Source organism: Pseudomonas protegens (assembly GCF_003363755.1).
Taxonomy (GTDB): Bacteria; Pseudomonadota; Gammaproteobacteria; order Pseudomonadales; family Pseudomonadaceae; genus Aquipseudomonas; species Aquipseudomonas danubii.
This window is the reverse complement of record NZ_CP031396.1, coordinates 4833873-4891543: the sequence shown is the minus strand read 5'-3', so window position 1 is coordinate 4891543 and position 57671 is coordinate 4833873. Positions and strand designations below refer to the sequence as shown.

Below are 57671 nucleotides of genomic sequence, written 5' to 3'. Positions count from 1 at the left end.
ACGCATGGCCAGGGCAAAGCTCGCCTCCAGGCTCGACATGCCCTTCTGGATACCGGTATTCAGCGAAGCCTGATAATCAATGCCGGCGTCTTCATAAGCCTTGACCGCCTCACTGGAGCCGATTTTTTCGATCCAGTTCTGCAATTGGCCAGCAGCCTGGTCAGCACTGCCCGCAGTGTTCATCTGCACTTGCAGCATGGACCCCAACTGACTCACCGCCTCCATACCGGTGAGTCCTTCCGCGCTCGCGCTCTTGAGCAGCGCCGGGAGCAAGCGCGCCATGTCGGCCGCCTCGAAATTGCCGGCCTGCCCCTGCAGGGCGATGGCCTCAAGAGCCTGCTCCATGACCTTGGGGTCGCTGATTCCAGCTTTGAGCTCCAGGGCCCGCATCAGCTTCGCGGTGTCGTCGACGCTCGCGCCCTGCCCCACCGCAAACTTGGCGGCCAACCCTGTGTAGCCTTGCGCCTTGTCCAGCGACATGCCGCTGGCCATCATCTGGCTCACCAGAGCCGCCACATCGTTACGGGCCATGCCCGTGTCACGGGAGGTCTGAATCACCGTGCGGCTCAGTTGCGCTTCCTGAGGCTGGTTGACCACATTGGCCTTGATCGCCATGTCGCGGATCAGCGCTTGATAATCAGCACTGATCTTGACCGGGGCGCGGAGCTTATCGACGCCAAACTTTGCCCAGTCATAAGCCGCCTTGAAGTCGGCCTTGCCCTGGGCTACCTGCTGCAGCCCACGAGCCTGAAGCTCAGAGCCCCGGGCCACCTTGCCCAGCGCTTGATATTCCTGGCGCAGCTTGTGCACCTCAATACCCTGCTGGCGCAGCCCGTTGCGGCTCTCTTCCAAGCGGCGCAACAGCCCGGCCGCGGAAGCGGCGCCGGTGTCATGGGCCTTTTTCCATTCATCCTGCAGGCGCAGGGTCTGGCCGATGGTCTTTTCCAGCACCCTGGCCTTGCTGCCCTGCTGCTCCAGCTGCTTGATCCGGTCTTCCACCGTCTTGAAGGCGGCGTCCCAGGTCGAACTGAGGGCAGTACCCACTACCACCAGCCCCGATACCAGTTTGTTCGCCATGTGCTTCTCCTGATCCTTGGGTGACGGGCTCAATCCGTGAGCCACCAGACCATGTCGGAAAACCTCATGGTCATGATTTCCTCAGCGGCGAAATGCAGCTCGCGAGCGAGCCGTTTCGCCGCCACCTTCATCACCGCAGGATCAAAGCTCGTCGTCTTGCACCAGGCGAAAATAGCCGGCCTGCAGGCGTTGATAGTCCTTGAGTGCCATGCTCTCCAGGTCCTTGGTGCTGATTTGCGCGAGGCTGGCAAACAGCATCAGCTCGCGCTGTTCATCGTCCCCCACACCGGCGGCACTGGCGGCGCGCACATCACGTACCGTCGGCGCCCGCAGGGTGAGCCGGTCGCAGACCACACCGTTCATCTCCACCGGCTTGCTCAGCGCCACCATCACGCTGTCGCTGCTCAGGGTCATCCAGCTCGGGGTCTTGTCGCTTGCTTGAGACATGAGGTGTCTTCCTTACAGGCCCAGGGCCGAACGTTGCGCGGCGAGCTGGTCGACGCCATTGATCACGCGCTTCATGCCCAGGGCATCGATCTCGTAGATCAGGCGGCCGTCGACTTCCAGCTTGTAGTAGGTCAGGGCCACGTTGTGCTTGATCTCGGCCTTGTCGCCGGATTTCCAGTCGCCCATGTCGACCTCTTTAAGCAGGCCGCGCAGGGTGACGATCACCGGGGTGACCTTGCCCTTGAGGCCCTTGAAGGCGCCACGGAACACACCGTTGAAACCGCTGCCATCGGCCAGGCCGAACATCTTCAGCGACTCGCGGCGCACGCCGGTGGTGGTGAAGCCGGCCTCTTGCTTCTCCATGCCCATGTCCAGTTCCACCGGCACATCCATGCCGCCGACACGGTGCTCCTCGGTCTTGAGGGTCAACTTGGGCAGGGTCAGGCTCGGCACGTCGCCTTGAAAGCTGATGCCATCGACGAACAGGTTCATGTTCGCCAGGGTTTCGGGAATCATTGCCATTGCTGCGGCTCCTTAAGCGGCTTGGTCGAGGACTTCGGTCAGCCACTGGTTGGTGACTTCAACGCGGAAGTTGGGGTTTTCGGCGGGCGGTACGTCGGTGAAGCGGATGTTCCAGTACACCTTGCCCTGCTCCAACTGGCTGGCGGTGTTGAGCTCGGTGTCGGCGTAGACCTCGAAATTGATGATCGCGCCCTGGTTCTTCAGATCACGCATGAAGGCCTGCAGGCCCTCGGTGACGTCCTTGACGTAGGTCGCGGTGATCGAGCGGTCCACGGCCCATTTGTGGCCGAAGAGGATGGCGTCCATGACGATGTCCATGGTCCGCACCCGGGTGACGAAGGCCCATTTCGGATCGCTGGACAGCGTGCGGTTGCCCCACAGGCGGAAGCCCGCATCGCGAATGATGGTGGTGATGTTGGCGTTGTTCAGCAGGTTGGCGCGGCAGGTTTCATCGCCGTCGAGGAACTCGATCGGCCGCTTGGTGCCGGTGATGCCGACGAACTCCTTGTTCGACGGCGAGGCCCAGAAGCCGTACTCGTTGTCGGTCCAGGCGAACAGACCGGCAACCCAGGCCGAGGCCGGCGCATCGACGGTGGCATTGGCGCCGTTGTCCCAGTGCTGAACACCCGGGTCGACCATGTACGCGCGCTTGGCACCGAAGTTCTTGGCGTAGGCCATGGCCGCTTCGTCAGTGGTATTGGGACCATCGAGAATGGCCAGGCCACGCAGCTTGTCCGCCAGGGCCACCAGGGCGGTGCCGATGGCCAGGGTCGAACTGTGCTTGGGGGTGACCAGCAGACGTGGCTGGGCGTTGAAACGGCTCTTGCCGTCCAGCAGCGCCTGCAGACCGGTACGCTTACCGTCGGCCAGCACCCCGCCGATGATCGCAGAAGTCTGCTCGGCCGCGTCGGTCATCTTGGCCACGCCACAAGCGACGATCACCGCCTTGGCCCGCTGGTAGATGGCCTGGCAAGCCTTGGTGATGGCCGCATCAGGGCCCCAGGCCGCAATGGCCTCACGCTCGTTGGTGATCAGCAGCAGGTCATTGACCTTGGCAGCGGCGGTCGGGCCTTCGGTGAAGGTGTCCACCAGGCCGATGATCGAAGACGACGGCAGCGAAATAGTGCGCGTGCCGGTGTCGACGTTAGTCACGGTAACGCCGTGGAAAAAACCACTCATGGATAAACTCCAGACATGAAAAAGCCCCGGGTGAAGGGGGCTCGTAGGGATGATTGATTGGTGGGAAGCGGGAAAGAAAACGCCCCGACGGTGCGGGGCGTTTACTGGGTTTGTTCGGCGATCCAGGGCGGCGCCACCGGACGATGTTCAATCTGTGGAAAGTCCGGGGATTGCGGCCAGTCGCGTAGGGATTGCATGTACACAAGCAACTCCTTGAACTGCTCACCGGTCAGCGTCGTGGCTGTGCCGATTTCGAGCTGGTCACGGTGACGCTCACGTAACCACATCACAGAGCTCAGTTTCGTGTCGCGCCAATCGCGTTCCTGTGCTGCAAAATCTAGGACTACTTCCGACGTATCGACAAGATATGGCAACCCTCGATCATCATGAGCGCGAACTTTGCCAGTGGGTGGATTCCCAATCACTGCCAGATATAGTTCATCAGTGATTTCGACTGCATCGTCAGGCATTGACGCGTGCATGCCGCGCAAGTAAGTGGTTTGGGTTGTCTGGCTATAAAAACGCATGTGGCCTCACTTAGCTTCCAATTGCGATGTATTTAGCGCCGTTGGCAACGACACTCCCGTATGTCTTAAAGCTGACCCCATTTTTCGACAGTCCGAACGAGTAGATCGCATCCTGGTTAGATGCGACGTTCGTTTCTCCGAGATATCCGATGGCCAACGCGACATAAGCAACCGAAGGAAACGCCATTGGAAATGACACAACTGCAGGAGTGGAACTTACAGCGCCTGTAGTCCCCCACTGAATAACCCAGCCACCCAACCAGAAAGGTGCTGCGATGTATCCGTTCGCGGCCAGACTTACGGAAAGCCCCCACCGCAACTTCTTCGGTGTTGGCATAACAAAGTCGTTCGCGCTATCAAGCATTTGCGCGTTAGTGGCAACCTTTGCCGTGCCCTGATTGATCTCCGTCGCCTGGGCCGCCAGCGGGGCCAGTGCGGCAACATCAATGTTTCCCTGATTGATTGGCGCGTTCCAGGCTTTGATGCACCACATAACCGCGAGGTTGCGCGGGCGGGTTTCTATGCCACCAGCTGTATTGGTTTGGACCGACGGCGGTGTTATTGAGCCAGACCCTGCATCTCCATAGACCCACAATGTCGGGTCGCTGCCCACATACGAAGTGTTGTTTGTTGTGTGAAAGTGAGATTTAAACTCATCAGCCTGCCAGCTACCGAGTCCGCGGCCCGCATCTACCCCGCGCCCATGATCCCACCCCCGCAAAAACTCACCCCGCGACTCTGGCAGTCGGAAGTTACCGGCACCTTCATCACCCTTGTTGAAGCTAGTCCCCAGATACGCCGCCAGGTCTGGATAAGCCGCAATGCTCTGCACACTGCCATCGATCTCCAGAAACCCCGGCGGCACGCTGGCCCTGGGAAACGCCACCATCGAGCCCACTGGCAACGATGACGACTGCGCCACAATCGACTCGATCTCGGCCTTGGTGTAAGTGTCGGTGATGCCGTGCCCGGCCAAGGTGCTCGGGTTGGTCCCGGCGATCACGCGGCCGTACTTGTCGACCGTGACATTGGCATAGGAGCCCGCGCTGATGCCGGTTCGCCCGATGGCCATCTCGAAGGCCAGCGGCGTGGTGCCGAGGACAATCGGCCCGTCGGTAACCAACTGCCAGACGCTGTCGCCGTTGACCGTGCCCTTCTCGATGCTGACGAACAGCCCGGGGGTAACCTCCAGGCTGGTGTCAGCATCCTGGGCACGGGTCCAGACGCCCGTCGACGACACCACATACAAGCCGTTGTCCTTGGCCTGAGTCTGGTTCTTCACCAGCACCCGGGCATCGGCCGGCAGCAACACTCCGTCGATGGTCTGAATTCCGCTCAAGGCGATGTTGGCGGTGGTGGCCACCACTGCCGAGTGCTTTAAATCCAGCTTGGCGAGAGCCTCGATCACTGCATTGTCGACATACTCGCGGGTAGCCAGAACCACCGCAGGATCGATCTTCAACACGATCTGCGCGGTGTTGGCGACGATGAAGTTCATGCGGATGACTTGGGTCTTGCCGGTGCCCTGAGCCAGCAGGGGCTTGAAGCTCGGGGCGCAGTTGGCCACCGCCACCAGGTCGCCGTCGGCATCGAACAAGCCGATCTCACGAATCCAGCGACCGCCAACATCAGGCGGGATGACTTGTTCGGTGATGATGACGTTGGGGTTGGCCGGGTCGGTGCGTACCTGGTTGACCGGGGCGCGGCGCCACTCGTTGACCAGTTTGGTCTGAGCCCGGTTCGGGATGGGGTCGGTGCCGTTGGCATCGCCGACCGCCATTTCCTTGAAAGTCCAGGGCGTGCCCAGGGCCGTGGCATTCGCCTGTTTCGCCTCGCCCACCGCCGTGAGAATGGCAAAGAACTGACTGTTGGAATCAATCATGAGTACACATCCAGGGTGTCTGTTTCATCAATACACATGACCTGGCCATAACGGCCGGTCACTTCAATGTCGCGGGGTGTCGGGGGATAAACGTCGAGCACTTCGCCTTGATCCACGTAGGCGCCGTAACCGATGACGCCGGAGGTTTCCAGGCTGATGGCCAGGCCGGTCATGTGCCGGCTGACAGGCCGGGCGTCATCGATCAGCCGGGTCAGCTCCTGGTACATCTCCTCGGTGATGCCGGTATCCAGCACCCCGACTTTCAAGGCAAAGGTGGCCGGTTCGCCTTCAGGGACCGTCTGCCACCATTCGACCACTTCGATCAGGTAGCCCAGCGGTTCCACCACCCGGCGCAGTGCACCGATGGTGCCTTTGCGAGCGTGGATGAAGTACGAGGCACGAATGGCGTTGCGCTTGACCGTCTCGGACCAGCGCGGGTCCCAGCGATCCACCGACCAGGCCCAGGCCAACTGCGGTAGCAGATGCACCGGGCAGGTGGACGGGTTGTACAGGGTGCGCAGCATGATGGCGGTATCGCCTGCGCTGGCCGCCTCAAGGGCGCGCTCCAGCGGCGTGCTATTGATCGGCAATAGGCTGGTCATCTCAGCTCCCCAGCGTGACGCTGTAACCAGTGCAATACGCCGCTTGAGCCTTGGTCGGGGTGATGTCTTGCCAACCCGCCAGATCGACCCGAGCCACGCCGGCCACATGCAACTGCGCATCAATGGCCGAACGAGCCACCTCGATGCCCAGGCGCCGGCGTGGGTTGACCCAGGCAGCCAGCTTGCGCTCGGCTTCTGCCAGGGCAGCGTCACCTTCCGGGCCGGAGCCCTTCATGTGCAGCACCGCGTCGATGCGATACGGCAAGACCTGGGCACTCTGGACCGTGACCCGGTCGCCGAGCGGTCGCACGTCTTCATCGTTGAGGGCTGCGGCAACGGTCGCCAGCAAGTCAGGACTGGCCGCGCCATTTCCCTCCAGGCTCAGCACCGTGACCGTCACCCGGGCCGGTGCCGGGCTTTCGGCCTCGGCGTCGGCTACCAGCGCAGAAGCGTTACGGGCATGCAGGATGTAGCTGTTGCGCGGGCCGGCCGTGGTCAGTCCTTCATAGGCCAATTGCACACGCTCGCGCAGAGCGTCGTCGGCTTCCTTGACCTCCTCCACCGGCGGCACCGCCTGCGGGTCACCCTGCAGGATCACCAGGCGCTGCAGTTTGACGTTGGCCGCCAGGTGATCCAGGTCCGTGCCCTTGGCATGGGCCAGCAGCAGCGCCTTGGCCGCGTCGTTGACCCGGGCCCGCAATTGCATATCGCCGTAGGCCGATAGCTCCAGCAGTTTGCTCACCGGGTCGCTTTCCAGGTTGGCCGTCCAGTTATCGCCCATATGCCGGCGAAAGGTGGCCAGCTTGCCTTGGTACAAGGCCTCAAAATCCAGGGCCTCAAGCACCTGCGGCGCCGGCAGCGCCGACAAGTCCAACGTACTCATGCCGTCACCTCCAAAACCGCGCTATCGCCCAGGTACTGGCCGGTCAGTTGAAAGCTGATCTGACCACCCACCACCGCAACCACTCTTACCCGTTCCAGCTTCAGCCGGGGCTCCCAGCGCAACAGCGCTCGGGCCACTTCGGCCTGCACCGCGCTTTTCCACCCGCCGGTTACCGGCAAGTCGACGTAGCGGCGCAGGTTGCTGCCGTATTCCGGGCGCATCCGCCGACTGCCCAGCGGCGTGGTCAGGATGTCCTCGATGGACTGCCGCACATGCTCGATGCCGGACAGCGACAGGCCGGTACGGCGATCCATTCCGATCATCGTGTCACTCCTGCGCTTGCAGATCCGGGTGGGCGTTCAGGTAGTCCAGGGCGACAAGGTCGCCGGCCTTTACCGACACCTGTCCCTGGGCAACCCGCAACTGGCGGCCATCCGGCAGGATCAAATTGCGCGAGGTGTAAAGGGTGTCGCGAAACACCACAGTGCCGGCGCCCACAGGGCGACCGGGAGTTTTCTTAGGGGTGGCCATAGGTATCTCCGGGTACAAAAAAACCGCTCGGGGCGGGTTGATGGGGTGTTCGGTGATGGGTGAGACGTGAGCGCTGAGTCGTGAGGGCCACGACCCGCATGGGTCACTGCGGCGTTGCAGTTGAACCGGGACCCGGCATCACACCCAGATGGGTATGGGTCGAACCGACGTTGACCCCGTTGTGCTTCAAGCTGCCGCCGTTGATGTGCACATCGCCATTCAAGGTGATCGCTCCGCTCAGGGTGATGCTGTCGGCCTTGCCGGTCAGGGCGCTGTCGGTCACCACCGCCGAGCTGCCGCCGACCTGAATGGTCACCGTGCCGCTGGGCAGGCTGATGCTGTAGCTCTTGGCCTGCCAGTCATAGACCAGCGAGCCGCCATCCTCGAAACGCCAGACCTCGACATGGTCACGGTTGTCCGGCTGGGGACCGGCGTTGCCATACAGGCCGGGAACGAAGGTGCCCTGGGCCGGCTCGCCGCTGGGGCTGATCAGCACGCCCTGCTCCCCCAGGCTCGGCGCCCGCCAGTGCCGGGCCTTGCCCGCGGCCTGGCTGTGCCAGCGCAGCCAGGCGCTGGTCCAGCCGGCGCCATCGGAAACCCGCACCAGGCCAGCAGCCAAATCCACGCCGACCACGCTGCAAGGCAGGATCAGGCCGGCAATCATGCGGTCGTGGGTTGCAGACACGTAACTCACGCCATGTGCTCCGGCGACTGGTAGCCGCCCTCATGACCTGGGCCGGTATCGGGGCTGAACCCCAACACCAGGGTGCCCGGTGGTTGATTCGGCCAGGGCCATTGCTCCTGACCCAGGTAGATAAGCTGCTGCCACTGCACGATCCACTCGGCCCGGTAAACCGACTCTGCAGCCGTACCAACAGGCTTGGCCCACACGGCCATCGCGCCTTCGACAAAGTCCAGATCCCACTGCTGACAACGCAGCAGCTCGATTAACTGAGCCGCCAGAATGGCCGCCTGCAAAGGTGCCTGTGCAAGTTCGGGGTCAACCCGTACCCGGGCCTCCAAAGTGGCCCGCATGCAGCAGCGACCGTCACCCGGGTCGGCTGCCTGGTCCAGGCCGGTGACGGCAAAGTAGAGCGCCGGCTCAGTGGCGCCTTCAAACGCCTTGGGGAATGCCTCAACCGTCTGCAGATGGGGCATCGCCAGCTTGATCGTGGACGTGATGGCGTCTTTTAGCTGGGTCAGTTCGTTCATTGTCTAGTTCCAGAATAAGGTCGAGGCGGTCCAGCCTTCGGGCTCAAGTCCAGTGGACCTTTTTAAAGGCCGGAGCGGATCAGCGCTGATCCGAGTTCGAATCCCGTGAAGGCGGTTCGCAAACCCCGATGCGCTTGGCCGCCCAGCGCTCATAAAGGCCGATGGCAACGTCAGCGCCGGCCATGGCGGTCAGGCAGCCGAAGGCGCAGGCGGTCCAGATCGAGACGCCGGCGGCATACAGCAGCATGATCGCCGAGACCCCGCACACCACGCAGGCTCCGGAGCGCAGCGCCAGGCGCCGCAACAGCGACCAGCCACGAGCGCCCTCCTTGTCGGCGCGCCACATTTCGCCGGAAACGCCACCGACCAGCGCCAGGACGATGACCAGCCAGATCGGCATGTCCAGCAACGCTTGTTGCTCGTTTGTCATTCACGTCTCCCGTGCGGATTGAGGCCAGCGAGATGGCCAGTTGATAGAAGGCTGATAACGATGTTTCAAGGGGTCCCTGTCTGTTGGTGGCCCACGTTAGGCAGGCATTCCAAAAAGCCCGGTCGCCCGGGCTTTTCAGTAATGCAAACCTTGGTCTTTCGGCACGACTGGTGCGGTACGGACCCATTCAAATTGTTCCTCCGACCGCGACCCTGTCCGCCGGATAACTGCTTCTGGTGCTTTACGCTGCACACCCGGGTCAGTTGCCAACCCTCTGAACCGTCGAGGCCGGCTCATCGCTGCCTTTGCTTTGCCACTAAAGAGCGTCGTTGCAGCCGTTGTTGAACGGCTTGAGATGGATAATATGCATTCATGCATATGTAGTCAATGCATAAATGCATTTATTTATGCATTAGAATTGCGTGAGTGCATGAGAGCCGCATAGATGCAGGGCGGGGGGGATTTTTCGAGGGCGAAAAAAAGCCCGCTCAGTGGCGGGCTTTGTCTGACAGTGGTGGCTTAGCGGGCGTACATGCCCCACCAGAAGACGTGACCGAGGATGCTGATCTGCTCCTCCTGGATTTCCTGGAAGCTGTAGTCCTCATCCGGATGCTCATCGCGGTTGAAGCTGCGCAGGCGAATCCCGGTGGGCAAGCGATACAGCTGCTTCACTCGCAGTTGGCCATTATGGTTGATCGCATACAGGTCGCCATCGACGATATCGCCGATGGCACACTTGCCGGCATTGACCCCGACCGTTGCACCATCGCGCAGCACCGGCAACATACTGTTGCCCCGCACCGTGACGCATTTGGCCTGATCGAACTGCACGCCGTTGTGCCGCAGGCTGCGCTTGCCGAAGCGCAGGCTGGCGCGCTCGCTCTCCTCGATGACGAATCTTCCTGATCCAGCAGCCAATTCAACCTCACGCAGAAAAGGAACCGACACCTCGTCGTCATCGACAGGGGTATCGTCGTCCCACAGGCTTATGTCCTTGAGTTCCGAATGAATCTCGTCGCGGGGCGCAGCAACCCGGGCAGGCGCGATATCCACGCGCCCGCGCAATTGGTCGGTGCTCACCTGGAAGTATTCAGCGATCCGCGAGATGTGTTTATCCGAAGGATCGACGATCTTCCCGCTGAGAATCCGCGAGAGGGTGGATTGAGGCACACCAGTCCGACGGTGAAGCTCCGTGGGGGAGATTCCATCACGATCCAGCAGCTCTCTTAAGACGGTAGAAACATTGCGTATTTGCATAGAACGCATAGTGCTCGAACTTTTAGCCCATGACAAATGCTGTTTTGCATATTTGTGCTGCATTTGCCGGACAAACGCAGTAGTGCCTTGGTGTCTGCGAGGCCAGGGCGCCCATGGTAACCTTGCCGCCATCTGCAAAAAGCCGGGCCCAGCGCTCCTTTGCTTCACCCATTCAACGAATCCGCCTAAATACCAATGAGTAAAAATACCTCCGATCTGTCCTCCCACACGCCGATGATGCAGCAGTACTGGCGCCTCAAGAACCAGCACCCTGATCAACTGATGTTCTACCGCATGGGCGACTTCTACGAGATCTTCTATGAAGACGCGAAGAAGGCCGCCAAGCTGCTGGACATCACCCTGACGGCACGCGGACAGTCGGCGGGACAGGCGATTCCCATGTGTGGCATTCCCTACCACGCCGCCGAAGGTTACCTGGCCAAGCTGGTGAAGCTCGGCGAGTCGGTGGTCATCTGCGAGCAAGTGGGTGATCCGGCCACCAGCAAAGGCCCCGTGGAACGTCAGGTGGTGCGCATCATTACCCCGGGCACCGTCAGCGACGAAGCCCTGCTGGATGAGCGCCGCGACAACCTGATCGCGGCCGTACTGGGTGATGAGCGCTTGTTCGGCCTGGCGGTGCTGGACATCACCAGCGGCAATTTCAGTGTCCTGGAAATCAAGGGTTGGGAGAACTTGCTGGCGGAGCTGGAACGCATCAATCCAGTGGAGCTGCTGATCCCTGATGACTGGCCACAAGGCCTGCCGGCGGAAAAGCGCCGGGGTGTTCGACGTCGTGCCCCCTGGGACTTCGAGCGCGACTCGGCCCACAAGAGCCTCTGCCAGCAATTCTCCACCCAAGACCTCAAGGGCTTTGGTTGCGAGACCCTGACCCTGGCCATCGGCGCCGCCGGATGCCTGTTGAGCTACGCCAAGGAAACCCAGCGCACCGCCCTGCCCCACTTGCGCAGCCTGCGGCACGAACGCCTGGACGACACGGTGGTGCTGGACGGTGCCAGTCGCCGCAACCTGGAGCTGGACACCAACCTGGCCGGTGGACGCGACAACACCCTGCAATCGGTAGTCGATCGCTGCCAGACCGCCATGGGCAGCCGCCTGCTGACCCGCTGGCTGAACCGCCCGCTGCGGGATCTCAAGGTCTTGCAGGCGCGTCAGTCCTCGATCACCTGCCTGCTGGACGGCTACCGTTTCGAACGGCTGCAGCCGCAGTTGAAGGAAATCGGCGATATCGAGCGGATTCTCGCGCGAATCGGCTTGCGTAACGCCCGCCCGCGGGACCTGGCCCGCCTGCGTGATGCCCTGGCAGCCTTGCCAGAGCTGCAAGAGGCGATGACCGAACTGGAGGCAGAGCACCTCAAGCAATTGGCAGTCACCACCAGCACCTACCCGGAACTGGCCGCGTTGCTGGCCAAAGCGATCATAGACAACCCGCCGGCGGTGATCCGCGACGGCGGCGTGCTCAAGACCGGCTACGACGCCGAGCTCGACGAACTGCAATCGTTGAGCGAGAACGCCGGGCAATTCCTGATCGATCTGGAAGCCCGGGAAAAAGCCCGTACCGGCCTGGCCAACCTCAAAGTCGGCTATAACCGCATTCATGGCTACTTCATCGAGCTGCCGAGCAAACAGGCCGAGCAGGCACCGGCGGATTACATTCGTCGCCAGACCCTGAAGGGCGCCGAGCGCTTCATCACTCCGGAACTCAAGGAGTTTGAAGACAAGGCGCTGTCGGCCAAGAGCCGCGCCCTGGCCCGGGAAAAGATGCTCTACGATGCGCTGCTGGAAACCCTGATCAGCCATCTGCCGCCGCTGCAGGATACCGCCGGTGCCCTGGCGGAACTGGACGTGCTGAGCAATCTGGCCGAACGCGCGCTGAACCTGGACCTCAATTGCCCGCGTTTTGTCAGCGAGCCTTGCATGCGCATCACCCAGGGCCGTCACCCGGTGGTGGAGCAAGTATTGACCACACCTTTTGTGGCCAACGACCTGAATCTGGACGACAACACCCGGATGCTGGTGATCACCGGTCCTAACATGGGCGGTAAATCCACCTACATGCGCCAGACTGCGCTGATCGTACTGCTGGCCCATATCGGCAGTTTTGTCCCGGCGGCGAGCTGCGAGCTGTCCCTGGTGGATCGGATCTTTACTCGGATCGGCTCTAGCGACGACCTGGCCGGCGGTCGCTCGACCTTCATGGTGGAAATGAGTGAAACCGCGAACATCCTGCACAACGCCACTGAACGCAGCCTGGTGCTGATGGACGAAGTGGGCCGCGGCACCAGTACTTTCGACGGACTTTCCCTGGCCTGGGCTGCGGCAGAACGTCTCGCCCATCTGCGGGCCTACACCCTGTTCGCCACCCACTATTTTGAACTGACCGTACTGCCGGAAAGCGAGCCGCTGGTGGCCAACGTGCACCTCAATGCCACTGAGCACAACGAGCGCATCGTCTTCCTGCACCATGTATTGCCCGGCCCTGCCAGCCAGAGCTATGGCCTGGCGGTAGCCCAGCTGGCGGGGGTTCCCAGCGCCGTCATCGGGCGAGCCCGTGAACATTTGAGCCGCCTGGAGACCACCAGCCTGCCCCATGAAACGCCACGCCCCGCGCCAGGCAAAGCCTCGGTTCCGCAGCAAAGCGACCTGTTTGCCAGCCTGCCGCACCCAGTCCTCGAGGAACTGGCCAAACTGGATCTGGATGACCTGACGCCACGCCGGGCACTGGAAATGCTCTATACATTGAAGACACGCATCTAACGCGAACGCCTTCAAGCTGTTAGAATCTCGCGCGGTTTGGGATGCTGCGGACTATTAGCCTGGTTCGCAGACTATCGCTCCCAAACCTGGCGACCCCGTCATGTAGGGGCTCCGCTGCCGCCGCCTGAGGAGAGAATTAGAAATGACCTTCGTCGTCACCGACAACTGCATCAAGTGCAAGTACACCGACTGCGTAGAAGTCTGTCCGGTGGACTGCTTTTACGAAGGGCCGAACTTCCTGGTGATTCACCCGGATGAGTGCATTGACTGCGCGCTGTGCGAGCCTGAATGCCCGGCTGTAGCCATTTTCTCCGAGGATGAAGTCCCGGAGGAGATGCAGGAGTTCATTCAGCTGAACGTCGAGCTGGCAGAGATCTGGCCGAATATCACTGAAAAGAAAGAATCGTTGCCGGATGCCGCAGAGTGGGATGGCGTCAAAGGCAAGATCAAAGACCTCGAACGCTGATTGCCCCCGCGTTCCTGAAAAGGCCCCTTGCGGGCCTTTTTGCATTTCTGGGAATAGGGCTCTTGTCCTCCGGACTTTTCGACAGGCAAAAAAAAGGGGCGGTATGACCCGCCCACATTTTTCCCTAGTCCCTGTGTTCCTTTTCATCGTCCTGATGAATCGCTTCCTGCGATGTCCTGACCATCATCCTTGATGGCTGTGTCTATCCGTCGACACAGGGCTGATATTAGAGAATTCTCTGGTAAGAGCAATCGCACTATTCCCCGGAAAACTTGTCGAACACAAACAGAAAGACTTAAAAAATACTTATAAATCAACAACATAAAAAATCACTTAAAACATTTCAGGCAAGTCTGAAGCAATCGAGAACCGAACACTTACGAAAACGTAATCTATTGCTTACACGCCAGTGAAGAGTAATCCCAACCCTGACCAGAATCCCAAAGCTCAGAATCAAAATAATCAAGCAATAAAAAGCCCCGAATAGATCGGGGCTCTTGCGAGTCAGTTCCAGAAGCTACTGAAATAGAGACTCACTGGACAACCCATTCTTTTCAAGGATCTCTCGCAGGCGTTTGAGGCCTTCAACCTGGATTTGTCGAACCCGCTCACGGGTCAGGCCAATCTCCAGGCCAACATCTTCAAGAGTGCTGCTCTCATGACCTCGCAGGCCAAAGCGGCGAACCACCACTTCACGCTGCTTTTCAGTCAATTCGGACAGCCATTGATCGATGCTTTGCGACAGATCATCGTCCTGCAACAGTTCACAAGGATCCGTTGGACGATCGTCAGTCAAGGTATCCAGCAGGGTTTTATCCGAATCCGGTCCCAGCGAGACATCAACCGAAGAAACCCGCTCATTCAGACCGAGCATGCGTTTGACTTCAGCCACCGGCTTCTCCAGCAGGTTGGCGATTTCTTCGGGAGAGGGTTCATGATCGAGTTTTTGCGTCAACTCACGGGCGGCGCGCAAGTAGACGTTAAGCTCTTTGACCACATGAATCGGCAACCGAATGGTCCGGGTTTGATTCATGATCGCCCGTTCGATGGTCTGGCGAATCCACCAGGTGGCGTAGGTCGAAAAGCGGAAGCCGCGTTCCGGGTCGAACTTCTCCACTGCCCGGATCAGGCCGAGATTACCCTCTTCGATCAGGTCCAGCAGCGACAATCCACGATTGACATAGCGCCGGGCAATTTTCACCACCAGTCGCAAGTTACTTTCAATCATGCGCTTGCGCCCGGCGGGGTCGCCACTCTGCGACAAACGCGCAAAGTGCACTTCCTCTTCAGGAGAGAGCAATGGAGAAAAGCCGATTTCATTGAGGTACAACTGCGTTGCATCGAGGGCACGCGTGTAATCAATGTACTTGTGTTGCTTAACTGAAGCGGAGCTTTTGGATTTGGCGCGAACGGAAGGTGGAGTTGCCCCCTCATTATTCGACATCGAATCCATATCGATGCTGCTCTCCATAAGGAGAACTTCATCGTCGATGTCAAACTCCGGCACTTCTTTACTGAGAGCCATTGTTATAGTCCTTTGGTGAGTTCGACCTCAGGCTCAAGCGTCGCCTTAATCCTTGGCAACGCTGGAGCCTGTTCCCTCTACGTGAGCGGAACAGGCTGGTAACGGATCAACGACGTGGCAGGAATTGCAGCGGATCTACAGGTTTACCTTGTCGGCGAATCTCAAAGTGCAGTTTCACCCGGTCTGTACCAGTTGATCCCATCTCGGCAATTGTCTGTCCGACTTTGACCTGCTGTCCCTCCCGAACCAATAGCTTGCGGTTGTGGCCGTAAGCACTGACGTAGGTTTCGTTGTGTTTGATGATGACTAATTCGCCGTAGCCCCTTAAGCCACTCCCGGCGTAAACCACCGTCCCATCAGACGCAGCTAAAACAGGCTGTCCCAAATCCCCGGCGATATCAATGCCTTTATTCAAACTACCGTTTGAAGAGAATTTTCCAATCAGAACACCGTTGGAAGGCCAGCCCCAGCCCGTCGGAGCGGGGCCTGCAGGCGTAGCCGGAGCGGGCGCCGGCTTGCTTGCAGTAGCTGTAGAAGTGCCCGTTGCGGTGGCTGTCGTTGCCCCCGCCGGACGACGAATAACCGTGGTCTTGCTGGAGGACGATGCACCAGACTGGGTGCTGGTAACCACAGTTGTCGGCGCAACACCCGTGCGACCATCAAAACGAATGGTTTGCCCAGGATGGATGGTATAGGGCTCGGCAATATTGTTACGAGCAGCCAACGCCTTGTAATCCCAGCCGTAGCGAAACGCGATGGAGAACAGCGTATCCCCGCGACGTACTACATATTGTCCGGTGGTCACAGTTGGACGCTGAGGCGCTGCATTATTACTGCGTTCAACCACACCCACACTGCTGGACTTGGTGCTGGAGCAACCGACCAACAAGGAACTCAAGACAAGGCCAATCATCAGTCGCTGAAAGCTTGTTATACCCATACGCTGCGCAATGACTGTGAGACTCACCCGCCGCTCCCTTTATGGTGGTTGACGATATTAATTGCCTGGCTCAGGCATGAAATGACGCAAGTATAACTGGAGGCAGGCGCTTTACGGCTGGCAAAGCGCAACACACAGTCACAAGAGGTTGCCATTGATCGCAGTCCCACTCATTGCCGATCAATACGGCAATAAGACACAACCCGGCAAACAGAATTCACCCACGTGGCGATAAATGCTCAGGCCAGTGGCCCATTGAGCAACGGCACAAACCGCACCGCCCCCAGGACATGTCGGGCAAAGCCATGTTCTTCACGAATGATCAGCATCAACTGCTGTACTTCTCCGGCTCCCACTGGAATGACCAGGCGCCCACCAGGCGCCAGTTGATCAAGCAGTGCCTGAGGAATATCGGTAGCCACGGCGGTGACGATGATGCCGTTGTAAGGCGCCAACGCTGGCCAGCCCTCCCAACCATCGCCCCAGCGGAACACCACATTACGCAGGTTCAATTCCTGCAGACGCTCCTTGGCCCGATCCTGCAGGACCTTGATCCGCTCCACCGAAAACACCCGCTCAACCAACTGCGACAGTACTGCCGTCTGGTAGCCAGAACCGGTACCGATCTCCAGCACTTTGTCCAGCGGGCCAGCCGCCAACAGCAACTCGCTCATGCGAGCCACCATATAAGGCTGGGAGATCGTCTGGTTATGGCCGATGGGCAGCGCTGTGTCTTCATAGGCACGGTGCGCCAGAGCCTCATCAACGAACAGATGCCGTGGTGTACGACGAATGACTTCCAATACCTGGGGATTGGACAGGCCCTCATCGTAAAGCCGTTGGATCAGGCGCTCGCGGGTTCGCTGGGAAGTCATACCTATTCCCCGTCGTAGCAAATCGTCCTGCTCACGAGCCATCAGCGCAGCCCCTCCAACCAACCATCCAGACTCCTGAACGCCTCATTGAAGGTGCGATCGAGCTGTAACGGCGTGATCGACACATAACCTTGCATGACAGCATGGAAGTCAGTACCTGGACCGCCATCTTCAGCGTCCCCTGCGGCGGCAATCCAGTAACCCGACTTGCCACGGGGATCGACGACCTTCATGGGAGCCGCTGCGCGCGCGCGATGGCCCAGGCGGGTCAGCTGTATGCCACGGATATGATCAAGCGGCAGATTGGGAATATTCACGTTCAACACCGTCCGTGGTGGCAAATCCAGCAAGCCCTGAGCCTGTACCAGCTTGCGCGCGAAATGGGCAGCCGTGGCGAGGTTTTCTACCTGCCTCGACACCAGCGAAAAGGCAATCGCCGGGCGCTGCAGGAAACGTCCTTCAAGCGCAGCGGCGACCGTTCCGGAATACAGCACGTCATCACCGAGGTTGGCCCCCAGGTTGATTCCCGACACCACCATGTCCGGCTCATGCTCCAACAGGCCGTTAAGCCCCAGGTGAACACAGTCGGTCGGTGTGCCATTGATACTGATGAAGCCATTGCCGAGGGTATGCGGATGCAACGGACGGTCGAGCGTCAGCGAACTGCTGGCGCCGCTTTTGTCTTGATCCGGTGCGATAACCACACACTCGGCGTAATCCGCCAACGCAGCATGCAGCGCGGCGATACCGGGTGCAGTTACCCCATCATCGTTAGAAATCAGAATACGCATGAGCTGTCCGTCTGCCCCACCGGCACCAGATCGACGAGTTCACGCACCAATGCGGTGGCGAAACACCCGGCCGGCAGGACGAATTCCAGTTGCAGAATGTCAGGCTCGGGATAATGCCACGTCAAACCGCCAATGGGCAGCCGCAGGATGCGTCGTTCGTGGCTCATGCCGGCTTTAATCAGCCAATCGCACAGTGCCGCCTCACGGTCGGCAATCTGTTGCTCAAGCTCATGGGATACACCGCCCGCCGGAGAAACACCCTCCCCCCACAGCGGCCCGGTGGGGTGCAGGTCGAGAATCGCCAGGCGTGGGTCCGAGCATTCATCAGGCCCGGCCATGAAAAAGCTGCGACTGTCGGTAAACGCCAGCAGGTCACCTATCTGCGCCTGCTGCCAGCTGCCGTCCGCCACCCGTGCTGCCAGCACCTGGTTGAACAAGTAGCTGCGGGCCGTAGACAACAACCGCGAACGCACATTGCGCTGCTCTGGCAGTGCCTGGCGCGCGGCCCAGCCGCGGGCATCCACTAGATTGCCGCCGTCGTGGCCAAAACGCTGGGCGCCGAAATAGTTGGGAATCCCAAACTGGGCAATCTGCTGCAAACGCTCATCAATGGCCGAATGGTCCGCCGTAAGCTCCGTGAGACGCAGGGTAAAACCGTTGGCCGCATGGGCTCCACGCTGTAGCTTGCGCTTGTGGCGGGTGGCCTTGAGGATTGTCAGAGTGTGGTTTTCCGACGCGCCAAGATCCGGATCAGCCTTGCCCGGCAGTTGCACACTGAACCATTGGCGAGTCAGCGCCTGGCGATCCTTGAGCCCGGCGTAGCTCACAGTGCGCAACGACACTCCGGCGGCCTTGGCAATACGCCGCGCGGCCTCTTCGGTGTTCAAGCCACGCTTTTCCACCCACAGCCACAGGTGCTCGCCTTCACCGCTCAGCGGGATATCGAGCACTTCATCGACCTGGAAATCTTCGGCAGTAGCCTTGAGCACCGCGCTGCCCAGGGCATCACCATAGGCCCGCGGGCCCAACAGTTGCAGTTCATTCATGGGCGCAGCAACAAGGCCACGGAGTGCACCGCGATACCTTCCTCGCGACCGACGAAACCGAGTTTTTCGGTGGTGGTGGCCTTCACGTTCACTTGATCCAGTTCGACTTGCAGGTCCTCGGCAATCAAGGCCCGCATGGTTTCAATATGAGGCGCCATTTTTGGGGCCTGGGCGACGATGGTGTTGTCGACGTTGCCGACCTTCCAGCCTTTGGCATGGATCAGCGCGACAACATGACGCAGCAGGACGCGGCTGTCGGCACCTTTGAACTGCGGATCGGTGTCCGGAAAATGCTTGCCGATATCCCCCAGCGCCGCGGCGCCCAGCAGGGCATCAGTGAGTGCGTGCAACACCACATCACCGTCGGAGTGGGCGAGCAAGCCGCAATGATGGGCGATACGCACACCGCCCAAAGTAATGAAGTCGCCCTCAGCGAAACGGTGCACATCGTAGCCGTGGCCAATACGCATAAAAAAACGCCCCGAAAAAGTCAGGGCGTGATTCTACCTGCTTTGGCGGGTATTAGGCGTTAAGAGCACGTGCATGGTGCTGCAAGTGATCGTCTATAAAGCTGGCGATAAAGAAGTAGCTGTGGTCATAACCGGGCTGCATGCGCAGCGTCAGCTCATGCCCGGCATTCTTTGCCGCTTGCTGCAGAACTTCAGGCTTGAGCTGGCCGGCAAGGAAATCGTCGCGATCCCCCTGATCCACTAGCAACGGCAGCTTCTCCGTGGCCTCGGCGATCAATACGCTGGCATCCCACTCGCGCCAGCGTGAGCGCTCTTCCCCCAGATACCGGGAAAACGCTTTCTGCCCCCAAGGACAATCCATGGGATTACTGATAGGAGCGAACGCCGAAACCGACTGATAGCGACCGGGATTACGCAACGCACAGACCAACGCCCCGTGACCACCCATGGAGTGGCCGCTGATCCCACGTTTCTGCGACGCGGGAAAGTGCGCCTCCACCAACTCCGGCAGCTCGTTCACCACATAGTCATGCATCCGATAATGCTGGGTCCAGGGCTCCTGTGTCGCGTTCAGATAGAACCCGGCCCCCAGGCCAAAGTCCCAGGCGCCCTCCGGGTCACCGGGCACCCCAGCGCCGCGAGGGCTGGTATCCGGAGCCACGATGATCAGGCCCAGTTCCGCCGCCAGGCGCTGGGCGCCGGCCTTTTGCATGAAGTTCTCGTCGGTGCAGGTCAAGCCGGACAACCAGTAAAGCACCGGCAACTTGCCCCCCAGCTCCGCCTGGGGCGGCAAGTACACGGCGAACACCATGTCACAGCCCAACACCTGAGAGTGATGCTTGTAGCGTTTGTGCCAGCCGCCGAAGCTCTTCTGGCAGGAAAGGTTTTCCAGACTCATGGCAGACCTCCAGCCACAAGCCGCAAGCTACGAGCAGCAAGTGGGAATCCCCTCTTGGTGCTTGTGGCTTGCCGCTTGCCGCTGCTCTTAGAAATGAATGACCGAACGAATGCTCTTGCCTTCGTGCATCAGGTCGAAAGCCTTGTTGATATCTTCCAGGCCCATGGTGTGAGTAATGAAGGTATCCAGCGGGATTTCGCCGGTCTGGGACATTTCCACGTAGCTTGGCAGCTCGCTGCGACCACGCACGCCACCGAATGCCGAACCGCGCCAAACGCGGCCAGTCACCAGTTGGAAGGGACGGGTCGATATTTCCTGACCGGCACCAGCCACACCGATGATCACCGATTCGCCCCAGCCCTTGTGGCAGCATTCCAGCGCTGCGCGCATCAACTGTACGTTGCCGATGCATTCGAAGGAGAAATCCACACCGCCGTCGGTCATGTCGACAATGACCTCCTGGATCGGACGATCGAAGTCCTTGGGGTTGACGCAGTCGGTGGCGCCCAATTGCTTGGCGATCTCGAACTTGGCCGGGTTGATATCAATTGCGATGATGCGCCCGGCCTTGGCCTTGACCGCACCGATTACCGCCGACAGGCCAATGCCGCCCAGGCCGAAGATGGCCACGGTGTCACCGGCCTTGACCTTGGCGGTGTTGATCACCGCGCCAATGCCTGTGGTCACGCCGCAACCCAGCAGGCAGACCTTCTCCAGAGGCGCGTCCTTGGGAATCTTGGCCACGGAGATTTCCGGCAGCACCGTGTACTCGGAGAATGTCGAGGTACCCATGTAGTGGAAAATGGGCTGACCCTTGTAGGAAAAGCGCGTGGTGCCGTCAGGCATCAAGCCTTTGCCCTGGGTAGCGCGAATGGCCTGACAGAGGTTGGTCTTGCCCGACAGACAGAATTTGCACTTGCCACATTCCGGGGTGTAGAGCGGGATCACATGATCGCCAACGGCCACCGAGGTCACGCCCTCGCCCACCGCTTCCACCACTGCACCACCTTCATGGCCGAGGATCGCCGGAAAGATACCTTCCGGGTCAGCGCCGGACAGGGTGTAGGCGTCGGTGTGGCAGACGCCGGAAGCGACGACCCGCAACAGCACTTCGCCGGCCTTGGGCATGGCAACATCCACTTCGACGATTTCCAGGGGCTTCTTGGCCTCGAAGGCTACGGCAGCACGTGACTTGATCATCCTGACTCTCCAGCGAATAAAAACGAGGCAGTGAGTGTAAAACAGCGCAAGGCGATGAATAATCCAGGTAAAAGCAAAACATTATTGCCATGCAGGGATAATCAATGAGCGAAAACCGTTGGGAAGGCATCGACGAATTTGTCGCAGTCGCCGAATGCAGCCAGTTCACTGCCGCTGCCGAACGCCTGGGGGTGTCCTCATCTCATATCAGCCGCCAGGTGGTGCGCCTGGAAGAGCGCTTGCAGACCCGCCTGCTGTATCGCAGTACCCGCCGCGTCACCCTGACCGAGGCCGGGCAGACCTTTCTCCAGCATTGCCAACGCTTGCAGGACGGGCGCGAGGAAGCGTTGCGCGCCGTGGGGGACCTGACCAGCGAGCCCAAGGGCATGCTGCGCATGACTTGCGCAGTGGCCTATGGCGAGCGTTTTATCGTGCCGCTGGTCACGCGTTTCATGAGCCTTTATCCGCAATTGCGGGTGGACATAGAACTGAGCAACCGTCCCCTGGACCTGGTGCACGAGGGGCTCGACCTGGCCATTCGCCTGGGACGCTTGCAGGACTCACGCCTGGTCGCCACTCGCCTGGCACCACGCCGCATGTACCTATGTGCATCGCCGTCCTATCTGGAACGCTATGGCCGCCCTCACAGCCTGTCGGAATTGAGCCGGCACAACTGCCTGATCGGCAGCTCGGATATCTGGCAGTTGGAGGTCGACGGGCGCGAATTTTCGCAAAGGGTGCAGGGCAACTGGCGCTGCAACAGCGGACAGGCAGTGCTGGACGCGGCGTTACAAGGCGTCGGACTCTGCCAACTGCCGGACTACTACGTTCTGGAGCACCTGCAGGACGGTACGCTGGTTTCCTTGCTGGAAGCTCACCAGCCGCCCAACACCGCAGTCTGGGCGCTCTATCCACAGCAACGGCATCTGTCGCCGAAAGTGCGCAAGCTGGTGGACTATCTCAAGCAGGGCTTGGCCGAACGCCCGGAATACCGTGATGTGTAGCCTTGCCGCAGGCTGCGGCAAGGCCCGCAGAGCCTTCGGGGTTTCAGGAGCGGCGCCTCTTTCGGAGTCGTTCGCTGCCTGCGGCAGCGGCTACAAGGTTCAGCGCCCGCCCGCGATCAGCGCCGATTGGACCAACGCTGGCGCAGCCACTCAAGATCCTCGGGGCGAGTGACCTTGAGATTGTCGGAACGGCCTTCGATCAGGCGTGGCGCCTGCCCGGCCCATTCCATTGCCGAAGCCTCATCGGTGATCGCCACATCGGCCACCAGGCTGTCAGCCAGGGCGCGGTGCAGCGCGCCAAGACGGAACATCTGCGGTGTGTAGGCTTGCCAGATCAGGCTGCGATCCACGGTTTCCAAAACCCTTCCGTGCTTGTCGATCCGCTTCAGGGTGTCCCGGGCCGGCACCGCCAACAGCCCGCCCACCGGGTCGTGCGCCAATTCACTCAGCAGCTTGTCCAGGTCATCTCGGGAAAGATTGGGGCGTGCGGCATCGTGAACCAGAACCCAATCCTCATCGGCCGCGCCCTGAGCATGCAGATGAAGCAAGGCATTGAGTACCGACCCGGAACGCTCGGCGCCGCCTTCGACCCGCTGAATCCGCGAGTCGTGGGCACAGGCCAGGGTTGGCCAGTAGGGATCGTCCAGCGCCAGGCTGACCACCAGCCCCTTGAGGCCAGGATGGTCGAGGAAACAGCCGAGGCTGTGTTCGAGAATTGTGCGTCCGCCCAGTTGCAGGTACTGCTTGGGACGATCCGCGGCCATGCGAGCACCGACGCCCGCGGCAGGAATCACGGCCCAGAAGGCCGGCAATCTATCGCTCATTGGGCCAACTGGTAGAGGGTTTCACCCTCCTTGACCATGCCCAATTCGTGGCGAGCCCGTTCTTCAACGGTCTCCATGCCCTTCTTCAGTTCCATGACTTCCGCATCGAGTACGCGATTTCGCTCCAGCAAACGCTCGTTTTCAGCGTGCTGGTCGGCAATCTGCTGAGTCAGGTCAGCTACCTGGGCCAAGCTGCCGCTCCCCACCCACAGGCGGTACTGCAAGCCAGCCAGCAGCAAGAGCAAGACCAGGAACAACCAATTGGGACTGCGCATCGAATATCGGGTATCCAGTGAAAAAAGACAGCCATGCCAACAACTTCGGACCTACTGATAGCACGAAGCCTGGAAGAACCAGGCTTGTGCTCTTAAGGCATCAGATTAGTGGCAAAAAACTCGCTGTAGCGATTTTCCCGACACAATCCGGTGTCTTTTTACCATCTACGGCTTAGCCGCGAAACTCGCTGCGACCGTTGTACTTGGCCTTGCCGTTCAATTGCTCTTCGATACGCAGCAATTGGTTGTACTTGGATACGCGGTCGGAACGGCACAGGGAGCCGGTCTTGATCTGGCCAGCCGAGGTGCCCACGGCCAAGTCGGCGATGGTCGAGTCTTCGGTTTCGCCGGAACGGTGCGAAATCACGGCGGTGTAACCGGCAGCCTTGGCCATCTGGATGGCTTCCAGGGTTTCGGTCAGGGTGCCGATCTGGTTGAACTTGATCAGGATCGAGTTGGCGATCTTCTTGTCGATGCCTTCTTTCAGGATCTTGGTGTTGGTCACGAACAGGTCGTCACCGACCAGTTGCACCTTGTCGCCGATCTTGTCGGTGAGGATCTTCCAGCCAGCCCAGTCGGACTCATCCAGGCCGTCTTCGATGGAGATGATCGGGTAGCGCTGAGTCAGGCCTTTGAGGTACTCGGCAAAACCTTCGGCGGTGAACACCTGGCCTTCGCCGGACAGGTTGTACTTGCCGTCTTCGTAGAACTCGCTGGCGGCGCAGTCCAGAGCCAGGGTCACGTCGGTGCCCAGGGTGTAACCGGCATTGGCCACGGCCTCGGAGATGACTTTCAGCGCATCTTCGTTGGAAGCCAGGTTCGGGGCGAAGCCACCTTCATCGCCCACAGCGGTGTTCAGGCCACGGGCCTTCAGCACGGCTTTGAGGTGATGGAAAATCTCGGTGCCCATGCGCAGACCTTCCGAGAAGGACTTGGCGCCGACCGGCTGCACCATGAACTCCTGGATGTCGACGTTGTTATCGGCGTGCTCGCCACCGTTGATGATGTTCATCATCGGTACCGGCATCGAGTAGACGCCTGGGGTGCCGTTGAGGTTGGCGATGTGAGCGTAGAGCGGCAGGTCCTGGTCCTGGGCGGCAGCCTTGGCCGCGGCCAGGGACACGGCGAGGATGGCGTTGGCGCCCAGGGAGGCCTTGTTCTCGGTACCGTCGAGCTTGATCATCGCCTGATCCAGCGCTTTCTGGTCGATCGGGTCTTTACCCAGCAACAGGTCGCGGATCGGACCGTTGATGTTGGCTACCGCCTTGAGCACGCCCTTGCCCAGGTAACGGCTCTTGTCGCCATCACGCAGCTCCAGCGCTTCGCGCGAGCCGGTGGAGGCACCGGACGGCGCGCAAGCACTGCCGATGATGCCGTTGTCGAGAAGCACGTCCGCTTCGACAGTGGGGTTGCCACGGGAGTCGAGAACTTCACGACCTTTGATGTCGACGATTTTTGCCATTGTTGTAAACACTCCAAAGTTGACGAAAACGCTGAGTACCGCTCGATTTATAACTTGTGGGTCAAATTGCATTCTTGTAGGAGCCGGCTGGCTGGCGAACGGGTCCGCGAGGACACCTTCGCCGGCCAGCCGGCTCCTACAGAGGAAGTCGCCGGTTTTACGCGGTTTCTACCGTGGGGAAACTCTTGACCAGCTCGTCCAGAGCCTTGAGCTGAGCCAGGAACGGCTCAAGCTTGTCCAGGCGCAAAGCACAAGGGCCGTCGCACTTGGCGTTGTCCGGATCCGGGTGGGCTTCCAGGAACAGGCCGGCCAGGGACTGGCTCATGCCGGCCTTGGCCAAGTCGGTGACCTGAGCCCGACGACCACCAGCGGAGTCGGCGCGACCGCCCGGCATCTGCAGGGCATGGGTCACGTCAAAGAACACCGGGTACTCGAACTGCTTCATGATGCCGAAGCCGAGCATGTCCACCACCAGGTTGTTGTAACCGAAGCTGGAACCGCGCTCGCAGAGGATCAACTGATCATTACCCGCCTCTTCACACTTGCTCAGGATGTGTTTCATTTCCTGAGGCGCGAGAAACTGGGCCTTCTTGATGTTGATCACCGCGCCGGTCTTGGCCATGGCCACCACCAGGTCGGTCTGCCGCGAGAGAAACGCCGGCAACTGGATGATGTCGCAGACTTCGGCGACCACGGCGGCCTGGGCCGGCTCGTGGACATCGGTGATGATCGGCACGCCGAAGGCCTGCTTCACGTCTTCGAAAATCCGCATGCCCTCTTCCAGGCCAGGACCACGATAAGAAGTCACCGACGAACGGTTGGCCTTGTCGAAGCTGGCCTTGAACACGTAGGGAATACCGAGCTTCTCGGTAACCCGTACGTACTCTTCACAGACCTGCATCGCCATGTCGCGGCTTTCCAGCACGTTCATGCCGCCGAACAGCACCATCGGCTTGTCGTTGGCGATCTCGATGTTGCCTACGCGGATGATCTTCTGCGCCATCAGGTTCAAGCCTTCTTCTGGTGTTGAGCCAATGCTGCTTTGACGAAACCGCTGAACAGTGGGTGACCGTCACGTGGCGTCGAGGTGAACTCAGGGTGGAACTGGCAAGCGACGAACCATGGATGATCCGCAGCTTCGACCACTTCAACCAGCGCGCCGTCGCCCGAGCGACCAGAGATCTTCAGGCCAGCCTCGATCAGCTGTGGCAGCAGCTTGTTGTTCACTTCGTAACGGTGACGGTGACGCTCGATGATCACGTCCTTGGCGTAGCAGTCGTGGACCTTGGAGCCCGCTTCCAGCAAGCATTCCTGGGCGCCCAGACGCATGGTGCCACCCAGATCGGACGCTTCGTTACGCACTTCGACAGCGCCGGTGGCGTCTTCCCACTCGGTGATCAGACCGACGACCGGGTGACCGCTGGTGCGATCGAATTCGGTGGAGTTGGCATCTTTCCAGCCCATGACGTTACGGGCGAACTCGATGACCGCTACTTGCATGCCCAGGCAGATACCCAGGTACGGCACCTTGTTCTCGCGGGCGTATTGCACTGCAGTGATCTTGCCTTCCACGCCACGCAGGCCGAAACCGCCCGGGACCAGGATCGCATCAACGCCTTCCAGCAGCGCGGTGCCTTGGTTCTCGATGTCTTCGGAATCGATATAGCGCAGGTTGACCTTGGTGCGGTTGGTGATGCCGGCGTGACTCATCGCTTCGATCAGCGACTTGTAGGCGTCCAGCAGTTCCATGTACTTGCCGACCATGGCGATGGTGACTTCATGCTCAGGGTTGAGCTTGGCGTCTACCACCTTTTCCCACTCGGACAGATCGGCGCCGTTGCATTGCAGGCCGAAACGCTCGACGACGAAATCGTCCAGACCCTGGGCGTGCAGTACGGCCGGGATCTTGTAGATGGTGTCGACGTCTTCCAGGGAGATCACCGCACGCTCTTCAACGTTGGTGAACAGGGCGATCTTGCGACGCGAGGACACATCCACCGGATGGTCGGAGCGGCAGATCAGCACGTCAGGCTGCAGACCAATGGAGCGCAGTTCCTTCACCGAGTGTTGGGTCGGCTTGGTCTTGGTCTCGCCAGCGGTGGCGATGTACGGAACCAGGGTCAGGTGCATCAGCATCGCGCGCTTGGAGCCGACTTCGACCCGCAGTTGGCGGATGGCTTCAAGGAACGGTTGCGACTCGATGTCGCCCACGGTACCGCCGATTTCCACCAGGGCCACGTCGGCATCGCCGGCGCCCTTGATGATGCGACGCTTGATCTCGTCGGTGATGTGCGGAATCACCTGGATGGTGGCGCCCAGGTAATCACCACGGCGCTCCTTGCGCAGCACGTGCTCGTAGACACGGCCAGTGGTGAAGTTGTTGTTCTGGGTCATGGTCGTGCGGATGAACCGCTCGTAGTGGCCCAGGTCCAGGTCGGTCTCGGCGCCGTCGTGGGTGACGAACACTTCACCGTGCTGGAACGGGCTCATGGTGCCCGGGTCGACGTTGATGTACGGGTCCAGCTTGAGCATGGTGACCTTAAGCCCCCGCGCCTCCAGGATGGCCGCCAATGAAGCCGAGGCAATGCCTTTCCCCAATGAAGAAACAACACCGCCCGTGACGAATATGTAGCGCGTCATGAAAAACCCTAGAAGTCTGCGTTAAAGCGGTCAGTGCCGCCGGGGAAAGCGAAGGAAGGCCGAAGCCCCCGATCACCTGCATTAATCACAGTGCACCTTTCAAAAAAACCGCCGCGTGGTGACAGACCGGATGCAAAAACACCGGTAGGTTGCTCGCTACACATTTTTTGGAATCGCCCAGCAAAGACTGCTTGGTAATCGGCAACTCCTGCAATTCAGGCGAATCCACAGAAGTTGTATCAAGAAGGGAGCGTAGTCTACCGGAAAGCCCCTTTCAGCTCAAACCTTGATCGCTGGTCAGTGGTCGCCAATGCAATTGCCAGTCGGCCTGGGGATTTGCCGCAAGCGCCGGCAGGTTTGCCACTGCCAGCAACCGCTCATCCTGGTACAGCAGCGGCAATCTGCCACGGACGAAGCTCGGTAGTCCGGCCTCGTTGAGCAGACGCTTCAGGTCACGATGACCACGTCCGGCCACCTGCAAGACTTCCCCACCCTGCCGATAACGGATGTGCAACGGGCCCTGGGGCGCCGAGCCGACGAAAAACACCTGGCCATTGTTCGGCAACTGCAACGGACTGCCCGGATCCTGCCATTCGATCCCGCTTTTCACCTGCTGCAACCAGGCACCAGACAGCCACCAGATTCGCCCTCCCGCGCGATGCACTTCGCCGTCGGCCAGACACCATCGAGGATGCCCCTGCGCGCTGGCATCCCGCAGACTCTCCCAGCCGGCCCAATGATCGGTGTCCGGCAAACGGCCACGCTTGCTCAGCCAGTGACTCAAGACGTTGCGCTGCCGGGCCGGGGATAACGACTGCAAAGGAGCAAGGGCCAGTGACGGCAAGTCCAGCCAGGGAAAGTCGCTCTCCCCCTCGGCTGGCGCCAGATCCATCATCGCCAGCTCATCGAGCAGGCCCTGTGCTTCTCTCAGGTGGGCGGCGCTGCGACTCATGCTGGTCGCGGCCTGAGGCCAGCGAGCAATCAACGACGGCATCACCTGATGCCGCAGATAATTGCGCGAATATTGATGATCGGCATTTGAAGGGTCCTGGACCCAGCTCAGGCAATGCTCGGCGGCGTAACGTTCAAGTTCGGCACGGGACACTCCAAGCAAAGGCCGCAACAGGTGCCCTGCGCCCAAAGGTCGGCTTTCCGGCATTGCCGATAGCCCCCGGACGCCAGCACCGCGCAACAGTCGAAACAACAGGGTTTCGGCCTGATCATCACGATGCTGGGCTGTCAGCAGCAACTCATTGGCAGCGGTCAAGCGCTCGAATGCCCCATAACGCGCCTCCCGGGCAGCCCCTTCGAGACTGGAACCGGCCCGCACCTGGACATGAATCACCTGCAACGGCACACCCAGGGCAGCACAGATCGCCTGACAGTGGGCCGGCCAAGCATCCGCCGCCGCTTGCAGCCCGTGATGAACATGCACAGCCGTGAGCCGTGGAAGGCCATGTTGATGCGCCAGATCGACAAGGAGATGCAGCAGGACAGTGGAATCAAGTCCACCGGAGAAAGCGATGCGCCAATGAGCGGCTTCACGCCAGGGCGCCAGGCTTTTTAGGAGTTTGGCGGAGAGAGAGTTCATGAAGCTTCAAGCCCCGCAGGAGCATGTGCTCGAGAAAGGACGACGCCGCAATCTGATCGATTGCGGCGCCTGGGTCGCGAGCAAGCGTACCCCTAAAAGGGGGAACAGTGCTCGATCAGAGACCGTAGCTCATCAGGCGGTCATAACGACGGGCCAGCAGGGTGTCGTTATCCATTTCCTTGAGCATTGCCAGCTGCGAGCTGAGTTCGGCACGGATCGAGGCAGCCGCGGCGGCTGGATCACGATGGGCGCCACCCAGCGGCTCGCTGATGACCTTGTCGACAATGCCCAGGCCTTTCAGACGCTCGGCGGTGATGCCCATGGCCTCGGCTGCATCGGCGGCCTTTTCCGAGGTTTTCCACAGGATCGAGGCGCAGCCTTCCGGCGAGATCACCGCATAAGTGGAATATTGCAGCATGTTCAACTGGTCGCAGACGCCGATGGCCAATGCGCCGCCGGAACCACCCTCACCGATCACGGTGGCGATGATCGGGGTCTTCAGGCGCGCCATGACCCGCAGGTTCCAGGCAATCGCCTCGCTCTGGTTGCGCTCTTCAGCGTCGATGCCCGGGTAGGCGCCCGGAGTGTCGATGAAGGTCAGGATCGGCATCTTGAAGCGTTCGGCCATTTCCATCAGGCGGCAGGCCTTGCGGTAGCCTTCCGGACGCGGCATGCCGAAGTTGCGGCGTACCTTCTCGCGCACTTCGCGGCCTTTCTGATGACCGATGATCATCACCGGCTGCTCGTCCAGGCGAGCAACGCCGCCGACGATCGCGGCGTCGTCAGAGAAGTGGCGATCGCCATGCAGCTCGTCGAACTCGGTGAAGATGTGCTGGATGTAATCCAGAGTGTACGGACGACGCGGGTGCCGCGCCAGACGTGCGATCTGCCAGCTGGTGAGCTTGCCGAAGATGTCTTCGGTCAGGGTATTGCTCTTGTCCTGCAGGCGGGAAATCTCATCGCCGATATTCAGCGAATTGTCATTACCGACCAAGCGCAACTCTTCGATCTTGGCTTGCAGGTCGGCGATCGGCTGTTCGAAATCAAGAAAATTCGGGTTCATAGGCGTCCGTCTGGGCTCGACGTCCAAGGGGGCTTGGGCCGGCCGGTTGTCTATTCGCGCCCTACCTTAAGGGACGGACGCGTTGAGGTCGAGATTAAAAATTCATGTGGCGATGAGGCGCAATGATGGCACCTCACCGTCAACGGTATTGGAGGAAGACGTTGTCTCGCCCGAACTGGTCACGCAGGGCTTGAATCAAGCTGTCTGCCGGGTCGATCCGCCAGTTCTCGCCAAACTGCAGCAAGGCCTTGGCGTCGTTACGGGTGTACTCCATGGTGATCGGGCACGCACCGCGGTGACGCTTGAACAACTCACCCAGCCAGCGTAGCTGATCGCCCTTGAGGGCATCGGTATGGACTTTCAGGCGCAGGCTTTCCGCCAGGTTGGTCCGCGCGTCTTCCATGCTCATCACCCGCTTGACCCGCAAACGCAGGCCGCCGGAGAAGTCGTCGTTGCTCACCTCGCCTTCCACCACCACCATGGCGTCGGTCTGCAACAGCGACTGGGCCGAGTGGAAGGCATCGGCAAACAAGGAGGCCTCGATCCGCCCCGAACGGTCGTCGAGGGTGATGAAACCCATCTTGTCGCCCTTTTTGTTCTTCATCACCCGCAGGGCAATGATCATGCCCGCTACCGTCTGGGTATCCCGGGCCGGTTTCAGGTCAATGATGCGCTGACGAGCGAAGCGGCGGATCTCGCCTTCATACTCATCAATCGGGTGCCCGGTCAGGTACAGGCCGAGGGTATCTTTCTCGCCTTTAAGGCGCTCCTTGAGGGTCAGCTCCTTGGCCTTGCGATGGTTGGCGTAGACATCCGCGTCCTCATCGACGAACACTCCGCCAAACAGGTCGGCGTGGCCGCTGTCGTGGGTACGGGCAGTTTGCTCCGCCGCCTTGATCGCCTCTTCCATGGCGGCCAGCAGTACCGCGCGGTTCTGGTCGATGTTGGCCTGGTAGGCCTTGGGCTCGTCGAAGAAGTGCGGGCCGAGACGGTCCAGGGCACCACTGCGAATCAGACCATCCAGGGTCCGCTTGTTAATGCGCTTGAGGTCGACCCGGGCACAGAAATCGAACAGGTCCTTGAACGGCCCCTCAGCACGGGCTTCGGTGATGGCTTCCACCGGTCCCTCGCCCACCCCTTTGATCGCGCCAAGGCCATAAACGATGCGACCTTCATCGTTCACCGTGAACTTGAATTCGGAAGTGTTCACGTCTGGCGCATCGAGGCGCAGTTTCATGGTCCGCACTTCCTCGATCAAGGTCACGACCTTGTCGGTGTTGTGCATATCCGCGGACAGTACCGCCGCCATGAAGGGCGCCGGGTAGTGAGCCTTGAGCCAGGCAGTCTGGTACGACACCAGGCCGTAGGCGGCGGAGTGGGATTTGTTGAAACCGTAACCGGCGAATTTTTCCACCAAGTCGAAGATGTTGCCCGCCAGGTCCGCATCGATATTGTTGCTGGCGCAACCCTCAATGAAACCGCCACGCTGCTTGGCCATTTCCTCGGGCTTTTTCTTACCCATGGCCCGACGCAGCATGTCCGCACCACCGAGGGTGTAACCGGCCATGACCTGGGCAATCTGCATCACCTGTTCCTGATACAGGATGATGCCGTAGGTCGGCGCCAGAACCGGGCGCAGGCCATCGTACTGATAGTCGGGGTGCGGGTAGGCGAGTTCGGCGCGACCGTGCTTACGGTTGATGAAGTCATCCACCATGCCCGATTGCAGCGGCCCCGGACGGAACAGGGCCACCAGTGCAATCAGGTCTTCCAGGCAGTCGGGCTTGAGCTTCTTGATCAGCTCCTTCATACCCCGGGATTCAAGCTGGAATACCGCAGTGGTTTCAGCTTTCTGCAACAGGCTATAGGTCGGTTTGTCGTCCAGCGGGATAAAGGCGATATCCAGCGGTTCCTCGCCGACCTTGGCGCGGTCGCGGTTAATGGTTTTCAGCGCCCAATCGATAATGGTCAGGGTCCGCAGACCGAGGAAGTCGAACTTCACCAGACCGGCCGCCTCGACGTCATCCTTGTCGAACTGGGTCACCAGGCCGCCGCCTTCTTCGTCGCAGTAGATCGGCGAGAAGTCGGTGAGCTTGGTCGGCGCGATCACCACACCACCGGCGTGTTTACCGACGTTACGCACCACGCCTTCAAGCTTGCGCGCCATTTCCCAGATTTCCGCCGCTTCTTCATCGACCTTGATGAAGTCCCGCAGGATCTCTTCCTGCTCGTAGGCTTTTTCCAGGGTCATGCCAACTTCGAAGGGGATCATCTTCGACAGACGGTCGGCCAGGCCATAGGACTTGCCCTGAACCCGCGCCACGTCGCGCACCACCGCCTTGGCCGCCATGGAACCAAAAGTGATGATCTGGCTTACCGCGTTGCGGCCGTACTTCTCGGCCACGTAATCGATCACCCGGTCGCGACCGTCCATGCAGAAGTCGACGTCGAAGTCGGGCATGGAAACCCGTTCCGGGTTAAGGAAACGTTCGAACAGCAGGTCGTATTCCAAGGGGTCGAGGTCGGTGATCTTCTGCACGTAGGCCACCAGGGAGCCGGCACCCGAGCCTCGGCCCGGCCCTACCGGCACGCCGTTGCTCTTGGCCCACTGGATAAAGTCCATAACGATCAGGAAGTAACCGGGGAATCCCATCTGGATGATGATATCCAGCTCGAAATTCAGCCGATCGACGTAGACCTGGCGCTTGGCTTCATAGTCCTCGGTGGTGTCCTTGGGCAGCAGCACGCTGAGGCGCTCGTCCAGGCCATCGAAGGAAACCTTGCGGAAATACTCATCGATAGTCATGCCATCTGGAATCGGATAATCAGGCAGGAAGTGCTTACCCAGCTTGACTTCGATATTGCAGCGCTTGGCGATCTCGACCGTGTTTTCCAGCGCCTCGGGCAGGTCGCTGAACAGCTCGGCCATTTCCTCGGCGCTTTTCAGGTACTGCTGATCGCTGTAGTTCTTCGAACGGCGCGGATCATCCAGGGCCCGGCCTTCGCCGATGCACACCCGGGTTTCATGAGCCTCGAAATCTTCCTGCTTGATGAAACGCACATCGTTGGTGGCCACCAGCGGCGCACCGATCTTGTCGGCCAGGGCCACGGCGGCGTGCAGTTGCTCTTCATCATTGGGTCGGTTGGTACGCTGCACTTCCAGGTAGAACCGGTCCGGGAAGACCGCCATCCACTCCCGGGCCAGGGTTTCGGCGACCTCCAGGTCACCGGCGATCAGCGCCATGCCAATCTCGCCCTCCTTGGCCGCCGAGAGCATGATCAGGCCTTCTGCGGCCTCTGCTACCCACTCGCGCTCGATGATGATCTGGCCATTGCGCTGGCCATCGATAAAGCCGCGGGAAATCAGCTCGGTCAGGTTGCGGTAACCCACGGCGTTCATCACCAGCAGGCTGATGCGGCTCAGGGGGTTATCCGGGTCCTTGTTCGACAGCCACAGGTCGGCGCCGCAGATCGGCTTGATCCCCGCACCCATGCTGTTTTTGTAGAACTTGACCAGGGAACACATGTTGTTCTGGTCGGTGACCGCCACCGCAGGCATGCCCATGCCGGTGAGAGCCTTGACCAGCGGCTTGATCCGCACCAGACCGTCGACCAGGGAGTATTCAGTGTGCAGGCGCAGGTGAACGAATGAAGCCGGCATAGTGATCCTGTAATAAGCGCGAAAACAACAAGGCCCGGATTGTACCGGGCCTCGACTAAAACATCAGCCTCAGGACTGAATCTCGCCCTGCGCCTCACGGGCTTCATAGGCCTGCCGCACCGGGGCGAAGGAACGCCGGTGAATCGGCGTCGGCCCCAGGCGGGCCAGGGCCTCCAGGTGCACCGGCGTCGGATAGCCCTTGTGGCCACCGATACCGTAACCCGGGTAGATCAGCTCGAAAGCGGCCATTTCCCGGTCGCGGCTGACCTTGGCCAGAATCGACGCTGCAGCGATCGCCGGAACCTTGCTATCGCCCTTGACCACCGCCTCGGCCGGCATCGCCAGCTTCGGGCAACGGTTGCCGTCGATCATCGCCAGCTTCGGCGTCACGCTCAGGCCTTCCACCGCTCGCTGCATCGCCAGCATGGTGGCGTGGAGGATGTTCAGCTCGTCGATCTCTTCGACTTCAGCCCGAGCAATGCACCAGCTCAGGGCCTTCTCACAGATTTCATCGAACAGCTTCTCGCGACGGGCCTCAGTGAGTTTCTTCGAGTCGTTGAGGCCCAGAATCGGCCGTTGCGGATCAAGAATCACCGCAGCAGTGACAACCGCCCCGCACAAAGGGCCACGGCCAACTTCGTCGACACCGGCCACCAGGTCCTCGGCATCGGCCACCAGGGTGAAATCCAGGCCCATCTGCATCTTTGAATTACTCACAGGGTTTTGCCGATCAACCCAAGTACCGCTTGCGCGGCCTGGTTGGACGCATCACGGCGCAAGGTTCGGTGGATCTCGTCAAAGCCGCGGGTCTGCTCTTCACCGCCATCGATCAGCGGCGACAGCGTCTGAGCCAGGGCCTCGGCAGTAGCGTCGTCCTGCAGCAACTCGGGCACCAGCAAACGCTGGGCCAGCAGGTTCGGCAAGGAAATATATGGACTCTTGACCATGCGCTTGAGAATCCAGAAGGTCAGCGGCGCCAGGCGATAGGCCACCACCATCGGACGCTTGTAGAGCAAGGCCTCCAGTGTGGCGGTACCGGAGGCGATCAACACCGCGTCACAAGCGGCCAAGGCCTTATGGGACTGACCATCGAGCAAGGTCAGCGGCAGGTCGCGACTGGCCAGCAGCTCTTCCAGCTGGACCCGACGCTCCGGGCTGGCGCACGGCATGATGAAGCGCACGCCTGGGCGCATGGCTCGTAAACGCTGGGCGGCATCGAGGAACAAGGCACCCAGGCGCCCTACTTCGCCGCCACGGCTGCCGGGCATCAAGGCCACCAGCGGACCGTCGGGCAAGCCCAGCTCCGCACGCGCTGCAGCGCGATCGGCTTGCAACGGAATGGCATCGGCCAGGGAGTGACCGACGAACTTCACCGGTACACCCTGCTCTTCATAGAAGCGAGCCTCGAAGGGAAACAGGGTCAGCATCAGATCGCAGCCTTCGCGGATCTTCAGAACCCGCTTCTGCCGCCATGCCCAGACCGACGGACTGACGTAGTGCACCGTCTTGATCCCGGCCTGACGCAACTTGAGTTCGATATTCAGGGTGAAATCCGGGGCATCGATCCCGATGAACACATCCGGCTTTTCAGCAATCAGGGTCTGGATCAGCTTCTTGCGTCGCGCCAGCAATTCACGCAACCGCCCAAGCACCTCCACCAACCCCATGACCGCCAGGCGCTCCATGGGAAAGTAGGAAGTGAGGCCTTCGGCTTCCATCAGCGGACCGCCGACGCCAATAAATTCAACGGCCGGGTGCTGAGCCTTGAAGGCTCGCATCAAACCGGCGCCGAGAATGTCGCCGGAGGCTTCGCCAGCCACCAGCGCAATACGCAGAGTGTTCATGATTAACGGGTGATGCCGCGAGTCGAAGACTGGATCGAGTCACGAAACACCGCGACTTCGGGGAACTGTGCAGCCGGCTCGGCCAGTTCGGCCAGGGCCTGATCCACCGTCAGCCCTTGGCGATAGACCGTCTTGTAGGCGCGACGCAGTGCATGGATTGCATCTTCGCTAAAGCCGCGACGGCGCATGCCTTCGAAGTTCATGCTGCGGGCTTCGGCAGGGTTGCCGAACACCGTGACGAATGCCGGCACATCCTTGCCGATGGCGGTGCCCATGCCGGAGAAGCTGTGAGCGCCGATATGGCAGTACTGATGCACCAGGGTGAAGCCGGAGAGAATCGCCCAATCATCCACGTGCACATGCCCGGCCAACGCAGTGTTGTTGACCAGGATGCAGTGGTTGCCAATGACACTGTCGTGGCCGATATGGGCATAGGCCATGATCAGGTTGTGATCGCCCAGAGTGGTTTCGGAACGGTCCTGGACGGTGCCACGGTGAATGGTCACGCCTTCGCGGATCACGTTGTGGTCGCCAATAACCAGGCGGGTTTCCTCGCCTTTGTACTTCAGATCAGGCGTGTCCTCACCTACCGAGGAAAACTGGTAGATGCGGTTGTGCTTACCGATCCGGGTAGGGCCCTTGAGAATCACATGGGGCCCGATCACTGTACCCTCGCCGATTTCCACACCAGCGCCGATGATCGACCACGGGCCAACCTCAACGTCGTCGGCCAGGATGGCCGTCGGATCGATGATTGCGCGAGGGTCAATCAAACTCATAGTTTGCGTTCCGCACAGATGATTTCAGCGGAGCAGACAGGCTTGCCGTCTACCGACGCCTGGCACTCGAACTTCCAGATCTGACGCTTGCAGCTGATGAACTTGGCTTCAAGAATCAGTTGGTCGCCCGGCAGTACTGGCTGACGGAAGCGCAGCTTGTCGGAACCGACGAAGTAATAAAGGGTGCCGTCGGCTGGCTTCACGTCGAGCATCTTGAAACCGAGAATGCCCGCAGCCTGAGCCATGGCCTCGATGATCAACACGCCCGGCATGATCGGATGCGCCGGGAAGTGACCATTGAAGAACGGCTCGTTGATGCTGACATTCTTGTAGGCACGAATGCACTTGCCCTCGACATCCAGGTCCACTACCCGATCCACCAACAGGAAAGGGTAACGGTGAGGCAAGTATTCGCGAATCTCGTTGATGTCCATCATTTCGGGGGGAAGCCTGTAGTAAAGAGTGGGAGCGCGCGACTAACGCACGCCCCTCTAGCAAATCAAGGAGGCAGTCTAGCGGCTGTGCACACTTGATATGGAAATGGTATCAGCCATCTGATGAAGCATTGCCGTCAGGGGTCACGTCCCCAACGCGCTTTTCCAACTGGCGCAAACGCCGCGCAAGGTCATCGAGCTGACGGATGCGTGCCGCGCTTTTGCGCCACTCGGCAGCAGGTTGCATGGCCGTACCGGAAGAGTAAGCGCCCGGCTCGGTAATCGAGTGGGTCACCATGGTCATTCCAGTGAGGAATACGTTGTCACAAATCTCGATGTGCCCTACCAGACCCACACCGCCGGCGAGCATACAGTGCTTGCCGATCTTGGTGCTGCCGGAAATTCCCACACAAGCCGCCATCGCCGTGTGATCGCCGACCTGGACGTTGTGGGCAATCTGAATCTGGTTATCCAGCTTCACACCGTTGCCGATGACGGTATCGGCCAGAGCGCCGCGGTCAATCGCCGTATTGACGCCGATTTCCACATCGTCACCGATGGTCACACCGCCAATCTGCGCGATCTTCTGCCAGATGCCTTTTTCATTGGCAAAGCCGAAACCTTCACCCCCGAGCACCGCCCCCGACTGGATGACCACACGCTGACCAATGCGCACATCGTGGTACAAGGTCACCCGCGGGGCCAGCCAGCCGCCTTCGCCGATTTCGCAGCGAGCACCGATAAAGCAGTGGGCACCGATGGTTACTCCAGCCGCAATCCGCACACCAGACTCGATCACTGCAAACGGACCAATGCTGGCCGCCGGGTGCACCTGCGCATCGGCAGCAATCACCGCTGACGGATGGATACCCGCTGGCGCCTTGGGCTTGGGATCGAACAGATGGGAAATACGGGCGTAGGACAGATAAGGATCAGCCACCACCAATGCATCGCCGGCATAAGCCTCGGCATCAGCGGCCTTCAGCAATACCGCGCCCGCCTGGCAGTCCACCAGGTACTTGCGATACTGCGGATTTGCCAAAAAGCTCAACTGAGCTGGGCCAGCCTCCTGCAAGGTGGCTAGCCCAGTGATTTCCTTCTCCGCGTCGCCACGCAAGGTGGCGCCGAGGAACTCGGCCAATTGGCCGAGTTTTATGGTCGCGGTCATGGCTTACTTCAGCTGATTCATGCGCTCGATAACTTGGCGAGTGATGTCGTACTGAGGTTTGACATCGATCACTGCGCCACGCTCGAAAACCAGGTCGAAAGCACCTTTCTTGATGACTTCTTCAACGGCGCTGTCCAGCTTCGGCTTCAGTTGCTTGAGCATCTCGCGGTCAGCAACAGCCTTGGCTTCGTTCAGTTCCTTGGACTGGAACTGGAAGTCCCGAGCCTTTTGCTTGAATTCGAGCTCCAGACGCTCACGCTCGCCTTGCTGCATCTTGTCGCCACCGGCCACCAGGCGATCCTGGATGCCCTTGGCACTGCTTTCCAGAGTCTTCAGCTTGGTCAGTTGCGGGCCGAATTTCTTCTCGGCATCCACCGCGTACTTCTTGGCCGCGTCGGACTCCAGCAGAGCCATCTGATAGTTCAGAACAGCGATTTTCATTTCGGCAAACGCCGGGCTCGCGACCAGTACGGAGGCCAGGAGAACCAATTGAGTCAACTTACGCACGATGCACTCCTACAAAATCCATTGTCGTTATCTTGGGTAGACTATTAGAAAGTCTGACCGAGAGAGAATTGGAACACCTGAGTTTCAGCGTCATCCGGTTTCTTGATCGGCATCGCCAGGGCAAAGCTCAATGGCCCCAAAGCAGTGACCCAAGTCACACCAACACCCACCGAACTGGCCAGATTGCTCAAGCTGATATCGTTGCACTGCGTTTTCACATTCGACGCCGCAATGGTGTTGGACGTGCTTTCACAGCGAGAGTTGAAGACGTTACCCACATCCCAGAACAACGAAGTGCGCAGGGAACGCTGATCTTTGACGAACGGCAGCGGGAACAGCAACTCGGCACCACCCTGGATCAATACGTTACCGCCGAATGGCAGTGGATCCTGGTCTGGGTCAGCAGCTGTACCAGCGTTACCCGTGACCTTCGCACCACGACTCGGAGTACTGCGCGGACCCAGGGTACTGTCCTTGAAGCCACGTACCGAGTTGAAACCACCAGCATAGTAGTTCTCGTAGAACGGCAAGCCCTTGGTATCACCAAAGCCGTCGCCATAACCCAGTTCGGTATGGAAGCGCATGGTGTAGTTCTCACTCAGCGGAGTGAACAACTGACCACGGTAGTCGAGCTTGAAGAACGACAGGTCGCTACCTGGAGTAGTGGTTTCCAGAACCAGGCTTTGCGAATGGCCGCGAGTGGCCAGCACACCTTTGTTCAGGGTCGACTCGGACCAGCCGGCCGACGCCTTGAAGTTGAGGTAGCTGTCGCCCTGCTTGTTCACGAAGTCGAAGATTTCGTCGACGGTGTACAGGCCGGTCTTGATCTTGTCCTGCTGCGCGGTCAGGCCGAAGGTCAGACGCGAAGTCTCACTGATCGGGTAGCCCACGCTGACGCCGGCACCGAGGCTGTCCACCGCATAGCTGGCCACGTCGACGTCGAGGTCTTTGTAGTCAGTGGTGCGATAGAAAGCGTTGTAACCCAGGCTCACGCCATCGGCGGTCCAGTAGGGGTCAACGTAGCCGAAGTTGTAGCGGCTCTGGTATTCGCTGCGGGTCAAACCGATGCTGACCTTGTTACCGGTACCCAGGAAGTTGTTCTGGGTAATGGAACCACCGAGGATCAGACCAGCGCTCTGGGCGAAACCGACACTGGCGGTGATCGAACCGGATGCTTGCTCTTCAACCGCGTAGTTCACGTCAACCTGGTCATCAACACCCGGTACAGCCGGGGTCTCGACGTTGACTTCCTTGAAGAAGCCCAGGCGCTCAAGACGGGTCTTGGACTGGTCGATCAGGTAGGTCGAAGCCCAGCCGCCTTCCATCTGACGCATTTCACGACGCAGCACTTCGTCCTCGGACTTGGTGTTGCCACGGAAGTTGATACGGTTGACGTAGGCACGTTTACCCGGGTCTACCACGAAGGTGATGTCCACGGTGTGGTCTTCATCATGAGGCTGAGGCACGCCGTTGACGTTGGCGAAGGTGTAGCCCTCGTTACCCAGACGGCGGGTAATCAGTTCGGAAGTGGTGGTCATCAGCTTGCGCGAGAACACCTGGCCCTTCTCCACCAGCAACAGTGCCTTGACCTGGTCTTCAGGTACTTTCAGGTCGCCGCTGAGCTTCACGTCACGAACGCTGTACTTCTCGCCTTCGTTGACGTTGACGGTAATGTAGACGTGCTTTTTGTCCGGGGTGATGGACACCTGGGTCGAAGCAATATCCATATTGATATAGCCACGGTCCAGGTAGTAGGAACGCAGACGCTCCAGGTCACCGGAGAGCTTTTCACGGGCGTACTTGTCGTCGTTCTTGAAGAACGACAGCCAGTTGGTGGTCTTGAGCTCGAACAGGCCAATCAGGTCTTCGTCTGGGAAGACAGTGTTGCCCACCACGTTGATGTGCTGGATGGCTGCGACCGTGCCTTCGTTGATATTGACCTTCAGGCCGACACGGTTGCGTGGCTGCGGAACCACTTCAGTCTCAACGGTAGCCGAGTAACGGCCCTGGGCGACATATTGGCGCTGCAACTCGTTACGAACGCCTTCGAGTGTTGCACGCTGGAAGATCTCACCTTCGGCCAGACCGGACTGTTTCAGGCCCTTCATCAAGTCTTCGGTGGAGATCGCCTTGTTGCCTTCGATCTCGATACTGGCAACCGACGGCCGCTCGACTACCGTAATGACCAGGACGTTGCCATCGCGGCCCAGTTGGATGTCTTGAAAGAAACCGGTTTTGAACAGCGCACGAGTGGATTCCACCAGGCGACGGTCGTCCGCCTGCTCGCCGACGTTCAACGGCAAGGCACCAAAGACGCTACCCGCGGAAACGCGCTGAAGGCCGTTGACGCGGATATCGGAGATAGTGAAGGACTCGGCGTGAACTTCGGCGATCATCAATACGGTGAGAACCGCAGTTAGCAGCAGACGTTTCATGAAGTCCTTTCTTATTCCAACTGGCAATAAACAAACTGCCGCAAAATGCGGCAGATTCGCAATTCAGCGAAGCGTTACAGACGACCCAGATCGTTGACCAGAGCAAGCAGCATGACTCCGACCACCAAGCTGATACCGATCTGTATCCCCCAACCTTGCACCCGATCCGACAAGGGACGACCACGCGCCCACTCGATCAGATAGAACAACAAATGCCCCCCATCCAATACCGGGATGGGCAACAAATTCAGAACACCCAGGCTAATACTCAGATAAGCAAGGAAATTCAAGAAATCAGCAATGCCCGACTGGGCAGAAGCGCCCGCCACTTTAGCAATGGTTATCGGTCCACTCAAGTTTTTTACCGAGAGCTCGCCGAACAACATTTTCTTCAGTGATTCGAGGGTCAGGACACTCATGGTCCAGGTCCGTCGAGCCCCTTCGCCAATCGCCTCCAGCGGGCCATAACTGACCTCGCGAAGCATCTCCGCAGGCCAGTCGACAGCTTTCACCCCAGCCCCAAGGTAGCCATTGGGCGCTTTGTTTTCGCCACGGCTGGCCAAGGTCACAGGGACGTCGATTTGAGCACCATCGCGCTCGACTTGCAGCACAATTTTCGTATCAGGGTGCACACGGACCCAATCAACCACCTGCTGCCAGTCACTGAGCGACTGCCCATCCAGCGCCAGCAGACGGTCGCCGGTTTTCAGGCCGGCAGCTTGGGCCGGGCCTTTCGGATCGAGCTCAGCCAGCACGGGGGGCAATGCCGGGCGCCATGGGCGAATCCCCAGGGAGCGGATCGGGTCCGGCTCGTCGGCGCCCTTGAGCCATTTGTCCAGCACCAGCTGGCGAGAGGAGTCAACCGTCGCGCCCTGCTTGCGCACCTGCACCTGCAGCGTTCCGCTTTCACCCAGACGGCGCACCAGTTGCAGATTCACCGCCGCCCAACCGGAAGTTGGCTCACCATCGATGGCAACAATTTCCTCGCCGGCACCGAGGCCGGCCTTGGCGGCTATGCTCCCGGCCTCTACACCACCGATGACCGGTCGGACCTGCTGACTGCCCAGCATCGCCAGGGCCCAGAAGAACACCAGGGCGAGTAGGAAGTTGGCGATCGGGCCGGCGGCAACAATAGCGATACGCTGGCGCACGGACTTGCGATTGAAGGACTGGTCGAGTTCATCGAGGGCCACTTCGCCTTCACGCTCGTCGAGCATCTTCACGTAGCCACCCAGGGGAATGGCGGCGATCACAAACTCGGTACCGCGACGATCGTGCCAGCGCAGCAACGGCATGCCAAAGCCCACGGAGAAGCGCAGCACCTTGACGCCACAGCGACGTGCGACCCAGAAGTGACCGAATTCATGGAAGGTGACCAGCACACCCAGGGCTACCAGGGTGCCGACAATCATATAGAGCGCGCTCATCTACTTTCTCCGCAATCCTATTCGCCGCCACTCGCCCGGTCGCAAATCCTATCGCCCGTTACGCTGCAACCATTGTTCTGCCAGGCTTCGGGCCTTGGCATCCGCCGCAAACACTGCATCGAGCTCATTGACTGCAACTACAGGTTCAAGGAGCAAGACTTCGTCGATGATACTCGCGATCTCCGGGTAACGGATGCGCCGATCAAGAAAGGCCGAAACAGCCACTTCATTGGCCGCATTGAGCATCGCCGGAGCGCTGCCCCCCGCCTCGGCAGCTTGACGCGCCAGACGCAGGCAAGGGAACCGCTGCTCGTCGGGTGCCTGGAAGTCCAGACGGGCAATCGCGAACAGATCCAACGGGGCGACACCGGAGTCGATACGTTCCGGCCAGGCCAGGGCGTTGGCGATAGGCGTGCGCATATCCGGGTTCCCCAACTGGGCAAGCACCGAGCCGTCGACATAATCCACCAGGGAATGGATCACGCTCTGCGGATGCACCACCACCTCGACCTGAGAAGGCTTGGCATCGAACAACCAGCAGGCCTCGATCAACTCCAACCCCTTGTTCATCATGCTCGCCGAATCCACGGAGATCTTGCGCCCCATGGACCAGTTCGGATGGGCACAGGCCTGTTCCGGCGAAACATGTTCGAGCTCGGCCAGAGGCGTCTGACGGAATGGACCGCCCGAAGCGGTCAACAGAATCCGTCGCACCCCGACCTGACTCAAGCCCCGAGAAAAATCCCCAGGCATGCATTGGAAAATCGCGTTGTGCTCACTGTCGATAGGCAGCAGCACCGAGCCACTCTTGCCTACCGCCTGCATGAACAGTGCGCCGGACATCACCAGCGCTTCTTTATTGGCCAGGAGGATCTTTTTGCCGGCCTCCACCGCCGCGAGGGTCGGACGTAGGCCCGCCGCCCCGACAATGGCCGCCATCACCGCATCGACTTCAGGCGCCGAGGCAACTTCACACAACCCCTGCTCCCCCACCAACACCCGAGTCGACAGGCCAGCGGCTCGCAGATCGTCCTGCAAAGTCCTCGCCGCAGCGACCTCAGGCACCACGGCAAAACGCGGCACATGGCGCACGCACAACGCCAGCAACTCGGCCAGACGGCTGAACCCGCTAAGGGCAAACACCTGATAGCGATCCGGATGACGAGCAATCACATCCAGCGTACTCAGGCCAATGGAGCCCGTAGCCCCCAGAACCGTGATCTGTTGCACACGACTCACAGTGCAGCCATCCACAGCAACACCGCAAACACCGGAATCGCCGCCGTCAGACTGTCGATCCGATCGAGCACACCGCCATGCCCCGGCAACAGATTGCTGCTGTCCTTGATGCCGGACTGACGCTTGAACATGCTCTCGGTCAGGTCACCGACCACCGAAATGAAGACCACAATGGCCGCACCCAACAGCCCCAACAGGATCTGTCCGAAGGACCAATCACGCACCAGCCCGACCACTGCCGTGATCACCAGGCTCAATACCAGGCCGCCATAGACGCCCTCCCAGCTCTTGCCAGGACTCACCTGTGGCGCCAGCTTGCGCTTGCCGAAGGCCTTGCCGGAGAAGTAGGCACCGATATCTGCCCCCCAAACCAGCACCATTACCGCCATGATCAACCAATTGCCCAGTGGCAACTGCTTGATGAACACCAAGCCCTGCCAGGCCGGCAACAGGATCAATAGACCGATCAGCAGCTTGGGGGCCGCCCCGGACCATTGCTCACTGGTGCGCGGATAGGTCAGCACCAGGAAAGTCGCCAACCCCCACCACAACACCGCGGCACCCAGCACCCAAGGCGCAACACCCGGGACCAGATGCATCAAGAACAGCAGCGTCGCCACTACCAGCGCGTAAGCCACCCGAGCCGGCTGCGCCTCGAAACCCGCCAGGCGCGCCCACTCCCAGGCCCCCAGGCTCACCACCAGACCGATGAACAGGGCAAACCCCGAACCTTCGAGCAGGAAAAACCCGCACAAGGCGATCGGCAGCAGGATCAGCGCAGTAATGATTCGTTGTTTAAGCATTAAACCCGGGCTCCAGCCTCGACCTGCTCGCTCGTTTTACCGAAGCGCCGCTGTCGAGATGCGTAATCGGCCAGCGCGTTGCGCATGGCTTCGTGTTTGAAGTCCGGCCAGAACAGGTCGGAGAAATACAGCTCGGCATAGGCCAGCTGCCACAGCAGGAAATTACTGATGCGATGCTCACCACCGGTGCGGATGCAGAGGTCCGGCAACGGCAAGTCGCCGGTTGCCAGACAGGTCTGCAACAGGCCCGGCGTGATGTCCTCGGGCCGCAGGTGACCGGCCTGAACCTCACGCGCCAGGCGCTGGGCGGCCTGGGCGATATCCCATTGACCGCCGTAGTTGGCAGCAATCTGCAGAATGAAACGATCACTGCCCGCGGTAATCGCTTCCGCCTCGCGCATCGCCGCCTGCAACTCGGGATGGAAACGCGAACGGTCGCCAATGATCCGCAGACTGATGTTGTTCTCGTTAAGACGCTTAGCCTCACGCCGCAGCGCCTTGAAGAACAGATCCATCAAGGCACTGACCTCATCGGCCGGGCGCTGCCAGTTTTCACTGGAAAAGGCAAACAGGGTCAGGACTTCGACCTTGGCCTCAGCGCACACTTCGATCACTGCACGTACCGCGTCAACGCCCGCTTTATGCCCGGCAACACCCGGCATAAAGCGTTTTTTTGCCCAGCGGTTATTACCGTCCATGATGATCGCCACATGGCGCGGCACCGAGGACAACACGGACTGCTTGGTCTTTTCCATGAAAACGCCTGACCCTTATACGGCCATCAAGTCCTTTTCTTTTTCCTCAGTCGCCTTGGCGATCTGAGCTTCAAAGTCCTTGATCAACTTGTCGATTTCGGCGCTGCCACGACGCTCTTCGTCTTCGCTGATTTCCTTGTCCTTGGTCAGTTTCTTCAACTCGCCAAGGGCGTCGCGACGGATGTTGCGCACGGCAACCCGCGCATCTTCGGCTGCGGCGCGCGCCTGCTTGGTGAAGCCCTTGCGGGTTTCCTCGGTCAGCGGCGCCATCTTGATCAGCAGCAGCTCGCCCAGGTTGGTCGGGTTGAGGTTGAGACCGGCACTGCCAATGGCCTTGTCGATGGCTCCGAGCATGTTGCGCTCGAACGGCACGACCTGCAGGGTCTGGGAGTCCTTCACGGTCACGTTGGCAACGCCGCTCAACGGCGTGTCGGTACCGTAGTAAGGCACCATCACGCTGCCCAGAATGCTGGGGTGTGCCTTGCCGGTGCGGATCTGGCCGAATGCATGCGCCAGAGACTCCAGGGTTTTCTTCATGCGCTCTTGAGCGTCTTTCTTGATTTCGTTGATCATTGCTCGCCTTCCTCGATCAGGGTTCCTTCAGCGCCACCATGCACGATATTCAGCAGGGCGCCGGGCTTGTTCATGTTGAATACCCGCAGCGGCATCTTGTGGTCGCGGCACAGGCAAATGGCCGTCAGGTCCATCACTCCCAGCTTGCGATCCAGCACTTCATCGTAAGTCAGATGATCGAACTTCTCGGCATGTGGGTCCTTGAACGGGTCTGCTGTGTAAACACCGTCGACCTTGGTTGCCTTGAGCACGACATCGGCATCGATCTCGATGGCGCGCAGGCAGGCTGCGGAGTCGGTAGTGAAGAACGGGTTGCCGGTACCGGCCGCGAAAATCACCACTTCTTTGGAGTTCAGGTGGCGCATGGCCTTGCGACGGTCATAGTGATCGGTCACACCCACCATGGAAATAGCGGACATCACGATGGCCGAGATATTCGCACGTTCCAGCGCGTCGCGCATGGCCAGGGCGTTCATCACAGTGGCCAGCATGCCCATGTGGTCACCTGTGACCCGATCCATCCCGGCAGCACTCAAGGCGGCGCCACGGAACAGGTTGCCACCACCGATCACCAGGCCTACCTGGACGCCGATGCCGACCAGTTGGCCAACTTCCAGCGCCATGCGGTCCAGCACCTTGGGGTCGATCCCGAACTCTTCCGAGCCCATCAGGGCCTCGCCGCTAAGCTTGAGTAGAATGCGTTTATAGCGAGCTTGATAACCACTGCCCTGCTGAGCCATTGCGAATCTCTCCTGCGGCGTATTTTAAAAATTCTTTGCGGGCTGTTTTCAGCCTGCGTTCACTCTAGCTTGACGCTGTCACAGCGCCATCAGAACACGACTTTGTAAACCGGTTCCGAGGTAAAGCAACAAAATTGCCCTGCCCATTTGAAAAGAGGCTGCGCGCGTGAGCGGGCAGCCTCTTCTGGGCGACAGTTGAAAAACCGTCTTACTGTTGCTTGGCAGCAGCCAGTTGTGCAGCAACTTCTTCAGCGAAGTTGTCTTCTTTCTTCTCGATGCCTTCACCTACTGCGAAACGGGTGAAGGAAACGATTTCAGCGCCGCCTTTCTTGGCCAGAGCACCTACGGTGACTTCTGGATCCTTGACGAAAGCTTGCTCAACCAGGCTGGCTTCAGCCAGGAACTTGCTGATACGGCCAGCGATCATTTTCTCGACGATTTCGGCTGGCTTGCCTTTCATCTTGTCTTCGTTCAGCTGCAGGAACACAGCTTTTTCGCGCTCGATGGCTTCGGCAGAAACCTGCGAAGGCAGCAGGAACTCAGGGTTGCTTGCCGCTACGTGCATGGCGATGTCTTTGGCCAGCTCAACGGAGCCGCCCTTCAGGACAACCGCAACACCGATCTTGTTACCGTGCAGGTAAGTACCGACCACGTCACCTTCAACGCGAGCCAGACGACGGATGTTGACGTTCTCACCGGTCTTGCCCACCAGGATCAGACGGTCAGCTTCCTGAGCCTCGATCAGCGGAGCGGCGTCGGTCAGTTTGTCAGCGAACGCTTTTTCAACGCTGGCAGCAACGAATGCCTTGAAGTCGTCCTGCAGAGCCAGGAAGTCGGTCTGCGAGTTCACTTCCAGCAGGACAGCGGCTTTACCGTCGTCCTTGATGGCGATAGCACCTTCAGCAGCCACGTTGCCTGCTTTCTTGGCAGCCTTGATGGCGCCGGAAGCACGCATGTCATCAATGGCTTTTTCGATGTCGCCGCCGGCCTTGGTCAAGGCCTTTTTGCAATCCATCATGCCTTCGCCGGTACGCTCGCGCAGTTCTTTGACCAACGCTGCAGTAATCTCTGCCATTTTCAAAATCCTCTTGGATAGGTTTTCAACCATTCCACCCGATCGAACGGGCGTTCAATTCTTGGGCGCTGCCCCGAATTCACTTCATAACAGCCCCGCATTACAGAAACTGTCGGGGCGCAACGACGAAATGATTTTCGAGTTGGCAAAAAGGGGGCCAAGCCCCCTTTTTGCGTACTGAGTAAACGCTAAGCGTCAGTTACTCAGGCTTCAGCCGCCGGTGCTGCAGCTTCTTCGAACACTTCGGTGCCGCCAGCAACGTTGTTGCGACCACGGATCACAGCGTCAGCCATCGAACCCATGTACAGCTGGATGGCGCGAATGGCGTCATCGTTGCCTGGGATGATGTAGTCAACGCCTTCCGGGCTGCTGTTGGTATCGACAACGCCGATGACCGGGATGCCCAGCTTGTTGGCTTCGGTGATCGCGATGCGCTCGTGATCAACGTCGATCACGAACAGTGCGTCAGGCAGGCCGCCCATGTCCTTGATACCACCCAGGGAACGATCCAGCTTTTCCAGGTCGCGAGTGCGCATCAGCGCCTCTTTCTTGGTCAGCTTGGCGAAGGTGCCGTCTTCTGCTTGCACTTCAAGGTCACGCAGACGCTTGATGGAAGCACGGATGGTTTTGTAGTTGGTCAGCATGCCGCCCAACCAGCGGTGATCGACGTACGGCGAACCGCAACGTGCTGCTTCTTCAGCAACGATCTTGCCAGCGGAACGCTTGGTGCCGACGAACAGAATCTTGTTTTTGCCCTGGGCCAGACGCTCTACGAAAGTCAGAGCTTCGTTGAACATTGGCAGGGTTTTTTCAAGGTTGATGATGTGAATCTTGTTACGCGCACCAAAAATGTACTTGCCCATTTTCGGGTTCCAGTAACGGGTTTGGTGACCGAAGTGCACACCGGCCTTCAGCATATCGCGCATGTTGACTTGGGACATGATAGTTCCTTAATAAGTCGGGTTAGGCCTCCACGTATCCCAATGACCAACCAACAGCATGTGCTGAGGGCACCCAGGTCATCGTGTCGACACGTGTGTGGGTTTGAGCTTTTCGGGGCATCCCCGGAAAGCGGCGCATTTTATACCACAGCAAGGGCCAAAACGGAACCCGGATTCACATCCGTCGATCCTTGCAGTTTTCGCCCTGACCTTGGAAACAGCCCTGAATGCACCATTGTATGGAGACAAGCGCCAGCAGAACCTCAGATTTACGCTGAGCCTCTGTTAGAATCGCATCTTTGCGGCTTCCGAAAACCTCACCGATTCCAGCCTTGCAGGGGCAGGTTTTCAAGCCATTCCGTGTATATCGCGCCATTGAGCGTCAAGAGAGCCTGTATGACCGTCACCCTCAAAACTCCCGAGGACATCGCCAAAATGCGTGTCGCCGGCAAACTGGCCGCCGAAGTCCTGGAAATGATTGCCGAGCATGTCAAACCCGGTGTCACCACCGAAGAACTGGACCGAATCTGCCACGACTACATCGTCAACGTGCAGGGCGCTATCCCAGCCCCGCTGAACTACAAGGGTTTCCCCAAGTCCATCTGCACCTCGATCAATCACGTGGTGTGCCACGGCATTCCCAACGAGAAGCCCCTGAAGGACGGCGACACCCTGAACATCGACGTCACCGTGATCAAGGACGGCTACCACGGCGACACCAGCCGCATGTTCCACGTCGGCACCGTGCCAGTCTGGGCCGAGCGCCTGTCGCAGATCACCCAGGAATGCATGTACAAGGCCATCGAACTGGTGAAGCCGGGCTGCCGCCTGGGCGACATCGGCGAAGTGATCCAGAAGCACGCGGAAAAGAACGGCTTCTCGGTCGTGCGCGAATTCTGCGGCCACGGCATCGGCAAGGTATTCCACGAAGAGCCGCAGATCCTGCACTACGGCCGCGCCGGCACCGGCATGGAACTCAAGGCCGGCATGACCTTCACCATCGAGCCGATGATCAACCAGGGCAAGGCCGACACCAAGGTACTGGGCGACGGTTGGACCGCCATCACCAAGGACCGCAAGCTCTCGGCACAGTGGGAACACACCCTGCTGGTGACCGAAACCGGCTACGAGATCTTTACCCTGCGCAGCGATGACACCATCCCTCGGGTATCTGCCTGATCCACAACGCCGCGTCCCGACCTTATAGATAGAAAGGAAAGCCAATCGATGCCGCAGGTGGATCCCGAACTCTTCGACCGTGGCCAGTTCCAGGCGGAACTGGCACTGAAGGCCAGCCCCATCGCCGCCTTCAAGAAAGCCATCCGTCAGGCACGGGAAGTGCTCGACAACCGCTTTCGCAGCGGACGGGAAATCCGCCGGCTGATCGAGGACCGCGCCTGGTTCATCGATAACATCCTGCAAAAGGCCTGGGACCAGTTCACCTGGAGCAACGAGGCCGACATCGCCCTGGTGGCGGTCGGCGGCTACGGCCGCGGCGAGCTTCACCCCTATTCCGATATCGACCTGCTGATCCTCCTGAACAGCGCCGATCACGAGATCTTTCGCGACTCCATCGAACGCTTTCTCACCCTGCTCTGGGACATCGGCCTGGAAGTCGGGCAAAGCGTGCGTTCGGTGGATGAATGCGCCGAGGAGGCCCGGGCCGACCTGACGGTGATCACCAACCTGATGGAAAGCCGCACCATCGCTGGCCCCGAGCGCCTGCGCCAGCGCATGCTGGACGTCACCAGCACCGCACATATGTGGCCGAGCAAGGACTTCTTCCTGGCCAAGCACGCCGAGCAGAAGGCCCGCCACCACAAGTACAACGACACCGAATACAACCTGGAGCCCAACGTCAAAGGCTCCCCAGGCGGCCTGCGGGATATCCAGACCATTCTCTGGGTCGCCCGCCGCCAGTACGGCACCCTGAATCTGCGAGCCCTGGCCGGCGAAGGCTTCCTGGTGGAAAGCGAAAACGCCCTGCTGGCCTCCTCTCAGGAGTTCCTGTGGAAGGTCCGCTACGCCCTGCACATGCTCGCCGGCCGCGCCGAAGACCGCCTGCTGCTGGACCACCAGCGCTCCATCGCCGAGCTACTGGGTTTCAGCGGTGAAGACGTCAAACAGTCGATTGAAAGCTTCATGCAGCAGTACTACCGGGTGGTGATGAGCATCGCTCAGTTGAGCGACCTGATCATCCAGCACTTCGAAGAGGTGATCCTCGCCCCCGAGGACGAAGCCCCGCCGCAGCCGATCAACGCCCGCTTCCAACTGCACGACGGCTACATCGAGGCGATCAACGACAACGTGTTCAAACGCACGCCGTTCGCCATGCTGGAAATCTTCGTGCTGATGGCCCAGCACCCGGAGATCAAGGGCGTGCGCGCCGACACCATCCGCCTGCTGCGCGAACACCGGCACCTGATCGACGACGACTTCCGCCACGACATCCGCAACACCAGCCTGTTCATCGAGCTGTTCAAGTGCGAGATCGGCATCCACCGCAACCTGCGGCGGATGAACCGCTACGGCATCCTCGGACGCTACCTGCCGGAGTTCGGCTTCATCGTTGGACAGATGCAGCACGACCTGTTCCACATCTATACCGTGGACGCCCACACGCTGAATCTGATCAAGCACCTGCGCAAGATGCAGTACACGCCGATCTCCGAGAAATTCCCCCTGGCCAGCAAGCTCATGGGCAAGCTGCCCAAGCCTGAGCTGATCTACCTGGCCGGCCTGTATCACGACATCGGCAAGGGCCGCCACGGCGACCACTCGGAGATTGGCGCGGTGGATGCCGAAGCCTTCTGTGTGCGTCACCAACTGCCTTTATGGGACACCCGGCTGATCGTCTGGCTGGTGCAGAACCATCTGGTGATGTCCACCACCGCCCAGCGCAAGGACCTGTCCGACCCGCAGGTGATCCACGATTTCGCCCAGACCGTGGTCGACCAGACCCGTCTCGACTATCTCTACGTGCTGACGGTCGCCGACATCTACGCCACCAACCCGACCCTGTGGAACTCCTGGCGCGCCAGCCTGTTGCGCCAGCTCTACACCGAAACCAAGCGCGCCCTGCGCCGCGGCCTGGAAAACCCGGTGGACCGCGAAGAGCAGATCCGCCAGACCCAGAGCGCCGCCCTGGACATCCTGGTGCGCAACGGCACCGACCCGGACGAAGTGGAACAACTCTGGTCGCAACTGGGGGACGACTACTTCCTGCGCCACACCGCCGGCGATGTGGCCTGGCACAGCGACGCGATCCTCCAGCAGCCGGCGGACGGCGGCCCGTTGGTGCTGATCAAGGAAATCACCCAGCGCGAGTTCGAGGGCGGCACCCAGATTTTCATCTACGCCCCGGACCAGCACGACTTCTTCGCGGTGACCGTGGCCGCCATGGACCAGCTCAACCTGAACATCCATGACGCACGCATCATCACCTCCAGCAGCCAGTTCACCCTCGACACCTACATCGTCCTGGACAACGACGGCGAGTCCATCGGCAACAACCCGCAGCGGGTCGAGCAGATCCGCAAGGGCCTGACCGATGCCCTGCGCAACCCCGACGACTACCCGACCATCATCCAGCGCCGGGTGCCGCGCCAACTCAAGCATTTTGCCTTCGCCCCCGAAGTGACCATCCACAACGACGCCCAGCGCCCGGTCACCGTGCTGGAGCTCAGTGCCCCGGATCGCCCAGGCCTGCTGGCGCGGATCGGCAAGATCTTCCTGGAGTTCGACCTGTCGCTGCAGAATGCCAAGATCGCCACCCTGGGCGAGCGCGTGGAAGACGTGTTCTTCATCACCGATGCGCACAACCAGCCCCTTTCCGACCCCCAGCTGTGCAGCCGCTTGCAGGATGCGATCGTCGAACAGTTGAGTGTCAGCCATGAACCGACTATCGAAATGACCCGCCTGAGCATCTGAAGGGTCCGAACCGCCGCTTTGAGTGAGAAAACGCACCGATGAACAACGCTCTGAACCAGTTGCAGCCCTACCCGTTCGAAAAGCTGCGGGCCCTGCTCGGCACCGTGCCCCCCAACCCGGACAAGCGCCCGATTGCCCTGTCCATCGGCGAACCCAAGCACCGCTCGCCGAGCTTTGTCGCCGAAGCCCTGGCCAGCAATCTCGATCAGATGGCGGTGTACCCCACCACCCTGGGCATCCCGGCGCTGCGTGAAGCCATCGCTGGCTGGTGCGAGCGCCGCTTCGGCGTGCCGACCGGCTGGATCGACCCGGCGCGCAACGTCCTGCCGGTCAACGGCACCCGTGAAGCCCTGTTCGCCTTCACCCAGACCGTAGTCAACCGCGGTGACGACGCCCTAGTGGTCAGCCCCAACCCCTTCTATCAGATCTACGAAGGCGCCGCCTTCCTTGCCGGGGCCAAGCCGCACTACCTGCCGTGCCTGGATGAAAACGGCTTCAACCCGGATTTCGACGCCGTACCGGCCGAGATCTGGCAGCGCTGCCAGATCCTCTTCCTGTGCTCCCCGGGCAACCCCACCGGCGCGCTGATCCCGCTGGACACCCTGAAAAAACTGATCGCCCTGGCCGACGAACACGACTTTGTGATCGCCGCCGACGAGTGCTACAGCGAGCTGTACTTCGACGAACAGACCCCGCCGCCGGGGCTGCTCAGCGCCTGCGTCGAACTGGGCCGCAAAGACTTCAAGCGTTGCGTGGTGTTCCACAGCCTGTCCAAACGCTCCAACCTGCCGGGCCTGCGCTCCGGCTTCGTGGCCGGCGACGCCGACATCCTCAAGGGCTTCCTGCTGTACCGCACCTACCACGGCTGCGCCATGCCGGTGCAGACCCAGTTGGCCAGCGTCGCCGCCTGGAACGACGAAGTGCACGTACGCGCCAACCGCGCCCTCTACCGCGAGAAGTTCGACGCGGTGCTGGCGATCCTCGCGCCGGTAATGGACGTGCAGCGCCCGGACGGCAGCTTCTACCTGTGGCCCAACGTGGCCGGGGATGACGCCGCCTTCTGCCGCGACCTGTTCGAGCAGGAACACGTGACCGTGGTCCCGGGTTCCTACCTGTCGCGGGATGTGGACGGCACCAACCCGGGCGCCGGACGGGTGCGCATGGCGCTGGTTGCGCCGCTGGCGGAATGCGTGGAAGCCGCCGAGCGGATTCGCGATTTCGTGTTGCGTCGCAAGTAATATGAGAGACACCCCACTGTAGAAAGCCTTGCCCGAGAAGCGTCTGGCGCGCCCCTGACTGCCCACCAGAACGCCTTCTCCGGCAAGCCCTCTTTCCACAAGGTTGTTGGCGTTCTCGCGGGCCTGTTGTGAGCCCCTTCCCCTAAGGGCTTGCGCCCATTGCCCCCCGAGTCTGCCTCCCCCACATTCAATCACCGGATACCGACCTGCAACCTCGGTCATCAACCGCAGCTTCTAGCCAGCACGCATTGAAGACAGGCATCGCGACCTGATTGATATCGGTACTTTTGCGGAGCTTCCATTACCGATGCCGGGTGCCAGCCCCCATTTTTTTTATTATCTCTCTGTGTAAAATACGCTGGGTATTTAACGAAAAATCATCGCATAAAAACCGCTAATTTTGCCCATCAAGGAGAGAGGGAGTGATAACAACTATTCCCCTATGGAAAATGTTCACAGAAACAAAGGGGAGGGCCTATGGCTTGGCCATTATTGCAACGTTTCCTGTTTTGTGTACTGGTGGCGCTCTGGCATTTCTTGAAGGCTTGCAGACCGGCAAAACCAGAACTGCGATACTTGGACTTATCACCGTAATTCTATTTGGCCTAGGCGCAGTTATTACGCTTACTCCAGGGCGCAAATATATTCCTGGAAAATCCTTCACAGGCTATCGTTCAAAGCAAGCCAAGGTGCAGAAACTCATAAAACATGGCTTCTGGATAATTATCTTACTGGCTGCCGGACTTACACTTATCATCCCTTCCAGATACATAATCATTAGCCTGAGCACCATCGGCGCCTTAACTAGTCTTTATCATTACTCAAAGTCCATAAAATTTCATGAAGACATAGACTTCTCGACCAACCAATACCTCGCCTCCTCTTTGCAAATCGTCCCTGGAGAAAAAGTACTGGCGAGTTACCAGAATTTTCATGACGATGACATCCAAAGAGGTAGCAACGCCTTTATCGTCACAGCGACCAAGCTGATCATCGCCTCCTTCAACGGCGAACATTGGGAAAAATTTTCCCGCGAGCTTAATCAGATTACTCACATAGGCATCGTCGGCAACGAATCCGAGACCTATTTTGTCAAGTTAATCTTCGATGACGGCACTGATGCATTGTTGCGCATCGGTCTTTATGAAAAGCTTACTTCAACCCCGGCCCTGGTTATAAAACGCCTACTTGAAGTGATAGATTCCAGCTTGCTTGGCGATCACAGCGCAGCAAAAGCCTCTCAGCGACGCCGGGTGATTGCGCCTCAAAGCGCGACACAGGCCCCAACGCCCCCGGTCAAATCCGAAACGGCGGCGACACCCCGAAATATAGAAATTGCGCCAACCACGCTGAATGACATAAAGAATTCAGAAGAAGTAAAGTCTGGTAGAAAGCTGGAGCTCTGACATGTCACATTGTACAAAATTTGATTTCACCTACACCGACGAAGAAGCCATAACCAAAGCTTTTGTAAAACTAGGACTAACACCTACAACTGACATTGTGTCCGAGTTCAACAGTGATTTCAGCAAGGAGGTCCTTGGCCCCTTGGGCTACATGGGTCGTCGCCAATTTCGCGCCATCTGCGCATCCGCTGAAGACGACCTCAACTACTTTGCATGCAAGATAGAAAATAACTTTTACAAATTACTTATCGAACGAAGCACCCCCATACCAGGCGATGAAAAAAGAATGGCAGACCTGGCAGCGCGCTTCCAAAGAGCCTATGTCAGCGTTGCCATCGACAACACCATTAGTCGCATAAATGCCTCCGGCATCCCAACGCGACTAAAAGAAGGAGATAACCACTTCGAAATAGAATTCGGCTCAAACTACGAATACAGCATCCGCGTCACTTTTTCTGGCAATTCAGTCGCAGAAGAGGTGTTTGGCGTAAAGGGCGATATATGTACGAAGCTTACCGAAGAACTTGAATCGCTGCTGACCAGCCCTACGGCCGAACTGCTGACCGAATGGAAACCGGAATACACGGTGGTACATGAAGAACAGACGCTACAAATACTGAGCGCCAGACTTTAAATGAACCTGTATTTACATCATACCGAGTTGAGTCGCGCAAACGGCCCTGGACTGCGGATGGTTGTATGGGTGCAAGGATGCGACCTGAACTGCAAGGGCTGTTTCAATCAGAACACCCATGACTCCGAGACCGGCACCTCTATTTCCGTGAGCGACCTGGCCGAACAGATAAATGCCCTGGACGGGATCGACGGAGTAACCGTCTCGGGTGGAGAACCGCTCGACCAGGCTCTAGCCATAGAAGAACTCATTAACGCCGTGCATGGCGAGAAGAACTGGGTGCTTTACACCGGGTACGCACCGAAGGAAATCTTTCGTGACGCCGCCATGACACGCGTGGTCAAGGCCGTGGATCTAACCCTTGCTGGCCGCTATAACAGCAATGCCATTCACCCTTATCAACACAAGCAGCTAATCAAGACCAGTGACCGAGTAGATATCAATTTTTTCAGGACAACAAGAAGCGTTGAGTTCGTTGTTTCCGGCCTTGGCATGACCAGAACCGGCCTCCCAATACAATCCAAAGAGTCCAATGCGTTGAAGAGATGCCCGACATGAACCGCACCCAGAAAATTACCGACTATCTAAAAGCACGTTATGCGATTTTGGTTATCGAATCGTTTGAAGAAGAGCGTGTAATTGCCGAGCTAAGTGAGATCGCAAAGTCGCTCAATCATCGAATTTTCCTCTGGAACTCGACGCTCGGTATCCAGACAAACGGCGCCGTTGTCGGAGATAAGACCTTTGACCTGAAGCTGGCACTAGATTTCTGCGAAGAAAAGGCGCGAGAGGAAAACAGCAAGAATATTTTCGTATTCTGTGATGCACACAACTACCTTACAACCAGCTGCAACGCCATCTATCGCCGCCGCCTGAAAGATCTGGCTATCAACATCCGCTCACACGGATATAGAAGTAACTGCATAATAGTTTCGCCCAATTTCGAAATCGCCAATGACTTGCAGAAAGAAGTAACCTTAATCGACTTTCCGCTTCCATCCAGGGATGAAGTGAAGACTCAGATCGAGAACTTCTCGAATGTCTGGAAAGACAACGACAATGTAAAAATCAATCTGCCTCTGGACAGCAAAGAAAAGCTCATTGACGCTGCGCTGGGGCTTACCAGCCTGGAAATTGACAACTCTCTTTCACGATCGCTTGTCTCAAACTTGAAGCTGGATGAACACACCTTCAAGGATCTGCTTGCCGAGAAAAAACAGATTATCCGTAAAACCGGGATCCTCGAGTACATAGACTCCCAGTTGAACCTGGATGATGTCGGCGGCTTAGCTACGCTAAAAAAATGGCTGCACCTGCGCAGTCAGTGCTTCGGTCAAGCAGCCAAGGAGTTCGGAGTCGGAACACCTAAGGGCCTGCTGCTGACCGGTGTTCCCGGCTGCGGCAAGTCATTGACTGCCAAGTGCGTAGCCTCGTCATGGAACATGCCATTGCTGCGCCTTGATATGGGCAAGATATTTCAAGGTATCGTGGGCTCCTCTGAATCGAACATTCGCTCGGCACTTCAAACTGCCGAGGCCATTTCACCCTGTATCCTTTGGATCGACGAAATTGAAAAAGGCCTCTCCGGCTCCTCCAGCGGCGCTTCGGATGGCGGAACCGCCACCCGAGTATTTGGCACGCTGCTGACCTGGATGCAGGAGAAAACCGCATCGGTCTTTGTATTTGCC

55 protein-coding genes (2 of these 55 cut by a window edge) are annotated in these 57671 nt (G+C 59.4%); 10 read left to right on the top strand and 45 right to left on the bottom strand.

Annotated elements, in window-relative coordinates; all coding sequences use genetic code 11:
- The 14 genes from DWF74_RS22085 to DWF74_RS22020 form a co-directional block, all read right to left on the bottom strand.
- Positions 1–1077 carry the 5' end (the start) of a phage tail tape measure protein gene (locus DWF74_RS22085; protein ID WP_115581711.1) on the bottom strand. It extends 1497 nt beyond the left edge of the window, so the window shows 1077 of its 2574 coding nt (coding positions 1–1077); its start codon is at positions 1075–1077; its stop codon lies beyond the left edge, outside the window.
- A 141-nt stretch (positions 1078–1218) separates the two neighbouring features.
- Entirely contained in the window at positions 1219–1524 is a 306-nt protein-coding gene (locus DWF74_RS22080; protein WP_060842616.1) for a phage tail assembly protein, read from the bottom strand.
- A gap of 12 nt (positions 1525–1536) precedes the next feature.
- Positions 1537–2046 carry a phage major tail tube protein gene (locus DWF74_RS22075; protein ID WP_016965333.1) on the bottom strand — a complete coding sequence of 170 codons (510 nt, stop codon included), beginning with the start codon at positions 2044–2046 and terminating at the stop codon, positions 1537–1539.
- Between the two features lie 12 nt (positions 2047–2058).
- Positions 2059–3225, bottom strand: coding sequence for a phage tail sheath subtilisin-like domain-containing protein (locus DWF74_RS22070; RefSeq protein WP_102878571.1), 1167 nt, complete (start codon positions 3223–3225; stop codon positions 2059–2061).
- A gap of 101 nt (positions 3226–3326) precedes the next feature.
- The gene (locus tag DWF74_RS22065) at positions 3327–3752 is read right to left on the bottom strand and encodes a phage tail assembly chaperone (protein ID WP_162884109.1); all 426 of its coding nucleotides are present in this window, start codon (positions 3750–3752) and stop codon (positions 3327–3329) included.
- Positions 3753–3762: 10 nt separating this feature from the next.
- Positions 3763–5634 (bottom strand): phage tail protein, encoded by a 1872-nt coding sequence (locus DWF74_RS22060; protein WP_115581710.1) that lies wholly within the window; start codon positions 5632–5634, stop codon positions 3763–3765.
- On the bottom strand, positions 5631–6236 hold the full coding sequence (locus tag DWF74_RS22055) for a phage tail protein I (RefSeq protein ID WP_102861401.1): 606 nt from the start codon (positions 6234–6236) through the stop codon (positions 5631–5633). The genes DWF74_RS22060 and DWF74_RS22055 overlap by 4 nt, the downstream gene beginning before the upstream one ends.
- Position 6237: 1 nt before the next feature.
- Entirely contained in the window at positions 6238–7119 is an 882-nt protein-coding gene (locus tag DWF74_RS22050) for a baseplate assembly protein (protein ID WP_102861400.1), read from the bottom strand.
- On the bottom strand, positions 7116–7442 hold the full coding sequence (locus DWF74_RS22045) for a GPW/gp25 family protein (protein ID WP_102861399.1): 327 nt from the start codon (positions 7440–7442) through the stop codon (positions 7116–7118). Before DWF74_RS22045 ends, DWF74_RS22050 begins: the two co-directional genes overlap by 4 nt.
- 4 nt (positions 7443–7446) lie before the next feature.
- Entirely contained in the window at positions 7447–7650 is a 204-nt protein-coding gene (locus DWF74_RS22040) for a hypothetical protein (RefSeq protein ID WP_102861398.1), read from the bottom strand.
- Positions 7651–7753: 103 nt separating this feature from the next.
- Positions 7754–8344: a phage baseplate assembly protein V gene (locus DWF74_RS22035; protein ID WP_115581709.1), complete on the bottom strand. Its 591-nt coding sequence runs from the start codon at positions 8342–8344 to the stop codon at positions 7754–7756.
- The gene (locus DWF74_RS22030) at positions 8341–8862 is read right to left on the bottom strand and encodes a hypothetical protein (protein WP_115581708.1); all 522 of its coding nucleotides are present in this window, start codon (positions 8860–8862) and stop codon (positions 8341–8343) included. The genes DWF74_RS22035 and DWF74_RS22030 overlap by 4 nt, the downstream gene beginning before the upstream one ends.
- Before the next feature lie 79 nt (positions 8863–8941).
- Complete coding sequence (locus DWF74_RS22025; protein ID WP_102861395.1) at positions 8942–9292, bottom strand: phage holin family protein; 351 nt, start codon at positions 9290–9292, stop codon at positions 8942–8944.
- Positions 9293–9811: 519 nt separating this feature from the next.
- The gene (locus tag DWF74_RS22020; RefSeq protein WP_102861394.1) at positions 9812–10558 is read right to left on the bottom strand and encodes a LexA family transcriptional regulator; all 747 of its coding nucleotides are present in this window, start codon (positions 10556–10558) and stop codon (positions 9812–9814) included.
- Between the two features lie 186 nt (positions 10559–10744).
- On the opposite strand from DWF74_RS22020, the gene mutS reads away from it, so the two are divergent.
- Both mutS and fdxA read left to right on the top strand, forming a co-directional pair.
- Positions 10745–13324 (top strand): DNA mismatch repair protein MutS, encoded by a 2580-nt coding sequence (mutS, locus tag DWF74_RS22015; protein ID WP_102861393.1) that lies wholly within the window; start codon positions 10745–10747, stop codon positions 13322–13324.
- A 142-nt stretch (positions 13325–13466) separates the two neighbouring features.
- Positions 13467–13790 carry a ferredoxin FdxA gene (gene fdxA / locus DWF74_RS22010; RefSeq protein WP_102861392.1) on the top strand — a complete coding sequence of 108 codons (324 nt, stop codon included), beginning with the start codon at positions 13467–13469 and terminating at the stop codon, positions 13788–13790.
- 517 nt (positions 13791–14307) lie between these two features.
- On the opposite strand, the gene rpoS is transcribed toward fdxA, so the two are convergent.
- The 8 genes from rpoS to DWF74_RS21970 all read right to left on the bottom strand — a co-directional run bounded on the left by rpoS (position 14308) and on the right by DWF74_RS21970 (position 21535).
- Complete coding sequence (gene rpoS / locus DWF74_RS22005; RefSeq protein ID WP_102861391.1) at positions 14308–15315, bottom strand: RNA polymerase sigma factor RpoS; 1008 nt, start codon at positions 15313–15315, stop codon at positions 14308–14310.
- Between the two features lie 106 nt (positions 15316–15421).
- Positions 15422–16282 (bottom strand): peptidoglycan DD-metalloendopeptidase family protein, encoded by an 861-nt coding sequence (locus DWF74_RS22000; protein WP_102861390.1) that lies wholly within the window; start codon positions 16280–16282, stop codon positions 15422–15424.
- 212 nt (positions 16283–16494) lie between these two features.
- Complete coding sequence (locus DWF74_RS21995) at positions 16495–17130, bottom strand: protein-L-isoaspartate(D-aspartate) O-methyltransferase (protein ID WP_170001073.1); 636 nt, start codon at positions 17128–17130, stop codon at positions 16495–16497.
- Positions 17131–17171: 41 nt separating this feature from the next.
- Positions 17172–17921, bottom strand: a complete 750-nt coding sequence (gene surE, locus DWF74_RS21990; RefSeq protein ID WP_102861388.1) for a 5'/3'-nucleotidase SurE — start codon at positions 17919–17921, stop codon at positions 17172–17174.
- On the bottom strand, positions 17909–18967 hold the full coding sequence (truD, locus tag DWF74_RS21985; RefSeq protein WP_115581707.1) for a tRNA pseudouridine(13) synthase TruD: 1059 nt from the start codon (positions 18965–18967) through the stop codon (positions 17909–17911). Before truD ends, surE begins: the two co-directional genes overlap by 13 nt.
- Positions 18964–19437, bottom strand: coding sequence for a 2-C-methyl-D-erythritol 2,4-cyclodiphosphate synthase (ispF, locus tag DWF74_RS21980; protein ID WP_115581706.1), 474 nt, complete (start codon positions 19435–19437; stop codon positions 18964–18966). The genes truD and ispF overlap by 4 nt, the downstream gene beginning before the upstream one ends.
- A gap of 52 nt (positions 19438–19489) precedes the next feature.
- Complete coding sequence (fghA, locus tag DWF74_RS21975; protein WP_115581705.1) at positions 19490–20335, bottom strand: S-formylglutathione hydrolase; 846 nt, start codon at positions 20333–20335, stop codon at positions 19490–19492.
- An 87-nt stretch (positions 20336–20422) separates the two neighbouring features.
- Positions 20423–21535 carry an S-(hydroxymethyl)glutathione dehydrogenase/class III alcohol dehydrogenase gene (locus tag DWF74_RS21970; RefSeq protein ID WP_102861385.1) on the bottom strand — a complete coding sequence of 371 codons (1113 nt, stop codon included), beginning with the start codon at positions 21533–21535 and terminating at the stop codon, positions 20423–20425.
- A 104-nt stretch (positions 21536–21639) separates the two neighbouring features.
- On the opposite strand from DWF74_RS21970, the gene DWF74_RS21965 reads away from it, so the two are divergent.
- Entirely contained in the window at positions 21640–22539 is a 900-nt protein-coding gene (locus DWF74_RS21965; RefSeq protein WP_102878559.1) for a LysR substrate-binding domain-containing protein, read from the top strand.
- Between the two features lie 116 nt (positions 22540–22655).
- Here the strand turns inward: DWF74_RS21965 and ispD are convergent, their stop codons facing one another.
- The 23 genes from ispD to rpsB all read right to left on the bottom strand — a co-directional run bounded on the left by ispD (position 22656) and on the right by rpsB (position 48775).
- A complete protein-coding gene (gene ispD / locus DWF74_RS21960; protein WP_102861383.1) occupies positions 22656–23363 on the bottom strand; it encodes a 2-C-methyl-D-erythritol 4-phosphate cytidylyltransferase in 708 nt (235 codons plus the stop codon).
- Positions 23360–23638: a cell division protein FtsB gene (gene ftsB / locus DWF74_RS21955; RefSeq protein ID WP_102861382.1), complete on the bottom strand. Its 279-nt coding sequence runs from the start codon at positions 23636–23638 to the stop codon at positions 23360–23362. Before ftsB ends, ispD begins: the two co-directional genes overlap by 4 nt.
- A gap of 172 nt (positions 23639–23810) precedes the next feature.
- Positions 23811–25100 (bottom strand): phosphopyruvate hydratase, encoded by a 1290-nt coding sequence (gene eno, locus DWF74_RS21950; RefSeq protein ID WP_102861381.1) that lies wholly within the window; start codon positions 25098–25100, stop codon positions 23811–23813.
- A 157-nt stretch (positions 25101–25257) separates the two neighbouring features.
- The gene (gene kdsA / locus DWF74_RS21945) at positions 25258–26103 is read right to left on the bottom strand and encodes a 3-deoxy-8-phosphooctulonate synthase (RefSeq protein ID WP_011059542.1); all 846 of its coding nucleotides are present in this window, start codon (positions 26101–26103) and stop codon (positions 25258–25260) included.
- 5 nt (positions 26104–26108) lie between these two features.
- On the bottom strand, positions 26109–27740 hold the full coding sequence (locus DWF74_RS21940; RefSeq protein WP_102878557.1) for a CTP synthase: 1632 nt from the start codon (positions 27738–27740) through the stop codon (positions 26109–26111).
- Positions 27741–28014: 274 nt separating this feature from the next.
- Positions 28015–29331: a tRNA lysidine(34) synthetase TilS gene (gene tilS / locus DWF74_RS21935; RefSeq protein ID WP_102861379.1), complete on the bottom strand. Its 1317-nt coding sequence runs from the start codon at positions 29329–29331 to the stop codon at positions 28015–28017.
- 115 nt (positions 29332–29446) lie between these two features.
- A complete protein-coding gene (locus DWF74_RS21930) occupies positions 29447–30394 on the bottom strand; it encodes an acetyl-CoA carboxylase carboxyltransferase subunit alpha (protein ID WP_016964689.1) in 948 nt (315 codons plus the stop codon).
- Positions 30395–30533: 139 nt separating this feature from the next.
- On the bottom strand, positions 30534–34055 hold the full coding sequence (gene dnaE / locus DWF74_RS21925; protein ID WP_115581704.1) for a DNA polymerase III subunit alpha: 3522 nt from the start codon (positions 34053–34055) through the stop codon (positions 30534–30536).
- 69 nt (positions 34056–34124) lie between these two features.
- Positions 34125–34757: a ribonuclease HII gene (gene rnhB / locus DWF74_RS21920; protein WP_102861377.1), complete on the bottom strand. Its 633-nt coding sequence runs from the start codon at positions 34755–34757 to the stop codon at positions 34125–34127.
- A gap of 11 nt (positions 34758–34768) precedes the next feature.
- Positions 34769–35899 (bottom strand): lipid-A-disaccharide synthase, encoded by a 1131-nt coding sequence (lpxB, locus tag DWF74_RS21915; protein ID WP_102861376.1) that lies wholly within the window; start codon positions 35897–35899, stop codon positions 34769–34771.
- Positions 35900–35901: 2 nt separating this feature from the next.
- The gene (gene lpxA / locus DWF74_RS21910; RefSeq protein ID WP_102861375.1) at positions 35902–36678 is read right to left on the bottom strand and encodes an acyl-ACP--UDP-N-acetylglucosamine O-acyltransferase; all 777 of its coding nucleotides are present in this window, start codon (positions 36676–36678) and stop codon (positions 35902–35904) included.
- Positions 36675–37115, bottom strand: coding sequence for a 3-hydroxyacyl-ACP dehydratase FabZ (gene fabZ, locus DWF74_RS21905; RefSeq protein ID WP_007924058.1), 441 nt, complete (start codon positions 37113–37115; stop codon positions 36675–36677). Before fabZ ends, lpxA begins: the two co-directional genes overlap by 4 nt.
- A 109-nt stretch (positions 37116–37224) precedes the next feature.
- Complete coding sequence (gene lpxD, locus DWF74_RS21900; RefSeq protein WP_115581703.1) at positions 37225–38280, bottom strand: UDP-3-O-(3-hydroxymyristoyl)glucosamine N-acyltransferase; 1056 nt, start codon at positions 38278–38280, stop codon at positions 37225–37227.
- Positions 38281–38283: 3 nt separating this feature from the next.
- The gene (locus DWF74_RS21895) at positions 38284–38787 is read right to left on the bottom strand and encodes an OmpH family outer membrane protein (RefSeq protein WP_102861373.1); all 504 of its coding nucleotides are present in this window, start codon (positions 38785–38787) and stop codon (positions 38284–38286) included.
- A gap of 44 nt (positions 38788–38831) precedes the next feature.
- Positions 38832–41222 carry an outer membrane protein assembly factor BamA gene (gene bamA / locus DWF74_RS21890; RefSeq protein WP_115581702.1) on the bottom strand — a complete coding sequence of 797 codons (2391 nt, stop codon included), beginning with the start codon at positions 41220–41222 and terminating at the stop codon, positions 38832–38834.
- Positions 41223–41296: 74 nt separating this feature from the next.
- Positions 41297–42649 (bottom strand): sigma E protease regulator RseP, encoded by a 1353-nt coding sequence (gene rseP, locus DWF74_RS21885; RefSeq protein ID WP_115581701.1) that lies wholly within the window; start codon positions 42647–42649, stop codon positions 41297–41299.
- 48 nt (positions 42650–42697) lie between these two features.
- Positions 42698–43888 (bottom strand): 1-deoxy-D-xylulose-5-phosphate reductoisomerase, encoded by a 1191-nt coding sequence (gene ispC / locus DWF74_RS21880; RefSeq protein WP_115581700.1) that lies wholly within the window; start codon positions 43886–43888, stop codon positions 42698–42700.
- Complete coding sequence (locus DWF74_RS21875) at positions 43885–44691, bottom strand: phosphatidate cytidylyltransferase (protein ID WP_115581699.1); 807 nt, start codon at positions 44689–44691, stop codon at positions 43885–43887. The genes ispC and DWF74_RS21875 overlap by 4 nt, the downstream gene beginning before the upstream one ends.
- Positions 44691–45446: a polyprenyl diphosphate synthase gene (gene uppS, locus DWF74_RS21870; protein ID WP_011059528.1), complete on the bottom strand. Its 756-nt coding sequence runs from the start codon at positions 45444–45446 to the stop codon at positions 44691–44693. Before uppS ends, DWF74_RS21875 begins: the two co-directional genes overlap by 1 nt.
- A gap of 15 nt (positions 45447–45461) precedes the next feature.
- On the bottom strand, positions 45462–46019 hold the full coding sequence (gene frr / locus DWF74_RS21865) for a ribosome recycling factor (protein ID WP_102861367.1): 558 nt from the start codon (positions 46017–46019) through the stop codon (positions 45462–45464).
- Complete coding sequence (pyrH, locus tag DWF74_RS21860; protein WP_011059526.1) at positions 46016–46759, bottom strand: UMP kinase; 744 nt, start codon at positions 46757–46759, stop codon at positions 46016–46018. The genes frr and pyrH overlap by 4 nt, the downstream gene beginning before the upstream one ends.
- Before the next feature lie 208 nt (positions 46760–46967).
- Positions 46968–47834 carry a translation elongation factor Ts gene (tsf, locus tag DWF74_RS21855; protein WP_016962579.1) on the bottom strand — a complete coding sequence of 289 codons (867 nt, stop codon included), beginning with the start codon at positions 47832–47834 and terminating at the stop codon, positions 46968–46970.
- Positions 47835–48037: 203 nt separating this feature from the next.
- Complete coding sequence (gene rpsB / locus DWF74_RS21850; RefSeq protein WP_011059524.1) at positions 48038–48775, bottom strand: 30S ribosomal protein S2; 738 nt, start codon at positions 48773–48775, stop codon at positions 48038–48040.
- Positions 48776–49171: 396 nt separating this feature from the next.
- On the opposite strand from rpsB, the gene map reads away from it, so the two are divergent.
- The 7 genes from map to DWF74_RS21815 all read left to right on the top strand — a co-directional run.
- A complete protein-coding gene (map, locus tag DWF74_RS21845; RefSeq protein ID WP_102861366.1) occupies positions 49172–49954 on the top strand; it encodes a type I methionyl aminopeptidase in 783 nt (260 codons plus the stop codon).
- A gap of 48 nt (positions 49955–50002) precedes the next feature.
- Positions 50003–52705 carry a [protein-PII] uridylyltransferase gene (locus DWF74_RS21840; RefSeq protein WP_115581698.1) on the top strand — a complete coding sequence of 901 codons (2703 nt, stop codon included), beginning with the start codon at positions 50003–50005 and terminating at the stop codon, positions 52703–52705.
- Between the two features lie 38 nt (positions 52706–52743).
- A complete protein-coding gene (gene dapC, locus DWF74_RS21835; protein ID WP_115581697.1) occupies positions 52744–53943 on the top strand; it encodes a succinyldiaminopimelate transaminase in 1200 nt (399 codons plus the stop codon).
- A gap of 422 nt (positions 53944–54365) precedes the next feature.
- Positions 54366–55349, top strand: coding sequence for a hypothetical protein (locus DWF74_RS21830; protein WP_102861363.1), 984 nt, complete (start codon positions 54366–54368; stop codon positions 55347–55349).
- Position 55350: 1 nt separating this feature from the next.
- Positions 55351–55983 (top strand): DUF2997 domain-containing protein, encoded by a 633-nt coding sequence (locus tag DWF74_RS21825; protein ID WP_102861362.1) that lies wholly within the window; start codon positions 55351–55353, stop codon positions 55981–55983.
- The gene (locus DWF74_RS21820; RefSeq protein ID WP_102861361.1) at positions 55984–56541 is read left to right on the top strand and encodes a 4Fe-4S single cluster domain-containing protein; all 558 of its coding nucleotides are present in this window, start codon (positions 55984–55986) and stop codon (positions 56539–56541) included.
- Positions 56538–57671, top strand: partial view of an AAA family ATPase gene (locus tag DWF74_RS21815; protein ID WP_102861717.1) — the 5' portion only. 477 nt of this gene lie beyond the right edge of the window; only the first 1134 of its 1611 coding nucleotides appear in the window; its start codon is at positions 56538–56540; its stop codon lies beyond the right edge, outside the window. Before DWF74_RS21820 ends, DWF74_RS21815 begins: the two co-directional genes overlap by 4 nt.

Excerpts from the sequence above, each read along its gene's own strand:
- rnhB (WP_102861377.1), bottom strand. The coding sequence starts at position 34,757 with ATGCAGATGGGCCTGGATTTCACCCTGGTGGCCGATGCCGAGGACCTG.
- kdsA (WP_011059542.1), bottom strand. The coding sequence starts at position 26,103 with ATGGCGCAGAAGATCATCCGCGTAGGCAACATCGAGATCGCCAACGAC.
- DWF74_RS22055 (WP_102861401.1), bottom strand. The coding sequence starts at position 6,236 with ATGACCAGCCTATTGCCGATCAATAGCACGCCGCTGGAGCGCGCCCTT.
- rseP (WP_115581701.1), bottom strand. The coding sequence starts at position 42,649 with ATGAGCGCGCTCTATATGATTGTCGGCACCCTGGTAGCCCTGGGTGTG.
- DWF74_RS21965 (WP_102878559.1), top strand. The coding sequence starts at position 21,640 with ATGAGCGAAAACCGTTGGGAAGGCATCGACGAATTTGTCGCAGTCGCC.
- DWF74_RS22075 (WP_016965333.1), bottom strand. The coding sequence starts at position 2,046 with ATGGCAATGATTCCCGAAACCCTGGCGAACATGAACCTGTTCGTCGAT.
- DWF74_RS21825 (WP_102861362.1), top strand. The coding sequence starts at position 55,351 with ATGTCACATTGTACAAAATTTGATTTCACCTACACCGACGAAGAAGCC.
- DWF74_RS21820 (WP_102861361.1), top strand. The coding sequence starts at position 55,984 with ATGAACCTGTATTTACATCATACCGAGTTGAGTCGCGCAAACGGCCCT.
- DWF74_RS22020 (WP_102861394.1), bottom strand. The coding sequence starts at position 10,558 with ATGCGTTCTATGCAAATACGCAATGTTTCTACCGTCTTAAGAGAGCTG.
- tsf (WP_016962579.1), bottom strand. The coding sequence starts at position 47,834 with ATGGCAGAGATTACTGCAGCGTTGGTCAAAGAACTGCGCGAGCGTACC.
- map (WP_102861366.1), top strand. The coding sequence starts at position 49,172 with ATGACCGTCACCCTCAAAACTCCCGAGGACATCGCCAAAATGCGTGTC.
- ftsB (WP_102861382.1), bottom strand. The coding sequence starts at position 23,638 with ATGCGCAGTCCCAATTGGTTGTTCCTGGTCTTGCTCTTGCTGCTGGCT.
- mutS (WP_102861393.1), top strand. The coding sequence starts at position 10,745 with ATGAGTAAAAATACCTCCGATCTGTCCTCCCACACGCCGATGATGCAG.
- DWF74_RS22050 (WP_102861400.1), bottom strand. The coding sequence starts at position 7,119 with ATGAGTACGTTGGACTTGTCGGCGCTGCCGGCGCCGCAGGTGCTTGAG.
- lpxB (WP_102861376.1), bottom strand. The coding sequence starts at position 35,899 with ATGAACACTCTGCGTATTGCGCTGGTGGCTGGCGAAGCCTCCGGCGAC.
- lpxD (WP_115581703.1), bottom strand. The coding sequence starts at position 38,280 with ATGACCGCGACCATAAAACTCGGCCAATTGGCCGAGTTCCTCGGCGCC.
- ispF (WP_115581706.1), bottom strand. The coding sequence starts at position 19,437 with ATGCGTATTGGCCACGGCTACGATGTGCACCGTTTCGCTGAGGGCGAC.
- uppS (WP_011059528.1), bottom strand. The coding sequence starts at position 45,446 with ATGGAAAAGACCAAGCAGTCCGTGTTGTCCTCGGTGCCGCGCCATGTG.
- DWF74_RS22025 (WP_102861395.1), bottom strand. The coding sequence starts at position 9,292 with ATGACAAACGAGCAACAAGCGTTGCTGGACATGCCGATCTGGCTGGTC.
- fabZ (WP_007924058.1), bottom strand. The coding sequence starts at position 37,115 with ATGATGGACATCAACGAGATTCGCGAATACTTGCCTCACCGTTACCCT.
- DWF74_RS22040 (WP_102861398.1), bottom strand. The coding sequence starts at position 7,650 with ATGGCCACCCCTAAGAAAACTCCCGGTCGCCCTGTGGGCGCCGGCACT.
- fghA (WP_115581705.1), bottom strand. The coding sequence starts at position 20,335 with ATGAGTCTGGAAAACCTTTCCTGCCAGAAGAGCTTCGGCGGCTGGCAC.
- DWF74_RS21940 (WP_102878557.1), bottom strand. The coding sequence starts at position 27,740 with ATGACGCGCTACATATTCGTCACGGGCGGTGTTGTTTCTTCATTGGGG.
- rpoS (WP_102861391.1), bottom strand. The coding sequence starts at position 15,315 with ATGGCTCTCAGTAAAGAAGTGCCGGAGTTTGACATCGACGATGAAGTT.
- rpsB (WP_011059524.1), bottom strand. The coding sequence starts at position 48,775 with ATGTCCCAAGTCAACATGCGCGATATGCTGAAGGCCGGTGTGCACTTC.
- dnaE (WP_115581704.1), bottom strand. The coding sequence starts at position 34,055 with ATGCCGGCTTCATTCGTTCACCTGCGCCTGCACACTGAATACTCCCTG.
- DWF74_RS21875 (WP_115581699.1), bottom strand. The coding sequence starts at position 44,691 with ATGCTTAAACAACGAATCATTACTGCGCTGATCCTGCTGCCGATCGCC.
- DWF74_RS22080 (WP_060842616.1), bottom strand. The coding sequence starts at position 1,524 with ATGTCTCAAGCAAGCGACAAGACCCCGAGCTGGATGACCCTGAGCAGC.
- DWF74_RS21840 (WP_115581698.1), top strand. The coding sequence starts at position 50,003 with ATGCCGCAGGTGGATCCCGAACTCTTCGACCGTGGCCAGTTCCAGGCG.
- tilS (WP_102861379.1), bottom strand. The coding sequence starts at position 29,331 with ATGAACTCTCTCTCCGCCAAACTCCTAAAAAGCCTGGCGCCCTGGCGT.
- DWF74_RS22030 (WP_115581708.1), bottom strand. The coding sequence starts at position 8,862 with ATGAACGAACTGACCCAGCTAAAAGACGCCATCACGTCCACGATCAAG.
- DWF74_RS22060 (WP_115581710.1), bottom strand. The coding sequence starts at position 5,634 with ATGATTGATTCCAACAGTCAGTTCTTTGCCATTCTCACGGCGGTGGGC.
- truD (WP_115581707.1), bottom strand. The coding sequence starts at position 18,967 with ATGAATGAACTGCAACTGTTGGGCCCGCGGGCCTATGGTGATGCCCTG.
- eno (WP_102861381.1), bottom strand. The coding sequence starts at position 25,100 with ATGGCAAAAATCGTCGACATCAAAGGTCGTGAAGTTCTCGACTCCCGT.
- DWF74_RS21970 (WP_102861385.1), bottom strand. The coding sequence starts at position 21,535 with ATGATCAAGTCACGTGCTGCCGTAGCCTTCGAGGCCAAGAAGCCCCTG.
- fdxA (WP_102861392.1), top strand. The coding sequence starts at position 13,467 with ATGACCTTCGTCGTCACCGACAACTGCATCAAGTGCAAGTACACCGAC.
- ispD (WP_102861383.1), bottom strand. The coding sequence starts at position 23,363 with ATGAGCGATAGATTGCCGGCCTTCTGGGCCGTGATTCCTGCCGCGGGC.
- dapC (WP_115581697.1), top strand. The coding sequence starts at position 52,744 with ATGAACAACGCTCTGAACCAGTTGCAGCCCTACCCGTTCGAAAAGCTG.
- DWF74_RS21930 (WP_016964689.1), bottom strand. The coding sequence starts at position 30,394 with ATGAACCCGAATTTTCTTGATTTCGAACAGCCGATCGCCGACCTGCAA.
- frr (WP_102861367.1), bottom strand. The coding sequence starts at position 46,019 with ATGATCAACGAAATCAAGAAAGACGCTCAAGAGCGCATGAAGAAAACC.
- bamA (WP_115581702.1), bottom strand. The coding sequence starts at position 41,222 with ATGAAACGTCTGCTGCTAACTGCGGTTCTCACCGTATTGATGATCGCC.
- surE (WP_102861388.1), bottom strand. The coding sequence starts at position 17,921 with ATGCGTATTCTGATTTCTAACGATGATGGGGTAACTGCACCCGGTATC.
- pyrH (WP_011059526.1), bottom strand. The coding sequence starts at position 46,759 with ATGGCTCAGCAGGGCAGTGGTTATCAAGCTCGCTATAAACGCATTCTA.
- lpxA (WP_102861375.1), bottom strand. The coding sequence starts at position 36,678 with ATGAGTTTGATTGACCCTCGCGCAATCATCGATCCGACGGCCATCCTG.
- DWF74_RS22065 (WP_162884109.1), bottom strand. The coding sequence starts at position 3,752 with ATGCGTTTTTATAGCCAGACAACCCAAACCACTTACTTGCGCGGCATG.
- DWF74_RS22045 (WP_102861399.1), bottom strand. The coding sequence starts at position 7,442 with ATGATCGGAATGGATCGCCGTACCGGCCTGTCGCTGTCCGGCATCGAG.
- DWF74_RS22070 (WP_102878571.1), bottom strand. The coding sequence starts at position 3,225 with ATGAGTGGTTTTTTCCACGGCGTTACCGTGACTAACGTCGACACCGGC.
- DWF74_RS21995 (WP_170001073.1), bottom strand. The coding sequence starts at position 17,130 with ATGACTTCCCAGCGAACCCGCGAGCGCCTGATCCAACGGCTTTACGAT.